This is a genomic window from Actinoplanes sp. NPDC000266 (assembly GCF_042899005.1).
Lineage (GTDB): Bacteria > Actinomycetota > Actinomycetes > Mycobacteriales > Micromonosporaceae > Actinoplanes.
In genome coordinates, this window is the sequence record NZ_JBIAZI010000015.1 from 25,507 (window position 1) to 81,729 (window position 56,223).

Sequence of the window (56,223 nt, forward strand, 5' to 3'; positions counted from 1 at the left end):
GGGCTGGGCGGCTGGGCGGCTGGGCGGCTGGGCGGCTGGGCGGCTGGGCGGCTGGGCGGCTGGGCGGCTGGGCGGCTGGGCGGCTGGGCGGCTGGGCGGCTGGGTGAGCGGGTGAGCGGGTGAGCGGAAGTGTGAGGTGGGTGGTGGGGCGTGCGCTCTGGGGGCGGCGGTCTTCGGGGCGTGAGAGGCTGGGGGCATGGCCAACCGTCTCGCCGACGCGACCTCGCCCTATCTGCTTCAGCACAAGGACAACCCGGTTGACTGGTGGCAATGGGGGGATGAGGCGTTCGCCGAGGCCAGGCGCCGCGATGTTCCTGTGCTGATCTCGGTGGGCTATGCGGCCTGTCACTGGTGTCATGTCATGGCGCACGAGTCCTTCGAGGACGAGCAGATTGCTCAGCTGCTCAACGACGGGTTCGTGTCGATCAAGGTGGATCGGGAGGAGCGGCCCGACGTCGACGCTGTCTACATGACGGCCACTCAGGCCATGACCGGGCAGGGTGGATGGCCCATGACGGTCTTCGCCACGCCTGAGGGTGAGCCCTTCTTCTGTGGCACGTACTACCCCAAGAGCAACTTCGGTCGCCTCATCGGCTCTGTCACCAAGGCCTGGCAGGAGCAGCGGGATCAGGTGATCGAGCAGGGCGCCTCCGTGGTCAAGGCCATCGGCGGGGCCCAGCTCGTCGGCGGGCCGGTCGCCCCGATCTCGGCTGAGCTGCTCGAAGCGGGAGCTCTGGGGCTGCTCAAGGAGCAGGACGAGATCAACGGCGGGTTCGGTGGGGCGCCCAAGTTCCCGCCGCACATGGGCATGCTCTTCCTCCTGCGGCACCACCAGCGGACCGGGTCGGCCGAAGCCCTCGAAGTGGTGCGGCACGCGGCCGAGCGGATGGGGCGCGGTGGCATCTACGACCAGCTCGGGGGCGGGTTCGCCCGGTACGCCGTGGACGCCACCTGGACGGTGCCGCATTTCGAGAAGATGTTGTACGACAACGCGCTCCTGCTGCGGGCGTACACCCAGCTCTGGCGGCTCACCGGTGACGTCTACGCGCGGCGGATCGCCGACGAGACGGCCACCTTCCTGCTGCGCGACCTCGGCACGCCCCAGGGTGGGCTCGCCTCGGCGCTGGACGCCGACACCGACGGGGTCGAAGGGCTGACGTACGCCTGGACGCCGGCCCAGCTCACCGAGGTGCTCGGTGAGGAGGACGGCGCGTGGGCGGCCGACCTGTTCAACGTGACCGAGGAGGGCACGTTCGAGCACGGCAGCAGCGTGCTGGTGCTGGCCCGCGACATCGACGCGGCCGAGCCCGCGCTTGTCGAGCGCTGGGGTGACGTACGCGGAAAGCTCTTTGAAGCTCGCAAGGGCCGGCCTCAGCCGGCGCGAGACGACAAGGTTGTGGCCTCCTGGAACGGGCTGGCGGTGACCGCGCTGGCCGAGCACGCGGTGCTGACCGGCGATCGCGGCTCGCGCCACGCGGCCGTGGAGATCGCGACCGTGCTGGCCGAGCGGCATGTGGTCGACGGGCGGCTGCGGCGTGTGTCGCGGGACGGCGTCGTCGGTGAGCCCGCCGGTGTGCTCGAGGACTACGGCTGTGTGGCCGAGGCGTTCCTGGCGGTGCACCAGCTCACGGCCGAGGGGAAGTGGCTCGACGCGGCCCGCGAGCTGCTCGATGTGGCGCTGGCCCGGTTCGCGACCGGGCAGGGCGGCTTCTACGACACCGCCGACGACGCGGAGCGGCTGGTCACCCGTCCGGCCGATCCGACCGACAACGCGACGCCCTCGGGGGTGTCGTCGATCGTGGCGGCGCTCGTGACGTACGCGGCGCTCAGCGGGGAACCCGAATATCGGGAGGCGGCGGACGCGGCGCTCGGCACGGTCGGGCCGCTGATCGGCGGGCATCCGCGGTTCGCCGGATACTCGGCCGCCGTGGCCGAGGCGGCGCTGTCCGGGCCGTACGAGATCGCCATCGCCACCACCGACCCGGACGGGGATCCGCTGGTCGCGGAGGCGCACCGCAGCGCGCCGGCCGGGGCCGTGGTCGTGGCCGGTGAGCCCGACCGGCCGGGCGTGCCCCTGCTGGCGGACCGCCCGCTCCTGGACGGCGTCCCCACGGCGTACGTCTGCAAGGGTTTCGTCTGTGAGAGGCCCGTCACCAGCCCGGCCGATCTCATCGCCCGCCTGCAGGCCTGAGCTGGGGCGTCGCTACGCTTGGCGTGCGATGGATACCCGAACCGGTCTGCCCGTAGTCGGCATGGTGGGCGGTGGCCAACTGGCCCGGATGACCCACCAGGCCGCGATCTCCCTCGGCCAGTCACTGCGCGTGCTCAGCGAGTCGCCCGACGACAGTGCGGCACTGGTCGCCGCCGACGTACGGATCGGCACGCACACTGATCTGGCCGCGCTCCGTGAGTTCGCCAAGGGGTGCGAGGCGCTCACTTTCGACCATGAGCATGTGCCGACCGAGCACATCGCGGCGCTGGAAGCCGAGGGGGTCAAGGTCTTCCCCGGTTCGGCGGCGCTCGTGTTCGCCCAGGACAAGGGCTTGATGCGTTCGCGGCTGACCGCGGCGCCCGCGCCGCGCTGGGCCCCCGTCTCCGACATTTCTGATATTTCCGAATTCGCCACGACGGTCGGCTGGCCTGTCATCGCCAAAGCGACCCGCGGGGGCTACGACGGCAAGGGCGTCTGGGTGCTCGACGGCCCCGATGCCGCGGAGGAATTGCTGGCCACCGGCACGCCGCTGATCGTCGAGGAGAAGGTTCGGCTCAAGCGCGAGCTCGCCGCCCTGGTCGCGCGGTCGCCGTTCGGCCAGGTGGCGGCGTACCCCGTGGTCGAGACCGTGCAGAAGGACGGCATCTGCGTCGAGGTGCTGGCCCCCGCCCCGGGCCTGCCCGAAGATCTGGCCGTGCGGGCTCAGCAGCTCGCCATCGACCTGGCCAACGAGCTCGGCGTGGTCGGCCTGCTCGCCGTCGAGCTGTTCGAGACCGACGAGGGCATCGTCGTCAACGAGCTGGCCATGCGCCCGCACAACTCCGGCCACTGGACCATCGAGGGTGCCCGCACGTCGCAGTTCGAGCAGCACCTGCGGGCCGTGCTCGACTACCCGATGGGCGAGACGTCGCTGACCGCGCCCGCCGTCGTGATGGCGAACGTCCTCGGCGGCGAGCCGGGCGGCATCTCCATCGACGAGCGCCTGCATCATCTGTTCGCCGAAGACCCCGGAGCCCGGGTCCATCTGTACGGCAAACAGGTCCGCCCCGGCCGCAAGATCGGCCACGTCACGGTCCTCGGCGACGACATGACCAAGGTGCGGGCCCGCGCGGCCCGCGCCGCCCGCTGGCTCCAGGAAGGCAAGTAATGGCACCGCAGGTCGGCATCATCATGGGCAGCGACTCCGACTGGCCCACGATGGAGGCGGCGGCCCTGGCCCTGGCCGAGTTCGAGGTCCCGTTCGAGGTCGGCGTCGTCTCGGCCCACCGCACGGTCCGCAAGATGGTCGACTACGCGGAGTCGGCCGCCGACCGTGGCCTGCGCGCCATCATCGCCGGCGCCGGCGGCGCGGCCCACCTGCCCGGCATGGTCGCCGCCCTGACGCCGCTCCCGGTGATCGGCGTGCCGGTCCCGCTCAAGCACCTCGACGGCATGGACTCCCTGCTCTCGATCGTCCAGATGCCGGCCGGCGTCCCGGTGGCCACGGTCTCCATCGGCGGCGCCCGCAACGCGGGCCTGCTGGCGGTCCGCATCCTGGGCGCGGCCGACCCGGCGCTGCGCACCAAGATGGCCAACTTCCAGGCGAGCCTGGAAAAGCTGGTCGCCGAGAAGGACGCCGCCCTGCGAGACCAGCTCCTCGGCTGAGCTCCCCGCCCGGATCCTGGGGTAGCGTCGCGGCATGGCACGGCGTTGGCTTCCTTCGATCATCATCGCCGGGGCAGGCCTGTTCCTGGTCACCGTCTGGATCCGCGACGGCCGGATCATCGCCGCCGTGGTCATGGGCGTGCTGCTGGCCGCCGGCGCGATCATGGCATCACCGCGCGGCTTCCCCACCTCGGTCACCGACGCCGAGGCCCGAGAGGCCAGCGCCCAGGACGGCCGCCCGATCGTCTATTGGCGCCCGGGTTGCCCCTATTGCGCCCGCCTGCGGGTCTCCCTGGGCCGCCGAGCATCCCGCTTGCACTGGGTGGACATCTGGCAGGACCCCGCCGGCGCCGCCTCGGTCCGCGACATAACCGGCGGCGACGAAACGGTCCCGACCGTCCTCACCGCCAGTGACTCCTTCGTCAATCCGGCGCCCGGGCTGGTCAGGCGACTGACGCTTTGAAGAAGAGGTACGTATTCAGCGGAAAGCCCCCGAAGAGGGCATCAGGTCCGTCGTGGTGACGCTCCGCGTGCCGCCGCCGGGCTGTCCCGTCTGCTTGCGCTTCAACCCACCGGCGCCTGCCCGCGAAGTCCGTCAGCACCCACGAGGGCGCGAGTAGGGTCGGATCATGAGTTCTGCTATCGACCTGCACGGCGACCCGCACGTTGAGCGCTACCTGGAGACGAACGGCGAGGACGGCTTCCACTGGCGGAACGGGACCGAGATCCTGATCCTGTTCACCCGGGGCCGCAAGTCCGGCCACGAGCGCACCCACGCTCTGATCTTCCGCGAACACGGCGGCGCCTACTTGGTAGTGGCCTCAAAGGGCGGCGCCGAGGCCCCACCGGCGTGGTTCGTCAACTTGCAGTCCGACCCCCACGTCGAGGTGCAGATCAAGGGCGACCGCTTCCCAGCCCGAGCCCGAGTAGCCACCCCCACCGAAAAGCCCGAGATGTGGGCAAAGATGGCCGAGGTCTGGCCCGACTACAACGAGTACCAAAAGAAAACCAACCGCGAAATCCCCGTAGTAATCCTCGAACGAGCCTGACCAGCGCCCGCCGGGGCTTCCTCCGCCCCGGCCCGCCCTCATCGCTCCACCCCGCCTGTTCGCACCCCGCCGCTCGCGCTTCCCGCCGCCCACGCCGCGCAACACACGTGCCATGCCGCGCCCTCCTGGCGCACCGCGCCCTCCTGCCTTTCGCGCCGCGAATCCTGCCTACCGCATGTCTCGCGCCGCGCCTTCCGCGCAGCGCCCTTCCGCCTGCCACGACGCGCCTCCCGCGCGCGACGCATGCCTGCTACACCTATTGCGCCGCCCTTCCCGCGCGGCCTTTCATGCCGCCCTCCTGTGCCGTCCGTCCCTCCCATGCCCCGCCGCGCGGCCTCACCCGCGCTGCCCCTTGCGCACTGGGCCGCCCCTCCCGCGTTGCGCCACGCTGCCCCTTGCGCGCCAGGCCGCCCCTCCCGCGTTGCGCCGCGCTGTCCCTTGCGCGCCAGGCCGCCCCTCCCGCGCTGCACCGCGCTGTCCCTTGCGCGCCAGGCCGCTCCTCCCGCGCTGCCCCTTGCCCGCCGGGCCGCCCCTCCGCACCGCCCGCCTCTTCCACGCCACGCCGCGTCGCGCCCTTGCGCGCCGGGCCGCGCCCTCCCGCGCTGCACCGCGCCGCCCTTCGCGCCGGGCCGCCTTTCCGGGCCGCCCCCTCCCGCGCCGCGCCTTCCACGTCACGCCGCGTCGCGCCCTTGCGCGCCGGGCCGCGTCCTCCCGCGCTGCACCGCGCCGCCCTTCGCGCCGGGCCGCCCTTTCCGGGCCGCCCCCTCCCGCGCCGCGCCCCGCCGCGCCTTCCACGTCACGCCGCGTCGCGCCCTTGCGCGCCGGGCCGCGTCCTCCCGCGCTGCACCGCGCCGCCCTTCGCGCCGCGCCGCCCTTCGCGCCGCGCCGCCCTTCGCGCCGGGCCGCCCTTTCCGGGCCGCCCCCCTCCCGCGCTGCGCCCCGCCGCGCCTTCCACGCCACGCCGCGTCGCGCCTTCCCGGGCGGGGCCGCCCCCTTCCGCCGGGCCGCCCTTTCCGTGCCGGGCCGCCCCTTCCACGCCAAGCCGCCCTCCCGCCCCACGCCGCCCCTTCCGCGCCGCGCCCGCCGCCCCTTCCGCGCCGCGCCCGCCGCCCCTTTCGCGCCGCGCCCGCCGCCCCTTTCGCGCCACGGCGCGCCGCGTCCTCCCTCGCTTGGCTGGGCTGCTTCGGGGCGGGGGATCGGCCACAATGGCCGCCATGACTGTGCTGATCACGCCGCTTGTCGATGCGACGTCTCCCCGGCGGCTCCTCTGGCTTGCCTCGGGAACTGACGGGTGGCCGCTCGGCACGGCGTCTTTGCGGCTGCCGCCTGATGAAGGGCATGCCGATCTGGAGCTCCAAGTGCATCCGGCCGAGCGCCGCTCCGGTGTCGGGACCCGGCTTCTGCAAGCCGTCGTCGCGGCCGCCGCCAGCCAGCGGGGGCTTCGCAGTGTGCTCACCCAACCGGTCGATGAAGGGTCGCCCGGCGATCGCTTCTGTGCTGCGCTTCGGCTGCGGGCGGTTCTGCGACTGACGTACACACGGCTTGATCTGACCTTGCCTTTGGCCGCCGTTCCGGCTGACGTCCCTGGCTATCGGCTTGTCCATTGGGAAGGGAGGGTTCCCGATGAGCTGGCCGGGACCTTCGCCCGTTCGCGTAGCGCCATGGACGACATGCCGATGGATGACGCCGACTACACGCCGGATCCCTGGGACGTCGAGCGGCTCCATGCCGTAGCCGATGCCGTGTCACTCCGTGGTGAAGTCCTCTGTGTCACCGCCGCGCGGGGTGAGGATGGTGAGATTGCCGGCTTCACCGAGCTGGTTGTGCCCGGTGACGGCGCCGGTGATGCCCAGCACTACGGCACCGGTGTTCTTCCCCCGCATCGCGGCCTCGGTCTCGCCCGCTGGATGAAGGCCGCCCAGATCGCCCGGGTGCGGGACCGCTTTCCGGAACTGGCCGGGCTGCTCGCCGACACCGCCGACAGCAATGCCGCTATGCGGCGGGTCAACGACTCGCTCGGGTACGGCTTCACCCACCGGAGCCTGATCTACCAGTACGACCCGGATCAGGGGAGCACTACGCAGCGACGGCAGCGGGCCTCGTAGGTGTACGTCCCGTCGTCGGGAAGCGCGGTTGACGGGGCCAGCTCGCGGATCATCGGCTTGCCGTTTTCCAGGACCTGCGTGTGGGTGGCGCCCAGGGAACGGCAGACGTCGCATACGGCCCGGCGGTAGATGACCTTCTCCGGGGCCAGCTCGAACAGCGCTCGCACCGGGGCGAACAGCTGGCCCCGGTGGTCGAGGTCGATGCCGGCGACCACGACCTTGACGCCGCGGCGGACCGCGACGCCCAGCTCCGCGATGTCGTCGGTCGTGAACATGTGGATCTCGTCCACGCCGATCACCTCGAAGCCGCCGGCGGCCGCGCCGGCCAGCGAGCTCACCTTCTCCGTCTGCAGGCTTCCGCCGGAGCGGGACGTCACGGCCGTGTCCCGTCCGTGCCGGGCCGACTGGTAGACGCGGTGCGGGATGCCGGCATGCTGCAACGGCGACAGCAGGCTGATCATCTCGAGCGACTTGCCGCCCTTCATCGGGCCGAGGATCACGGTCAAATCCATGCCGCAGACCGTGCCATCGACGGGTCGGCGGGCGCTACCCGGCCGCCTGGGCCGAGACAACTGCCACACCGCTTGATCTGAGCTCTAGCGACGGGACAGCCCGAAGCCGGCACGCGGAGAGTGACCACGACGGACCCGATGCCTTCGGCGGGTGCATGATTGAAAATTCCGTATATCCAGGGTTTTCAACGCATACGGACCAGCGCGCCCCGCAGACCTTCGCGCGTGCGGCGGCGGTTTTCGTTGGTGGCGCCGACCCAGAGCAGGATGATGCCCAGCGGCACCAGGACCAGCCATGGGCCGACCAGCGTGACCGCGAAGTGGATGGCGGCGAAGACGGTGGCCAGGGCGCCGACGACCACGGGGGCCTGCTGGCGGTTTCGGGAGCCGACGATCAGGGTGGCCACCGCGCCGAGCAGGAGGAGCACCTCGCGCAGCTCGCCGCCGTTGCCGGCCAGGACGATGCCCATCGTGGGGACGAAGGCCGCCAGCAACGCCACGCCGTAGGCGGCCCAGCTGCTCAGGTCGGGGCGATGGCGCGACTCGATGACACCGACGATCAGAGCCAGAGCGGCGAACGGGAGGGTGTACGCCTCGGGGAGCGCCACATCGGCGAGGGCGATGAACAGCCACCAGCCGACGATCTCGAAGCCGACGGCCAGCCAGAAGAGCAGGCGGCGCTGGTTGGCCGGACGCCCGGCCCGGGAAGCGGCCAGGCCCAGCACGGCGCCCCACGCGGCCAGCAGAGCGGCCAGGTGGGCGGGGGAGTCGAAGGCCAGGACGCCGGCCAGGATGGCCGAGGCGTAGCCGCTCCACTCGACCGTCTGTGCCTCCAGACGGTACTGGGGCAGGCCCATGCGCGGGACCGTCGCCTCGAGGATGAGCAGGGCCGCGCCGACCGCCAGGACGCCGAAGGCGGCCCACGGGCGTTCGACGCCGGCGGCGATGGCGGCGGTGAGGACGAAGAACTGGCCCATCACGGCGGTGAACAGCCAGCCCAGGACGCGGGCGTGGCGGCTGCGGCCACCCAGGGCGGCGACCAGGCCGACGCCGATGGCCGAACCCAGCGTGAACAGGGTCAGGCGCTGCTGGGCCAGGCTGCCGGCCAGGCCCGCGTTGCCGGCCAGCAGGCCGATCACGAAGACGATCGTGCGGGTGGTGCGCAGCAGCGACGCGTGTGTCGCGACCGGCGGCGGGGTCAGGGCCAGGCCCAGCATCGCGATCGTGAAGACCACCAGGGCGGCCGAGGTCGCGGCCGGGAACGGCATGTGCAGGGCGATCGGCGCGATCAGCAGGGTGATGGCCAGGCCGGGCAGGATCACCGGCACCGACTCCGAGGCTTTGCCGCCGAAGCCGATGGCGGCCAGGGCGGCGGCGCCGGTGAGCAGCACGATGGCCAGGACGCTGGTGCCGTCGACGTAGCCCGCGGGCGGGTTGGACAGGGCCGGGATCGGGCCGTCCCAGATGTGCCTCGCCTGGGCCAGCGGGTCGATCAGAGCCGCCTTCAGCGCGGGGGCGATCGAGAACAAAGCCAAGACCGTGGGGACCAGCGCCAGTACGACGGCGCTGGTGGCCGGGTCGACCAGCCAGCGGCCGCTGAGGCCGAGCGGGCGGCGCGGGCCCCGGAAGCGGGTGTTCGACCAGTAGTGATCGCGGGCCAGCGTGATGCCGGGGGCCGGGATGGAGCCGCGCAGCAGCTCGGCCATCACGCCGAGCAGGGCGGCGGCGGCGGCGTAGAGCGCGGTCGAGTACGGCGTCGGGATCGACACGAACGCGGTGACGGTCGCGCCCAGCACCAGGCCGACCGTGGCCCACGGCAGGTACTGCGGGATCCGGCGGCCGGCCAGCGCCAGCAGGGCCAGGCTCAGGCTGGACGCGGCCAGGGCGGCGGTCAGCGCCACCTGCGCGTCGTGGCCCTGGTCGGCGGCGAGCGAGGCCAGCACGCCGGGCAGGGCCAGCAGCACCGCGCCGGTGGCGGCGCCACCGATCTGGGCGCGGTGGCGGGGCATGCCGGTGTCGTCGCGGGCCAGGTCGCTCTCGGTCACCACGAACGGCGTCCAGAAGCGGCCGGGACCCTCGGGCATGGTGTCGTCCTCGACCGGGTCGGGGATCTCGGCCACCGTGGTCCGGGCCATGACGGCGGCCAGCAGGCCCACCATCACCACCGCGAGCAGGGCCAGCGCGGTCGACCAGGGCCGGGCCAGGCCGGCGCCGACCGCGTAGAGCAGCACGACACCGGCGGCGCCGGCGCGGCACAGGGCGGCCCGCGGATCGACCGTGGCGACGGCGGCCATCACATATCCGATGGCGACCGCGCCGCTGATCAGCAGCGGGGACCACCAGGGCAGGCCCAGGGCGAACGGGGCGCCGATCGTGGCCAGCGCCCCGCAGACGGCCGAGATCAGGTACGAGAACGGGCGGGGAGCGGCGATGGCGGCCGCGAAGGCGACCATGAGCAGGGCGAAGGGCGCCTGCCAGGCGCCCGGGCCGGGAGCCGGGTAGCGGGTCAGGTCGGCGTCCCACACCTCGCCCAGCACCGAGATGACGCGGCTCGCGCCGACCAGGGCCTGCCAGCCGGCGATGGCGCCGACCACGATGCCGGCGACGGCCAGGCCGCGGTTGGGGCCGCGGCTCCAGTCGGACGGCAGCAGGGCCACGCCGAAGGCGACGATCAGCACGACGACGCCGGCCACGGCCAGCGGCGCGCTCGGGAAGGCCAGCGCGAAGACCCGGGCCAGGGCGCCGCAGATGGCGACGGTGGCGGCCGCGGCGGCGATGTCGGGGCCGTCCAGCACCCGGTCGCTGCGCCGGCCGTTGTCGATCGACTTGGCGAAGAACAGCAGGCCCGCGGCGACCAGCAGCAGCGCGCCGACCCAGACGTCGGGCGGGGTGGCGCCCGGCGCGAGCAGCGCGGCCAGGGCCAGCGAGATCGCGCCCAGGCCGGCGCCGGCGGTGAGCGGGGTGCTGATCTCGCGGCGGGCCACCTGGAAGACGGCGGCGTAGCTGAGCGTGGCGGCCACCGCGAGGAAGCCGACGGCCAGGGCGGGAACGGTGACGGCCTCGGTGGCCGGCGGGCCCTCGCCCCGGTCGGCCACGGCCAGCGCGGCGGTGACCACGGCCCCGGGCAGGGCCAGCGCGGCGGCGCCGGAGGCCCAGTCGCCGACCAGCCAGGCGTAGAGCCGGATCGGGATCTGCCGGGCGGCCACGGCGATCATCACGCCGGCCCCGGCCAGCGCGGTCAGCACAGCCGCGGTCAGCCAGGGAGCGCTGAGGGCGGACCCGGCGCCGAAGAAGCCGACCACGGCGGCCGCGGCGACGTGGACGATGGCGATCCGCCGGGTGGTGGCGGCCAGACCGGCCGCGCCGATGCCGACGGCGGCGATGACCAGCGGCCAGGGCGCCTCCGACCAGCGCATGCTCAGCGAGGCGGGCACGGCCAGGGCGGTCAGCGCGATGCCGGTGACCGCGCCCTCGTGGCGCACGCTGCGGGGCAGCGAGAGGGCGGCGCCGATGGTGACGATCAGGGCGCTGAAGGCGAGCAGCCAGCCCTGGCCCTGGGTGGCCTCGGCCAGCTTGGCCGCGTAGCCCTCGGTGTCGGCCCGCCAGATCGGGCGGGCCGCCTGCAACGGGGCCAGCGCGGCGCGCAGGCAGTCGATGGTGAGGACGACGCCGACGATGCCGAGCGCGACGGCCGAGGCGATCTCGGGGCCGCGCCGGACCTCGGCCGGCAACAGCGAGACGACGGCGCCGACGACCGCGACGACGGCGGCCGCGATCACGATGGTCCAGCGCGGCGACACCACGTCGGCGATCCGGGCCGCCGAGCCGGCCAGGGCCAGGGCCAGCACGCCGCCGGCGATGTTGCGGGCGGTCAGGTTGTCGAGCAGCCAGGCCGCGGCCACGGCGGTCAGCGCGGCCAGCACCACGATCAGGCCGGAACGCATCGCGTCGGGCACGAGCTGGGCCTGGAGCAGCGCCACCGACGAGTAGAGCAGGGCGCCCGCGCTGGCCACGCAGAGCAGGGCGAAGGTGAGCTCGCGGAGCCAGTCGGCCGAGGGCGGGCGGGCCGGCGGGGCCAGCGGGACGGAGCCCGCGGCCGGGGCGCCGGCCGGGCGGGGACCGGGGAAGATGCGGGTGCGCAGCCAGCGCCGCTTGGGCCCGGTCAGCCCGTGGATGATCAGGTCGGGTTCCTCGGGCGCCGACTCGGGCCGGACCGCCGGATCGAACCGGCCGTCGAAATCGTCGTGACCGGCGCGCCGGGCGTCGTCGGCCTGGGCCAGATTTTCGCGGTCGCCGGCCACGGGACGGCCGATGGGCCAGCGCGGCAGCAGCCGCCCGCGGCGGATGACGGTGGTGAGCAGCAGCAGGTCGAGCACGGCGACGATGGTCAGGGCCATGCCCCAGCCGGCCGGGCTCTGGATCATCGGCTCGGCCAGGAGAAGAGGCACAGGTTGTACGGCCACAACGGTCGCGTAGCGCGGAGCGGCCAGACGGGTGACGCCGGCGTAGAGGAAGGCGGCGACGGCGGTGATCGCGAAGGTGATGCCGAGATAGAGCGGCACGGGTACGTCGGCGCCGCCGGCCACCTCGCTGCCGTGCAGCGCGAACATCGTCATCGGCAGCAGCACCAGGCCGACACCGGCGACCGTCTCGGCGGTCGAGCTCAGGCCGCGCTTGGCGATGCCGGGGGCGGCGACCAGGGCGATCGCGGTGGCCATGGCCAGGATGGTGGCCCGGGCCAGCGGGTTGCTGACGGCGACGCCGGCGAAGACGACAGCGGCCACGCCGATCAGCAGGGCGCCGAGGGCGAGGGTGATGTTCTGCACCGACTGCGAGGAGGCCTCGGGAGGGTGGACCTCGCCGCCGGTGAAGCTGGCGACCCGGCGCGGCGGGGGAGCGACACGCTCGGTCGGCGGCGGGTCGTCGACCAGGGCGGTCACGCCGTCGGTGGCGACGCCGGGCGGGCCGCTGTGCGCGGTGCCCGGCGCGGCCCAGTCGGGCGGCGGGCCCGCGGGGCGGGCCGTGCGCCGGCGCGGTGGCGGCTCCTCATCGATCACCGTGCGGCCGGGCGGCGGCGGAGGCGGGGCGCTGCGGGCCGAGGCGCCGGGCGGGGGCGGAGCGTCCCGGGGCGGCGTGTCCCCAGGCGGTGGCGGAGGGGCGCCGCCGGATGGGGGTGGCGGGGTGCCGCCGGATGGGGGTGGCGGGGCGCCGGTGGGGGCGTCCGGCCTCCGTACACGCCGGGTCTTTGCCGCCTTTTTCGCCTTTTTCTGCTGGTTGGCGTGCGAAAGGATGTCGCGCTGGAACTGCGCCGCCTGGATCTTGGCGGCGATCTGGGTGCGCTCCTTCGCCGCGGCCATGTCGCGGATCTTCAGATCCGCGATCGAGGCTTCGATGCGGGCCAGCTCTTCGTCGTAGCTGTCGGGCTGTTCAGCCTGCGCCACGGAACCTCCTCGACCTGCCGGCCACCCGTCCATCTAGAGCATGCCCATACGACACCTCATTAGAACAGGCTCACGGCGGCGGAGATCTATAGAAAACGCCGCAGACCTCGTGGCCGGGGCTCAGGCGGGCGGACGGCCCATCCCCCGATAGGACCACCCGGCCCGTGACCACTGGCGCGGATCCAGGCAATTCCGCCCGTCGATGACCTTGCGGTCGGCGACGAGCTCGCCCAGCAGGGTCGGGTCGGCGTTGCGAAACTCCGGCCATTCGGTCGCGACGAGAACGAGGGAGACGTCCGTCACGGCCGCCACCATCGACTCCGCGTAGTCCAGCGCGGGCTGGGCCCGGCGGGCGTTGGCCATGCCCTGCGGGTCGTAGACGCGCACGTGCGCTCCGGCCGCGGCCAGGGCGCCCGCGACGGCGAGACTGGGCGCGTCGCGTACGTCGTCGGAATTGGGCTTGAACGTCGCGCCCAGCACCGCCACCGACGTGCCCGAGAGGTCCGGCCCGGCCGGGCCGACCGGGCGTTCGAGCAGCTCCGCGGCGAGCGTGAGCACCCGGAAGCGGCGGCGCGTGTTGATCAGATCGACCTCGTGCAGGAAGCGCAGCGCCTCGCCCGCGCCCAGCTCCTGCGCGCGGGCCTGGAAGGCGCGGATGTCCTTGGGCAGGCAGCCGCCGCCGAAGCCGAGCCCGGCCTGCAGGAAGCGGTTGCCGATCCGCGGGTCGTACCCGATCGCCCGCGCCAGCTGGGTGACGTCGGCCCCGGCGACCTCGCAGACCTCGGCCATCGCGTTGATGAAGCTGATCTTGGTGGCGAGGAAGGCGTTGGCGGCCACCTTGACCAGCTCGGCCGTGGCGAAATCGGTGACCACCACGGGAACGTCGCGATCCTCGGTGGCGGCCAGGTCGAAGACGCCCTTGTGGGCCGCACGCAGGCGTCCCTCCGCCCATTCCGAGCGAACGCCGGCGATGATCCGGTTCGGCCGCAGCACGTCCTCGACCGCATAGCCTTCCTGGAGGAACTCCGGGGACCAGGCGACCTCGACCCCGAGCGCCGGGTCCGTGTGCTTGGCGACCAGTTCCTCGACCCAGGCCGCGGTGCCGACGGGCACGGTCGACTTGCCGACGATCAGCGCCCTCTTCCGGAGCCGGGGCGCCAGGTTGACCACGGCGCTCTCCACGTAGCTGAGGTCGGCGCCCATGCCGTCCGCCCGCTGCGGTGTGCCGACACAGATGAAATGAACATCGGCAAAATCGGCGATTTCCCCGTACGTCGCCACGAAGCGCAATCGCCCGGAAGCGAGGTTCCGGCGCAGCAGATCGTCCAGCCCGGGCTCGTGGAACGGCACCTCTCCGCTCGCCAGCTTGGATATCTTCGCCTCGTCGATGTCGAACCCGAGGACCTCGTAGCCGAGTTCGGCGAAACAGATGGCGTACGTGGCGCCAAGATAGCCGGTGCCCAGGAAGGCCAGGCGGGGAAGCGTGATCACGACAGGCATAACGATCCGGCCCCTGGTGGGCGTACGCTACCTGCCAGTAACATCGCTGGAAAACGAGAAGGGCAAGGGCCGCCATGACTGAGTTCGACGCCTACCGGCTTCCGGAGGACCACGAGACCATCCGGGCCGCCGTGCGCGAGGTCTGCGACGCCCGCGTGGCGCCGAACGCGGCCGAGGCCGACGAGACCAGCGAGTTCCCCAAGGCCTCGTACGACGCCCTGCGCGCGTCGGACTTCCACGCCCCGCACATCCCGGCCGAATACGGCGGCGCCGGCGCGGACGCCCTGGCCACCGCGATCGTGATCGAGGAGGTGGCCCGCGCCTGCGCGTCGTCGTCCCTGATCCCGGCGGTGAACAAGCTCGGCACCATGCCGCTGATCCTGTCGGCGTCGGAGGAGCTCAAGCAGAAGTACCTGCCCAAGGTCGCGTCGGGCGAGGCGATGTTCTCGTACTGCCTGTCGGAGCCCGAGGCCGGCTCGGACGCGGCGTCGATGACCACGCGCGCGGTCCGCGACGGCGACTTCTGGGTGCTGAACGGCGTGAAGCGCTGGATCACGAACGCCGGCGTCTCGGAGTACTACACGGTCTTCGCGGTGACCGACCCGTCGTTGAGGTCGCGCGGCATCTCGGCGTTCGTCGTGGAGAAGTCGGACGAGGGCGTCTCCTTCGGCGCGCCGGAGAAGAAGCTGGGCATCAAGGGCTCACCCACCCGCGAGGTCTACTTCGACAACGTCCGCATCCCGGCCGACCGCATGATCGGCGCCGAGGGCACGGGCTTCGCCACGGCCATGGCCACCCTCGACCACACCCGCGTGACGATCGCCGCCCAGGCGCTGGGCATCGCGCAGGGCGCGCTCGACTTCGCGAAGGGCTACGTGAAGGAGCGCAAGCAGTTCGGCAAGCCGGTGAGCGACTTCCAGGGCGTCCAGTTCATGCTGGCCGACATGGGCATGAAGCTCGAGGCGGCCCGCCAGCTGACCTACGCCGCGGCCGGCAAGAGCGAGCGCGGAGACGCCGACCTGACCTACTTCGGCGCCGCCGCGAAGTGCTTCGCCTCGGACGCCGCCATGGAGATCACCACGGACGCGGTCCAGCTCCTGGGCGGCTACGGCTACACCCGCGACTACCCGGTGGAACGCATGATGCGCGACGCGAAAATCACCCAGATCTACGAGGGCACGAACCAGGTCCAGCGCATCGTGATGGCACGCCAGCTCCTCAAGGACTAGGGTCCTGAGCCGCTGCTTCGCCGCCAGGCTTGGAGGAGTTCGGCCGGACCGTAGGTGGCGCTCAGGCCGGTGGCCGACACGCCACCGCGGCTGATGGCTACCAGGGGAATGGGGTCGTCGGTGATGGCCGTGCGGTGTCTCTGGAGTGCGACCAGATCGTGGTCGTCGAAGGCCGACGTTTCCAGCCACTTGATCGAGCCGACGAAGAGCAGGCGCTTCGCCACCGGTTCGCGGTCGGCGCCGACGATGTCGATCTCGATGCTGTTCGATCGTGTCCAGTAGGAACCGATCACCGGTGCGGCCGGCAGGCCGCCGTCCGGCAGCACTCGCGCCAGGGATTCCCTGAGCAGCGGTTCCACCGCCCGGCCACGCCATGTGGTCCAACTCGTCTTGACGCGGGCCAGGGTGAGATCGCCGCGCAGGCGTTCGATCTCGGGCAGATGCGGAGCCACGAAGGTGAGCCAGAAACGCAGGTACGGGTCGGTGACTCGATAGCGTCTCTCCTTCGAGGCCGTCGTGGAGATCGGCAGTTCCGCCGCGACGATGCGCTTGTCGATGAGCACCTGGGCGGCTCTCGTCAATGTCGAGTGCGAGATGCCTCCGGCGGCCCGCGCGATGTTCGTGAACGTTCGCTCGCCGCTTCCGATCGCGGACAGGACCGTCCGGCCCATCGCGGCGTCGGGGAACTCGGCGGCCAGCGACCGCTCGGCCGAGACCAGCAGCGGTGAGACCGGATTGGCGAGTTCGGCGGAGAGGAACTGCCAGAGATCGGCACCCGGTCGCCAGCCGGCGCAGATCAGCGGGAGACCGCCGGTCACCAGGGCCGCGTCGAAGGCCTCGGCCGGGTCCAGCCGGAGCATCTCGCCGACCTCCGCCGGGTTCAGCGGGCCGAGGACCATCTCCTTGCCGCGTTGGTGGAACGGTCTGCCGTAGGAGCCGAGGGCTTCCATCATCGACAGGTCGGAGCCGATCAGCACGAGCAGGACCGGTTTGCGGCTCAGCTCCCGGTCCCAGGAACGCTGGAGGATGCCCTCGAAGGCGTCCACTCGATCGACCAGGTAAGGCACTTCGTCGATCACCACGACACTCGGCCGGTCGTCGGGCAGGATGCCGGCGAGCTGACGTAGTGCGGCGCTCCAGTTGCCGGGGGCCGAGTCGTCGAACACCTCTCGTTCCGGCAGCGTGGATGACCGGACGGCCTCGGTCAACGCCTCCAGTTCGATGTCGGCGGACGCTCCGGACGCGGTGAAGAAGACCGCGGGCACGCCCGCCCGGTCGACGAATGCCTCCACCAGACTGGACTTGCCGATACGGCGCCGCCCCCGGATGAGCAGACACTGCCCCGGCGAAGGATCGTGGCCGGTGGGCCCGACATCGGCCAGCAGGGCGTTGAGCGTGGCGAGTTGCTGCTCTCTGCCGACGAACGCGACCACTACGCCTCCCCGAGCGAGCGCACAATACTATCGCTAGCGATACTATTACACCAGAAAGTATCGGCCAAGAAACCATAGACGCGGTCCAGCTCCTGGGCGGCTACGGCTACACCCGCGACTATCCGGTGGAACGCATGATGCGCGACGCGGCACGAACCAGGTCCAGCGCATCGTGATGGCACGCCAGCTCCTGAAGGACTGAGCAGGCGGAGTTTCTGGCAAGTCGGATGGGGGTTGACTGGTGGTCAACGCCGGGGGTCTGGTTGGTCCCGTCGGGGGTAGATTTGATGTCCGGGTCCTGACCGTTGCTGGGCAGCGCGCGCTATGACCTCGACAACCCACGTCGACTTGCCAGCATGTACGAGACGGTTCTGCGTGAGGCGACAACCAGCGAGGAACTTCACCTGTGGCTGGATGGACCAACGCTTCTGCGTCTGTGGGCGGGTCTGGTCCTTCCTTCGCAGGTGCGGCTCGCCTGGGAGGCCAAGCACCCGGTGCTTGCCGAAGCTCGTCGAGCAGCCGCGTAGTGCCCCACGAGGCAGAGCCGCTGCACCGGCTGCTCGCCGAGATCGGTCTGCGCGCGGGCGGTCCGTTTGGTTTCGCTCTGGCGGGCGGGCATGCCATCGCGGCACACGGCATCATCGACAGGCCGAGTGAAGACGTCGACCTTTTCGCCGACTGGCAGCGACGCGCGGACTTTCCCACCGCCGTGGACGTGGTAGATCTCCGCTTGGAGACCTTCGCCCCGAATCAGCAGCACCGGGTGGAACTCGTCGCCAACTGGCGAGCCCAGCCGCCGGTGGAGATGCAGATCGGTCCGGTTCTGCACCCGGACGATGTGATGGCCGGCAAGATGGATGCCCTCTACAACCGCGCTGCGGCACGAGACTTCATCGACATCGACGCTGCCATAACCCGTGGTCGGTACACCGGGGAGCAGCTCTGCGCTTTGGCTTCGGAGGCTGACGCCGGCTTCGACAGGCGGTTCTTCGCGCAGATGCTCGGCATGATCTGGCCGGGGCGCGATGCTGTAGGACTGTGGGCGTGATCGAGTACATGGTGCGGGACGGGGCCGGATGGGTGACCATCGACAATCCGGCGCGGCGTAATGCCCTGTCGGTGGCGATGATGGGCGCTCTCGAAGCCGCGGTTCGTGAGCTCGACGACGATCCCGAGGCCCGCAGCATCGTGCTGGCGGGTGCGGGTGAGACCTTCTGCGCCGGGGCCGACATCTCCGAGTTCGCCGGGCACCACGACTCCGAGGGCGGGCGGCAGGCGTTCAACGACGCTCTCTCGGGGCTTTTCGGGACCTTGAGCGGGCTTCGGACGCCGCTCATCGCGGTCATCCGCGGACACTGCTTCGGGGCCGGCATGGCCCTTGCCCTCAGTGCCGATCTTCGGATCGCGGCCGACGGTTCCTCCTTCGCCATTCCGGCCGCGCGGCTCGGGGTCGGCTATCCGGTTGCCCTGGCCGAGACGCTCGTGCGTGTTGTCGGGCCCGCTCACGCGGCCGATCTTCTGCTCACCGCCCGGACCTTCAGTGGGGCCGAGGCGCTGGCGGCCGGCTTCGTCAATCGGCTGCTGAAGGGCGAAGACCTCGATTCGGATGTACGCCGGACGGTTGCCGCCATCGCCTCCAATGCCCCTCTGTCGGTGCGGGCGGCCAAGGCCTCCATCAAAGCCACCGCCCACCCCGAGCTGGCCGCGCGGGCCCGTGAGCTGGTCGACGCCTGTGCCGGCAGCGCCGACGAGCGGGAGGGGCAGCTCGCTTTCATGGAGCGGCGAACCCCGACCTTCCAGGGCCGATAGCCTTTTTGTCCTATTGTCCACATCGATCGAACCGATTGCTTCTCCGGTGATGGCTTTGCCACTGTCGGAAGCCGCCGCGCGGGGGCGGCGACCGAGCATGGGGGACGCTCTTGGACAGCGAGGAGCTGGCCGGCCTTCTCGAGGAGGGTGAGGCGCTGGCGCGGACGGCACAGTCCGCGGCGGCCACGCCCTCGAGGCCCGGCTCGGACGGGACCGGCTCGGTGCGCGTGGCGGTGGACGCGCAAGGGCAGGTGGCCGAGGTGTCGGTGGCAGCCGGCTGGAAACGCGAGCTCGGACCGGACGGTCTTCCGGCCGCGGTCATCGACGCGGCCCGAGACGCCCTGACCCGGCGGCTGGCCGCCTGGGGCGAGGCGTACGGGGAAGGCCACGCCGATGCCGGATCCCTCGAAGACTTCCGCTGGCAGCTGGGGGAGCTGGCCACCAGGCCGATGTCGGCCGAGGACCGCCGGGCCGCTCTGAGCGAGCTGCTGGCCCTGCTGGAGGCGGTCGAGCGGGGCCTCGACGAGGTGTCGGGACAGCTCCGGTCCACGTTGGGCGCCACCCACACGGGGCATAGCCCCGACCGGCATGTCGCTGTCACTGTTACCGGCGGCGGCGAGGTCGTCGATGTGCGGTTCGGCCGGGAGTGGCTGCGCGGCGCTCATGAGATCAACATCGGGCGCCAGACGACGGCGGCGTTCCGGTCGGCGTACGAGAAAGCGGCCGCGCACAGCGTCCAGCAGGTGATCGCCGACAGCCCGCTCGGCGCCGCCCAGCGTGAGACGCAGGACCCGTTCGGCCTGGCCCGGAAGCTAAGGCTGATCTGAGCGAGAAGGGGGAGCGCTGGTGAGTGTCACGGCCGCGATCGAGGCGCTGCGGCGCGACGCCGAGATGTGGGACCGGGTCGCTCAGGTGACCGGGCATGCCGGTCAGGAGGCCGGGGCCCTCCGGCTGGACAATACCCAGCTCTCCTGGGCCAGTGTGCCGACCGGGCTGATGCGCACGTACGCCGAGATCCAGGACAAGGTGGCCATGCTGCTCGGCGAGGCCACGACCGTGTACGCCGATCTCGGCGTCGCGCTCGACAAGGTGGCCGCCGCCTACGAGGCGAGCGACGAGAAGGCCGCCCGGCAGTTCAAGGGGGTGTGGGATGTCCGTGAGTAGCACCGAGGCCGGCCTGCTGGACAAGATCAATTCGGTGCTGGAGCAGATCCAGGCCAAGACCACCGAGCTCCAGAACGCCATCAACGCCAAGATCGGCTGGCTGCCGGGTTTCCTCCAGGACAAGGTCGTCGCCGGCTGGAACAAGTTCACCGGCTTCATGCAGCGGGTCTGGACCAACCTCAACGAGGTGCTGTCCAACATGGGCTCGCCGTCGGCGCTGGGCGACACCGCCGAGGCGTGGAGCGACCTGGTCGGCGGCCCGGTCAGCGCCCAGGTGCAGACGGCCGAGGCCGGCCTGCTCAGCGCGGACGACAAATGGGACGGTGACGCCGCCGACGCGTACCGGCAGACTCTGCCCCTGCAGAAGGCCGCGCTGGACAAGGTCAAATCCAGCCTGACCGACGGCATCGCCTCGGCATTGAGCACCGTCTCGACCGGCATCCTGGCGTTCTGGATCGGCCTCGTGGCGGCGCTGGTCGCGCTGGCGGTCGGCATCGTCGGCGCGCTCGGCTCGACCGCGACCATCGTCGGCCTGCCGGCCGCCCCGATCATCGCGGCCGGAGCCGCCCTGGCCGCCTCGGCCTCGCTGATCGGCGGCGCCGAGACGCTGAAGGCGCTCTGCGCCTCGGCCAACGCGACGCTGCGGCAGAAGCTCGCCGACAACGCGGGCTTCCACGAGGGCCACTGGCCGCCGGCGGCGAAGGCGTGACGACCTCACCGATCCGCCGCAGCCGCAGCGGCTTCTCGGCCGCGCTGACCGCGGTGGTGATCGCGGCCGACCTGGCGCTGGCCGCCATCAGCTATCTGGCCTGGACGCTGAACGACGACGCCAAGGGCGTGACGTTCGTCCTGGCCGGCGTCTCGGCCGTGATCGGCGCGGCGCTGCTGGTGCCGGTCGCGGTCGCCTTCGCCGGGGGATCGGCCCGCCTGGCCCGTCGCGCCGACGGCCTGATGTGGCTGCGGCTGATCGGTGTGCTGATCACGCTGGCGGTGTTCGCCGTCCGGCCGGGCTTCGCGGCCATGGCCGGTGTCCTGGCGGCCGTCGGCGCCCTGGCCGCGGTGGCCGACGCCGTCGCCGGCGTCGTGCTGGCGCGGGTGGCGCTGCGGCGCACGTCCGGTGGGTGAGCCGTTCGGCGCCGTGATCGGCCTGTTCTGTCTCGTGTTCGGGCTGCTGTTCGCCGTGCTTTTGGTGGCCGCGATTTGGCGGCGGAACCGCGCGCGGGACCACCGGCGCGCCTGGGCCGACGGCAACGGGTGGAGCTACACCGAGCACCCCGGCGTCGACTGGGGCCGCCATCTGCCCGGGGCCAACAAGCGGGGCATCGAGTACGTCTTCTCGGCCGCACCCCGCGGCCGTCAGCTGAGCGTGGCCCAATATTCGGTGACCGACGCCGACGGCGGCTCCCATCACCACGTGGTCGTCGTGGCCGCGCTGAACCGCCGTCTCCCGCCGGCCGAGGTCACCCGGCGCGGCCGCATCGCCAAGCTGATGAGCGGCGGCGAGACCGGAACCGGCCATCCCGCCTTCGACAGCGAGTTCCGCGCCCGCCCGCCCGGCCGGCTGACGAGCGCACTGATCGAGGCCCATCTGAGCGGCCGGATCCCGGTGCCGTGGCTCGTCGAGGGCGCCGAGCTGATCCACCACCATCCCGGGCGGCTGGAACTGGGTGACGTCGCGCGCCACGCGGCGGCGATCGCGTATCTGGCCGACCTCGTGGACGGAACCGTCCGGTAGCGGAACGTTGCCTCCGAAATAGCCCAGCGTCACGTCAGCAAGTCGTGTACGGGCCAGCCACCTGCGGGAACGTAGCCCGCCATGACCATCTCACAGCAGGAACTCCGGGCCGCGGTGGCCCGGGAGATGCCGCGCGTCCGCGCCGATCTGGAACGGCTGGTGCGCATTCCCAGCATCGCCTTCGACGGCTTCGACCATGCTCAGGTGGACCGGTCGGCCGGCGTCGTGGCCGAGCTCCTCCGCGGCTGCGGCCTGGACACGAAGATCGTCCGCAGCGGCGGCCGGCCCGCGGTGATCGGGCGGCGGGTCGCGCCGCCCGGTGCGCCGACCGTCATGCTCTACGCCCACCACGACGTGCAGCCGGCCGGCGACCCCGCACTGTGGACCTCTGATCCGTTCGAGCCGCAGGAGAGGGACGGCCGGTTGTACGGCCGAGGGACCGCCGACGACAAATCAGGCATCATGGCGCACGTCGCCGCGTTGCGGGCCTGCGGCGACGACCTGCCGGTCGGCGTGGTCGTGTTCGTCGAGGGCGAGGAGGAGTACGGCTCCCAGTCGCTCCGCGGCATGCTCCGTGACCACCTCGACGATCTGCGGGCCGACGTCATCGTGATCGCCGACTCGACCAACTGGGACATCGGCGTGCCCGCGCTGACCACGTCGCTGCGCGGCGAGGTCAACTGCTTCGTCGAGGTACGGACCCTGGAGTCCGCCGTGCACAGCGGCATCTACGGAGGCCCGGCCCCGGACGCCCTCACGGTGCTGTCGCGGCTCATCGCCACTCTGCACGACGCCGAGGGCAACCCGGCCGTGGACGGCCTCGTCGGCTCCGATCACACGACCCTGGACTATCCGGAGGAGCGTTTCCGCCGGCAGGCCGGCGTGCTCGACGGCGTACGCCTGATCGGCTCCGGAAGTGTCGCCGCGCGCAACTGGACCAAACCGTCGATCTCGGTCCTCGGCATCGACGCCCCGCCGACCGGCGCCGCCCCCAACGCCCTCGTGCCGGTGGCCAAGGCGAAGATCGGCGTCCGGGTGGCGCCGGGCGACGACGCCGGCGCCGCCTGGCTGGCGATCAAAGCCCACCTGGAGAAGCACGTGCCGTGGGGCGCCCAGGTGAGGGTCACCCTGGAGCTCACCGGCGAGCCCACCGCCCTCGACGCCACGGGCCCGTTCTTCGACGCCGCCCGCGCCGCCCTGCGCGACGCCTGGGACGGCACGGAGCCGGTCGACATGGGCCTCGGCGGCTCGATCCCGTTCATCGCCGACTTCCGCGACCTGCTCCCGGGCGCCGCGATCATGGTGACCGGGGCCGAGGACCCGTACTCGCGCACCCACTCCCCGGACGAGAGCCTCGACCTCTCCGAATTCGCCCGCATCTGCCTAGGGGAGGCGTTTCTGCTGCACCACCTGGCGGTCGCGGATCAGCGGCGCCACCCAGACGCCGGCGATCACCAGGGCGAGCAGGAGACTTCGGGGTTCGCCTCCGGCGTACATGGCGAGCGCGACCAGCCATGGGGCTAGAACGAGGGTTCGCAATAAGAGGTCCGGCTTCACGTCAGTGGACTTCCCCGCCGGGCGGCCCACCCGGGCCGGGCGATGGCCCGCCGGGGCCACCGCGGCAGGACGACCTCCATGGCCAGGCCGATGGGTGAGGCCGTCCGGGCCCGGACCGACCCGTCCAGCGAGCTCACCAGCTGGCGGACCACCCACAGGCCGAGGCCGTGGTCGTCCGGCGGCGCGGTGCGGCGACGGAGGGCGGTGCGCAGGGCCGGCGTCACGCCGCCGCCGTCGACGACGGTCAGGCGCAGGCGGCGGGCCCGCACCGAGGCGGTGAGCCGAACCGGTCCGGGCGCGTGGCGGAGCGCGTTGCCCGCCAGATTGATCAAGATCTGCCGGGTGTGCGCCGCGTGCACGGGCCATCGCAACGCCGCCTCGGTCGCGAAAACCGACAATCCCGGCGCGGCGGCGCGGATGGTGGGAAGGACCTCAGCAAGCGGCTCGGCCGCCGGGGAACCCCCGGTCCGTCCCGACGCGGTCTCGGCGGCCTCGCTGAGAACCGCGCCGGCGTATTCCACGTGCTCGGCGGCCAGGCGGGCCAGTTCGCTGCGGCGCGGCTCCGGCGGCGCGTCCTCCAGCGCCCGCAACAGCGCGGCGAGCGTCGCCATCGGCGGCCGCAGTTCATGACAGAGGCTCCGGGCCAGCACCAGCCCGGGATCGGCGGCGACCGGGGAGCCGGCGGCGCGGGGGCGGCGGATCAGGCGCATGACTCGGCCCGGAGGGGGCAACCGGCGGCCATGCGCAACATCCGAGTGGCGGTCGTCGATGACCATAATCTCTTTGCCCGCGGCCTGGAGCTGCTCCTGCCCGAGGTCAGTGGCGGGCGGGCCACCGTGGTGGCGACCACCGGCGACGCGGCGTACGCGGCGAGTGTGGTCCGGCACGCCGTGCCTGACGTGGTGCTCGTGGACCTGCGCATGCCACCGCCGGGAGGGATGCGGGCGATCAGCGCGGTGCGCCGGGCCGCGCCCCGGGCCCGGGTGCTCGCCATGTCGGGCGACGACGATCCGGAGCTGGCGCTGGAGGCGCTGCGGACCGGCGCGAGCGGGTTCCTGCCCAAGAGCAGTGACCCGGCCGACATCCTCCAGCCGCTGCTCGCCGTCATCGACGGCTGGGCGGTGCTGCCGGAGAGCCTGCTCGCCGTGATGGTCGAAAGGAACGGCCGCCCGGCCACGCCCGACAATCTGTCCGATGAGGACCGTGAACTGCTGAGGTTGATCGCGGCCGGTTCGTCGACGGTCGAGATCGCGACCAAGCTGCACGTCTCCGAACGCACCGTGAAGCGCCTGACCGCGACGCTGCTGCGCAAGCTGCACGTCGCCAGCCGGGCCGAGGCGGCGGCCCTGGCCGGGCGGACCGGTCTGCTGTAAGTCGCCATGCCGGCCCGCATGCCCCTTTCGGCGGCGGTCAACCCAGCGTTCTCGCGATCAGCAGCACGTTCAGCCCGATGATCAGCAGGGCCGCGGCCGAGGCGGCCATCGTCGTGACCCGGTGATTGACCTGGTCACCCATCACGTCCCGGCGCCGGGTCAGCCAGATCAGGGGTACCAGGGCGAACGGCACGCCGAAGGAGAGCACCACCTGCGACCAGATCAGCGCGCTCGTCGGGTCGGCGCCGAGCATCAGCACCGCCATCGCGGGCGCCATGGTGATCAGCCGCCGGGCCGCCAGTGGGATCGTACGGCCGATGAAACCCTGCATGACCACCTGCCCGGCGTAAGTGCCGACGCTGGAGGACGCGAGGCCGGAGGCGAGCAGGGCGATGGCGAAAGCCGTCGCCGCGTGCCCGTCCAGCACCGAGGCGAACGCCGTGTGGATGCCCTCCAGCGACGCGACGTCCGAGCCGAAGAACAGCTGCGCCGCGATCACCAGCATGGCCAGGTTGACCAGCCCGGCCGCGCCCAGCGCGACCAGCGTGTCGGCCCGTTGATAGCGCAGCGCCTCGCGCAGGCGCGACCGGGCGGCCACCGCCCGCGACTTGGTCAGCGCCGAATGCAGGTAGATCACGTGCGGCATCACTGTCGCGCCGAGGATGCCGGTGGCCAGCACAAGGCTGTCCGGCCCGTCGAACGACGGCATCATGCCGGCGCCCAGGGCGGGGACGTCGACGCCTGAGCGCAGCGAGTTGTAGAGGAAGCCGAGAAGGATCACGCCGAGCAGGGCGCCGATCACCGTCTCGAACCGGCGCACACCGTGCCGGTGCAGTTCCAGCAGGGCGAACGCGGCCGCGCAGGTGATCAGCCCGCCGATCGGGAGCGGAACGCCGAACAGGAGATAGAGGGCCAGGGCGCCACCGATGATCTCGGCCAGGTCGGTGGCCATCGCGACCAGTTCGGCCTGCACCCACAGGCCGCGGGCGACCGGCCGGGGCAGCTTCTCGCGGCACCACTCGGGCAGGTCGCGTCCCGTGACCAGGCCCAACTTGGCCGAGAGCGACTGGATCAGCATGGCCATCACGTTCGCCGCCACGATCACCCAGACCAGCAGATAGCCGAAGCTCGCGCCGCCGGTGAAGTTCGTCGCGAAGTTGCCGGGATCGGCGTAGGCGATCGCGGCCACGAAGGCCGGTCCGAACCAGGGCGCGACGCGGGCCACGCGGGCCCGCAGGGGAGCAGCAACGACCATGGGCCCGTCTTCCCCGGCCGGCGCGGCCCTCAGAGGCCGCAGCCGACCCGGCGGGGCCAGGTGAGCGGGTAGCCCGACTGTCGTACCGCACGACACCGCAAGGGAGGCACGTGATGTTCAAACACGTCGATTACCTGCAGTTCCAGGCCAAGCCGGAGAAGCCGGACGCGTTCTTCGCGGCCAAGCTCCAGGAGCTGATCGGTGGCCAGTTCGGTGAGATGACCGTGATGATGCAGTACCTGTGGCAGGGCTGGTCGTGCCGAGTGCCCGGCAAGTACAAGGACATGATCATGGACATCGCGACCGAGGAGATCGGTCACGTCGAGATGCTCACGACCATGCTGGCCCGCCTGCTCGAGGGCGCGCCGTCGGAGGCCACCGAGAAGGCGGCCGCCGCCAATCCGCTGCTCGCCGCCGTGCTCGGCGGGCAGAACCCGCAGCACGCCATCGTGACCGGCGGCGGCCCCATGCCGACGAACAGCCAGGGCGTGCCGTGGAACGCCGGATACATCGTGGCCAGCGGCAACCTGCTCGCGGACTTCCGGTCCAACGTGGCCGCCGAGGCGCAGAGCCGCCTACAGACCAGCCGCATCTACAACATGACCGACGACCGCGGGGTCAAGGACATGCTCCAGTTCAACCTGGCCCGCGACACCTATCACCAGCAGCAGTGGCTGCTCGGCATCGAGCAGCTCATCGAGGACGGCTTCACCGAGAACGGCATCGAGGACTCCAACGCCGAGCACGAGCACCCGGAGGCCAACCACACCTTCTACAGCTTCGACCCGGAGAGCACCGCGGCCGAGGGCCGGTGGGCGCGCGGGCCGGCGCTCAACGGCAAGGAAGAGATCATCTATGTGCCGGACGCGCAGCCGCTGACCGACGACAAGCCGCTGGGCCCGGCGCCGGACCCGAAGCTGTTCGTCACCTACGACGGCTCGATGGGCAAGGGCAAGCCGGGCACCGGCGCGGGCGCCCATGGTCAGGGTGTGGCCAATGTGGTCAACAAGATCAAGGGCGCGCTCGACTAGTTTATCGATGCCCTACCGAGGTACGCGGCCCATGAGCCGAACGAAAGGGACGCACCATGGGCCGTACGGGAAGAGCACTGCTCGTCATCACGCCGATCGCTGCCGGCGCCGCCTTGGCGGCCTTGCGAAAGCGTTCACCGTCACCACGTCGCACACACGTGGTGACGGTGAACCGGCCGTTCTCCGAGCTGCCACCCCGCCTGCGCGAGCTCGCCGGCGATGTCGAGATCAATCTGTCGGCCGCGCCAGGAGATCGAGGGACGGAGATTTCCGTACGGATCCCCGAGGGCTCCCCGGTGAGCGAGGGGGAGGTCCGCCGGGCCCTGCGCGAGACCCGCTCCCTGGTGGAGGTCGGTGATGTGTTGCTGCCGTCCCGGCCGACCACTCAGAAGACACTGCTCAGCCGGCCGCTGCGCGAAGTGACCGAGCACGGCCGTGAGGGAGGACTGCTGTGAAGGCGTTGCAGTGGCAGGGCGTCAACAAGCTCGCCGTAGGGACCGTGCCCGACCCGGAACTGCGCAACCCGGGCGACATCATCGTCAAGGTGGCCCGGACCGTCACCTGCGGCTCCGACCTGCACCTGATCGGGGGCTACATCCCGTTCATGGAGAAGGGCGACGTGCTCGGGCACGAGTTCCTGGGCGAGGTCGTCGAAGTTGGCCCGGACGTGCAGCGGCACCACGTCGGCGACCGGGTCGTGGTCTCGTCGTTCATCGCCTGCGGCAGTTGCTGGTACTGCGACCAGCAGCTCTTCTCGCTGTGCGACAACGGCAACACCAACCCGGCCATCACCGAGACGATGTGGGGACACGCGCCCGGCGGCTGCTTCGGCTACTCGCACGCGATGGGCGGCAACGCCGGGAGCCACGCCGAGTACGTCCGGGTGCCGTTCGCCGACGTCGGCGCGTTCACCGTGCCGGACGAGGTGAGCGACGAGCGCGCGCTGTTCGCCTCCGACTCGGCCGCCACCGGCTGGATGGGCGCCGATCTGGGTGGGGTGAGGCCGGGTGACGTGGTCGCGGTCTGGGGTGCGGGCGCGGTGGGCCAGATGGCGGCGCGCGCGGCGGCGCTGCTCGGCGCCGACCGGGTCATCGTCATCGACCGCCTGGACAACCGCCTCGACCAGGCCGGGAAGTACGCCGGCGCCGAAACGCTCAACTACGAGCGCACCGACGTGGCCGGTGAGCTGCGCGAGCGCAGCGGTGGCCGCGGGCCTGACGTCTGCATCGAGGCGGTCGGCATGGAGGCGCACTCGCCCGGCGCGCACTTCGGATACGACCAGATCAAACAGCAGCTGCGCCTGCAGACGGACCGTCCGATCGCTGTCCGCGAGGCGATACACGCCTGCCGCAAGGGCGGGTCGGTCTTCGTGCTCGGTGTCTACGCCGGCTTCGTCGACAAGTTCCCGCTCGGCGCGCTGATGAACAAGGGCCTCACGGTGCGCGGGGCGCAGATGCACGGCCAGCGCTACATCCCGATGCTGTTGGAGCGCATGGCCAAGGACGAACTCACCACCGAGCACCTCGCCACCCACGTCATGCCGCTCGACCGAGGCCCCGAGGGCTACCGCATCTTCAAGGAGAAAGAGGACAACTGCGTACGGGCGGTCTTCATCCCGTAGGTGGTTCAGCAGTGACTCGAGGATCACCTTCCGTTTCCGTGGGAACGGCCCGAGGGAATCCTCGAGTCATGCGAACGATCATTGCGGTAGGAGCGGCCGGGCTCGTCCTCGCGGCCGGCGGATGCGGCTCGTCGACCAGCGCCGCCCCGGCGCCGGCACCCACACCCACGACGGCGACGACCAGCCCTCCGGAGACGACCAGCCCTCCGGAGACGACCACGGCCGCGCCTGCGCCGACCCGGACGACGACGTCAGGATCCACCGCCGTCAAGTCCTGTCTCAGCAAGAACCTCAAGGTCACCGTGGTGGCCGACGAGGGAGGCGGGTCGGCCGGTCACACCACCGAGCGGATCGTGTTCGCCAACACGTCCGGATCGTCCTGCACGCTGTACGGATATCCGGGTGTCTCGTTCGTCGCCGGTGACCAGGGCACGCAGGTCGGCAGCGCCTTCACCCGGACGCCGGGCGAGAAGCGCACGGTCAGGCTCGAGCCGGGCGACAAGGTGCACGCGACGGTACAGATCGCGAATTACCAGAACGTCAGCGCCTCCTCCTGCAAGCCGGTGCAGGTGCGCGGCTTCCGCGTCTACCCGCCCAACGAGACCGCCGCCGTCTTCGTGGCCCAGCCGCAGACCGCCTGCTCGGCGCCGAACCAGGCGGTCGGCCAGGTGCAGCCGGTCACGGCGGAGTGATCCTCGCCCCACCGCCGAACGCGCGCCCGATCGTCGCGTTGCAGTGAAAGTGCAGACCAACGACGCTTTCGCGTACGCCTTCCGGGACGGCATCGAGGCGCTGACCTCACTGGTGCCGGGTTCCTTCCACACCACCGGCCCGACGGGCACGCTGCTGGCCCTGACCCGCTCGGTGATTCCCGCCCTCAACCCGATCGTCGTTCCGCAGTCCGCGCCGGACGTGGACGAGGTCGCCACCCTGGCCGAGCTGGCCGACCGCGAGGCCGGCCCGGCGCCGTGGTCCCTCCGGCTGCGCGGCGAGCCAAGCGATCGACTGCGCGAGGTCGCCGCCCGGCACGGCCGGACCACCACCACCCCTCAGCCGTTCATGACGTTGTCGCAGCCGCGGCTGGCGGCGGCGGGCCGGGTGCGGCGGATCAAGGGCGACGAGCACAAGACCTTCGCCACCGTCGTGGCCGGTGTCTTCGGCGCGCCGCCGGAGCTGGTCTCGGCCGTCTACACCCCCGAGGTGCTCGACAGCCCGCAGGTCACGGCCTACGTCGCCGAGACGGGCGAGGGCGAGCCGGTCGCGGCCGGCGTCGCCATCACGACCGGCGACTACGCCGGCCTCGCCAACATCGGCACCCTTCCCACGTTCCAGGGGCAGGGGTACGCCCGTACGGTCACCCAGGCGCTGCTGTCCACCGGGGCCACCCACTTCTACCTGCACGCCGACGAGCAGACGACGGCCTTCTTCGAGCGCTTCGGCTTCGCCACCGAGGAGAACTGGACGATGCTCACGCAGTAAGTTCCCCGACTGTCCTCCGCCCCCGGGAGGGCCAGACTGGGGCCCATGCCCCTTCTCGAGCGCGAGCACGCCCTCGCCTCCCTGGTGGAATACGCCGCCGACGGCGACGTGCGCCTCGTGCTGATCGCGGGCGAGGCCGGCATCGGCAAGACGAGCCTGGTCGAGGCGCTGCGCGAGCGGACCGGCGACGGGACCCGGTGGGCGTGGGGGATGTGCGACGGGCTCTTCACGCCCCGGCCGCTCGGTCCGCTGTTCGACCTGGCGGCCGAGCTCGGCGGCGAGATCGACCAGCTGTGCCGCCGCCGGGCGCCCCGCGAGGAGCTCTTCGACGCGCTGCTCCAGCAGGTGCGGGGCCGGCCGCACCTTCTGGTCATCGAGGATCTGCACTGGGCCGACGAGGCGACCGTCGACCTGGTGCGCTTCCTGGCCCGGCGGCTGCGCGACACCCTGCTGATCGCGACCTACCGCGACGACGAGCTCGATCCGCACGGCCCGCTGCGGATCGCGCTCGGCCGGCTGGCCGCGCTGCGCGCCACCCGCCGGATCAACCTGGCGCCGCTGTCTCCCCAGGCCGTGGGCGTCCTGGCCGCCGACAGCGGTCTGCCGGCGGCCGAGCTGCACCGGCTGACCGGGGGCAACCCGTTCTTCGTGACCGAGGTGATCCGTGCCGGGAGCACGGCCGTGCCGGCCTCGGCCCGCGACGCCGTGCTGGCCCGGGTGGCCGAGCTCAGCGCCGAGGGGCGCGCGCTGCTGGAGACCGCGGCCCTGGCCGGGTCGCGGGTCGATCCGCGCCTGGTCGAGGCGGCTCCCCTCGACGAAGTGATCAAAAGTGGCCTGCTGGTCGAGGATCCGCCCTGGCTGCGGTTCCGGCACGAGCTGGCCCGGCTCGCGGTCGAGCAGGCCGTGCCGGCCCATCGGGCCACCCGCGCGCACGCCGCCATCCTGACCGCGCTGCACGAGCTGGACAGTGACGACGACGCCCAGATGGCCTTCCACGCCGAGATGGCCGGCGATTCCGGGGCGACACTGCGTCATGCCGTACGGGCGGCCGACCGCGCCGCCGAACTGGGCGCCCATCGCGAGGCGGCCGCGCAGTACGAGCGCGCGTTGCGGATCACCGAGAGCGCCGAGCTCTACGACCGCCTGTCGGCTCATCTGTCCCTTCTGGACCGTGGCGCCGATCAGCTCGTGGCCGCGCGAAAGGCCCGCGATCTGTGGCGGGCCGAGGGCGACGAGCGCAAGGAGGGCGTGGCGCTGCTGCGGCTCTCGATCGCGCTGGTCGCGCTCTGCCGCCGGCGCGAGGCGATGGTCGCGGCCGAGCAGGCCCTGGCCATCCTCGAGAAGCACGACAAAACCCCGGAGCTGGCCCGGGCGTACGCCCACCTCGCCACCCAATGCATGCTGACCGACCGCCACCCCGAGGCGATCGGCCTGGCCGTCCGCGCTCAGGAGGCCGCGGCCGAGCTCGGCCTGCCGGCGATCGTCAGCGACGCGCTCAACACGCAGGCCTGCGCCCTGTCGATGAGCGACCAGGAGTGGTGGGCCGAGATGACCGCCGCCCTGCGGGTCGCCCAGGAGAACGACCTGGACGAACAGGCAGGCCGCGCCTATACCAACTTCTACGGCATCCTCACCTGCGAGCGCCGCTACGCCGAGGCCGAGCCGCACTACGAGGCCGGTATCGCCTTCTGCGACGAGCACGACGTCTCCGCCTTCGGCACCTGCATGCGCGGCGAGCGCACGGTGAGCCTGGCCCGCACCGACCGCTGGGACGAGGCGGCCCGGCTCGGCCGTCGCTTGATCACCGAGGTCGAGGCGTCGCCGATCAACCGGATCAGCCCGCTGCTCGGGCTCACCACGGTGCTGGTGCGCCGCGGCGACGACGAGGTCGCGCCGCTGCTGGACGAGGCGGCGGCCACCGCCGACGGGTCGGCCGAACCACAGTGGATCGTCTACGCCCGGCTGACCCGGGCCGAGTGGCGGTGGCTGGCCGGGCGGTGGGAGGAGGCCCGGTGCGAGGCCGAGCTGGCGGACGACGTGGCGGGCCGGGGGAACCGGTGGCTGCGGGGTGCGGTTGCGGTCTGGCTCCGGCGTACGGAATCGGAAAGGTCTTTCAAATCGCCCGTGGCCGAGCCGTTCCAGCTCTTCCTGGACGGCGACTTCGCCGCGTCGGCCGAGCGGTGGGACGCGATCGGCAGTGGCTATGAGGCGGCCCTGTCGTTGATGGCCTCGCCCGAGGAGGAACACCTGCGCGAGGCCGTGCGGAGGTTCGACGAGCTGGGCGCCGTGCCCGCCGCCCGCCGGGCCCGGCAGCTGTTGCGGAGCCGGGGTGTGCGCTCGGTGCCGGTGGGCCCGCGCGCCGCCACCCGCGCCCATCCGGCCGGGCTGACCCGTCGCGAGCACGAGGTGCTCGACCTGATCGGCGCCGGGCGCACCAACGCCGAGATCGCCGCCCACCTCGTGCTCTCGGTGAAGACCGTCGACCATCACGTGTCGGCCGTGCTGGCCAAGCTCGGCGCGCCCACGCGGTCGGCGGCCGCGGCCAAGGCCCGGAACCTCGGACTACTTGGGTAGCCGGCGAAGAAATCTGGGTAGCCGCTCCCGATCTCCCGTCACGCGTCCGCGACGAGAGTCAAAGGCATGAATACCTACATGGATGTCCACACCGTGGCCGGCGGCGTCAACCTCGACGACGTCGTCAAGGCACACCAGGCCGACCTCGCCACGCAGGGCGAGTTCGGCGTCAGCTATCTGCGCTACTGGGTCGACGAGGCCCACGGCAAGATCTTCTGCCTCGTCGCGGCACCGTCGGCCGACGCCGCCGCGGCCGTGCACCGCAAAGCGCACGGCCTGGTGGCCGACGAAATCTATCAGGTGGCCGAGGGCGCCTGAACCCCACTAGTCAGTCTATCTGCTATGCAGTTAGTCTGACTACATGACGCCTCGGCCGTGGCTGCACGGCTTCCTCGACCTGTGCCTGCTCGCGATGCTGCGCGAGCAGCCCGATTACGGGTACGGCCTGGCCCAGCGGCTCGCCGCCGCCGGCGTGGCCGACGTGCCCGGCGGCACGCTCTATCCGGCCCTGCTGCGCCTGGAGCAGCAGGGCCTCGCCGTGCCCGGCTGGCAGCCGTCCGAGTCCGGCCCGCGCCGCAAGTACTACGCGATCACCGACGCCGGCCGGGAGTTCCTCGACGGCCAGGCGGCCGAGTGGCGGCAGTTCCGCGACGGCGTGGACGCCCTCATCGAAGCGAAGGCACCCCGATGAGCGAGTGGCCCCAGCTCTTCGAGACCGAGCTCCTGCGCCTCGGACTCCAGCCGGCCCGGGCCCGGCAGCTGACCGACGAGACGGCCCAGCAGGCGGCCGAGCACGCGGCGCCGCCGGCCGACGTCTTCGGCCCGGCCCACCTGTACGCCCGGCACCTGGTGGCCGAGCTCAACACGCCGGCCTCGGCCCAGCGGCTGGCGCCCGGCCCCGTGCTGCTCGATCTGGCCGGTGTCGCCAAGCGCTACCGCCGCCGCACCGTCTTCGCCGGCGTCAACCTGCGGGTGCGCGGCGGCGAGGTGGCCGCCATCGTCGGCGCCAACGGCTGCGGCAAGTCCACATTGCTCCGCATCTGCGCCGGCCTGACCCGGCCCAGCGCGGGCGAGGTCCACCGCACCCGGCGTGTCGGCTTCGTCCCGCAGGACGGCGGCACGGCGGGCTGGCTCACCGCGGAGGAGCACTTCACGCTCTTCGGCGCGGCGGCCGGCATGGTTCCCGGCCGGGCCCGCTCCACCGGCGCCCACCTGGCGACCCGGCTGGCCTGGCGGCCGAGCCGCAAGCAGCCCGCGCAGCAGTTGTCCGGTGGCACGAGGCAGAAGCTCAACCTGGTGCTGGGCGAGCTGCACGCGCCCGACCTGTTGCTGCTCGACGAGCCGTACCAGGGCTTCGACCAGGGCACCTATCTGGACTTCTGGCAACAGGTCTTCGCCTGGCGCGACGCCGGCCGGGCCGTCGTGGTCGTCACCCACCTGCTGCACGATCTCCAGAACGTCGACCACGTGCTCGATCTGGGCGCTCTGAGCCTGGAGGGGGCACGATGACCGCGTTCGTGGTGGCGAGCCTGTCGGCTCGCGAGGTCTCCCGCCGGTGGGTGGCGCTGGTCCTGGTGATCGCGCTTCCGCTCTGGTTCTATCTCGTACGCCGTGACCTCGCCGGCCAGTCCACACGCATGCTGGCGCTCGGAATCGGCTGGTCGGTGTCCACTTTGACGTTGTTCGTGGTGAACGCCTCCCGCAGTGTCGATCCGCGCCTGCGGCTCACCGGCGCGTCGACCGCGAGCATCATCGGCGGCCGCCTGGCCGCGATGTCCGGCGTCGGCCTCGCCGTGGCGTTCGGATATTGGCTGCTGGTCGGCGTCGACCAGGACCTGCTCCACTGGTGGGTGGCCGGCCTGATGATGGCGACCACGGCGCTGGTGGCGGCCCCGCTCGGCAGCCTGATCGGCGCGCTGCTGCCGCGCGAGCTGGAGGGTGCGCTGGCCCTGCTCAGCGTGTGCGCGGTGCAGATGCTGGCCGACCCGGCGGGCACGACCGCCAAGCTGATGCCGTTCTGGTCCACACGCGAGATCGGCACGTACGCGGTCGACGGCGGCGGCTTCGACATGGTGTGGCACGGCCTCGGCCACGCCGCCCTGGTGTGGCTGATCTGCGCGGGCGGCACGCTGGCGATCTTCCGGTGGCGCCTGCGCTTGGCGAACTACCCAGAACCCATTTAAAACCTGACAAACGGTCAACCAAGATCAGCCGAAAGTACGTATCAGCCTCCGCAAGACTCTTATGTCCGATATGCCACGATCTGTGGCGTAAGCGGAAAACACAGCTGGAGGTTGGATATGAACAAGGCAGTTCGGATGCTGACCATGATCGGCATGGGTGTGATGACCAGCGTCGCGATCGGCGCCCCGGCGCTGGCCGCGGACAGCGGCTCGTCGGCGACGGCCAAGAGCGAGTCCACGGCCAAGGTGCAGCGGCACGACCGCGACCAGGTCGTCGGCTTCTACCGGACGCTGCGCGACTGCGAGCGGGCCGGCCGGGTCGGCGAGTGGTTCGACCGCTGGGAGGACTACGACTGCGACCGGGTGCGCTTCGGCTTCCGCCGCGGCTACTGGGCCCTCGAGGTCGAGCGGGACTGGCGCGGTGGCCACCACTTCCGCGACCGCGACCACCGCGACCGTGACCGTGACCGTGACCACCGCGACCGTGACCACCGCGACCGTGACCACCGCGACCGTGACCACCGCGACCGCGACCACGACGACCGCGACGACCGCCGCAACCCGAGCCGTCGCTGACCCACCACGTCAGACACGCCACCGGCCATGACGCCCCGAACCGTCAAGGCCGGCGGCGTGCCCTGACACCCACCCGCCCCGGCGCCGAGAAAAGTGGGCCCACCGCCCACCCGGCGCCGAGGGGGTGGCCCTATTTGCTCATCCGGAGTTCCGGCCGGCACCGAGGGCAAGCGGCGCCCATTGCTCATCCCGGAGTTCCGGTCGGCACCGAGGGCGAGCGGCGTCCATTGCCCATCCCGACATTCCGGCCGGCGTCCACTGCCCATTTCGGATTCCGGCCAGGGTTGGGGGCGACCATTACCCACCCGCCGTTCTGGCCGGCGTCGAGGGGAGTGGCGACCACCGCCCATCCGGCGTTCCGGCCGGCGTCGAGGGGGAGTAGCGACCGGCCGGCGTTGGGAAAGGCGCGGTGCCCACTGCTCACCTGGCGGGAAAGGTGCGGAGCCCATTGTGTGGCCCCGGCGGGAAGCGCTGAGACCACTGTTCACCGGGCGTCGAGAAGGGCCGGCGCCCTCTGCCTACCTCGCGCTGGAAGGCGGGGCGTCCGTCCGGCGCTCGGGTGGCGCCAGGCGCGGCGTTCAATGCGCCGCCCGGCGCTCGTTGAGGCGCGGCCGGGTGTGTCGCGTCCACAGTCCACCCCGGTGCTCGGGCCGTGTCCTTCGGGGCGCGGCCCGAGCATTTTCTATATGCGCCGGAGGACGCTGACCACCTTGCCCAGGATGGTGGCGCCGTCGCCGGGGATCACGTCGTAGGCCTCGTTGCGGGGCACCAGCTCTACGTGGCCGTTGGTGCGGCGCAGCACCTTCACCGTGGCCTCGCCGTCGAGCATCGCGGCTACTATCTCGCCGTCCTCGGCCACCTGCTGCTGGCGGACCACCACCGTGTCGCCGTCGCAGATCGCGGCGTCGACCATCGAGTCGCCCTTGACCCTCAGGGCGAACAGCGTTCCCTTGCCGACCAGGCTGACCGGCAGGGTGAGCTGCTCCTCGACATGTTCGTCGGCCAGGATCGGGGCGCCGGCGGCGATCGCGCCCAGCATCGGGACCGAGACGTTGCCGTCGCTCGGGGTGCGGATGTCGATCGCCCGGGAGCCGCGCGCGCCCCGGCGGATCAGGCCGCGCTCCTCGAGGACGCCGAGCTGATGGGCCACCGACGACGGCGAGTCGAGCCCGACCGCGGCGCCGATCTCACGAATGGTCGGCGGATAGCCATGACGGTCGATCCAGTCACGGATCATCGCGTAGATCTGCCGCTGTCTCTTGCTGAGGGGCACGTCGTCATTCAAAGGCACGTCATCCGGGGACGTCATGCATGGATGATACTACAATCTTCGATCATCTGTACGAAACTCTTTCGAGTGACGCTCAGCCTCTGAGCCTGCTGAGCAGCCCGTCCTCGGCCTGGTCGACCGACGGCTCAGCCCAGTAGTTCAGCGGCCCCGCGGATCCAGCAGGTGCCTCCGCCTGGGCGCGGCCGCGCCGGCGGTCTGCACCCGCCGGGCGAGCTAGTCGTCGGAGGGCCGGCGCTGGGCCGGAATTTCCTCCGGTGGGCGCTCCATGCTCATCACGGTCATCTCACGCTTCTCGGGCTCACCGTCGCGAGGCGCCGGCGGCACGATCCGGCCGGTCGGATCGTCCGAGATGTCGGGCTGTTCGGCATCCGCGATGGACGAGGCGGCCAGCGGTTCCGAGCGGATGATCTCCGTCCGCTCCGAAGCGGGCCGGATGACCTGAGTGCGTTCCGGATCCCGGATCACCTGCGTCTGATCGCCACCGGCTCCGGGCACGTCCGCCACGCGCGGCTGATGATCACCGCTGGCGGGGCCGGCCGGCGGGAGCCTGATGGGCTCGGTCTTCTCCGGCTCGGCGGCCTGACCGAGGGAAGCGATCGTGGCGGCCTCGTCCGACGAGACCACCACCCCGGTCGCTCGTGATGTGGGAGCGATCAGCCGGGAGAGGGTCGACTCGACCTCGCGTTCCTCCGAGACGTAGGTCGTGGCCGCCGCCTCCACGCGAAGCGGCTTGGCCGCGGGGGCCTTCACGACCTGGCCGGTCTCCGTCGCCGGCTCGCCGCCCACGGTCGGTTCGTCGGTCGCGCCCACCACCGCGGTCTCGCCCGAAGCGTTCACCGCCGTGGTTTGGCCCGGAGCGTTCACCGCGGTGGTTTGGCTCGGAGCGTTCACCGCCGTGGTTTCGTCTGCGGCGGTCACCGCGGTGGTTTCGTCCGGGGCGGTCACCGCCGTTGTTTCGTCTGGAGCGGTCACCATCGTGGGCTCTTCGAAGGCGATGGCCCTGGTGGGTTCGTCGGTCGCGGGGACCGCGGCCGGCTCGTCGAGCCGGATGGCCGTGGTGGGCGCCTCGGCCTGCGGCTGGGCGGTGTCCACCGTCGGGTCGTTGCTCGATGCGCTGCTGACGACGACTGTCGGGTCGCTGTCGATGCTCGGCGGCTGCGGGCCCAGACGTATCACCGTTGTCGGATCCGGGTCGGTCCTCGACGGCAGGACCGTCGTCTCCAGGACCGCGGCCGGCACTGTCGGCGCCGGCGCGGTGGCCCGGAAACGGCCGATCTGGCCGATCAGCGGCAGGACCGGCGGCTCGTAACGTTCCCAGCGGCGCGCGCTCAAAGCCGTACAGATCAACGGGATCGCCAGCATCGCGGCCAGGCCGTAGCCGGGGCGGCTCAGGTCGAAGCCGTCCTTCGCGACGTTCGCCGGCCACAGGCCCGCGTAGCCGGGCGGCTCGGCCAGCGCCCAGATCGAGACCCCCAGGAACGCCAGACCGGCCAGCAGCGGGCCGGCCGGGGAGATCGGGGCCAGGAGCAGGATGGCGTACGCCGCGCCGGCCAGCAGCAGCAGGGACAGGCCGCCCAGGGACTCGACCGCGAAGTCGTCGCGCCCCCGGGTGGTCAGGTCCTGGGTGAAGCCGACGGCGGCGAGGATCCACACCGCCGGTGCCAGCACGACGGCGTACAAGATCGACCTGAAGTGGCGCAAGGGTGTCTCCCGGGTTTTCCAGCTGCTCAGGCAACGTACCGCCGCCGGGCAAGCCCCGTAATCTACGGCGCATGAGTGAGCAGCCCACCGGCCGTCCGACGTCGTATTCGCGGGTCACGCTGAGCCGGATCATGACCGCGGTGGACGTCAATCTGTACGGCACCGTGCACGGCGGTGTGCTGATGAAGTTCGTCGACGACGTGGCGGGTGCGGCCGCGGCCCGGCACAGCGGCGGCACCGCCGTGACCGCCGCCATCGACGAGATCCTGTTCCTCGAGCCGGTGCGGGTCGGCGATCTCGTGCACGCCTACGCGCAGGTGAACTGGACCGGCACCAGCTCGATGGAGGTCGGCGTCAAGCTTGTCGCCGAGCGCTGGGACGTGGTCAGCCCGGAGCCGCTCACCGTGGCCACCGCATACCTCGTATTCGTAGCGGTGGACGTGGCGGGCCACCCACGGAACGTCCCTCCGGTGTTGCCTGAGCACATAGACGACGAGCGCCGTTTCCGCGAGGCTCTGATCAGGCGGGAGCACCGCCTGTCGCGCCGGACGGCCATTCAGCGGGCCCGGCAGGAACAGGTGAATGAACGTTAAGGTGAGCGCATGACGGGCACAGTGTTGTGGGAGCCGCCGGCCGACGTCCGGGAGAAGTCGCGCATCGGGCGCTACATGTCCTGGCTGGGCCGGGCCGACGACGACTACGCGGCGCTGTGGCAGTGGTCCGTCGACGACCTGCCCGGCTTCTGGCAGTCGATCTGGGACTATTTCGAGGTAAAAGCGGACCAGCAGCCGACGGCGGTGATCGGCGATCCGGCCATGCCGGGAGCGAAGTGGTTCCCTGGCGCCACTCTGAACTACGCGGAGCACGTGCTTCGGGCCCCGGGCCTGGGTGAGGACGAGGTGGTCGTCGAGGCGTACAGCCAAAGCCGTGACCGCGAGCAACTGACCGTGCGTGAGTTGCGCGAGGAGGTCCGCCAAGTCCGAGCCGGGCTGAAAGCGCGCGGCGTCGGCCAGGGTGACCGAGTCGCCGCCTACGCGCCGAACATCCCGGAGACGTACGTCCTGATGCTCGCGACCGCGAGCCTCGGCGCGATCTTCTCGTCGTGTGCGCCGGAATTCGGTGTACGCAGCGTCATCGACCGCTGGCAGCAGATCGAGCCCAAGGTGCTCGTTGCCGTCGACGGCTACATGTACGGCGACAAGGCCATCGACCGCCGCGAGGAGGTCGCCGCGATCGTCGAGGCGCTCCCGTCGATCGAGCACCTGGTGACGATTGGTTACCTGCACGGCGGCGGCGATTACGACGCGCTGAAAACCGACGAGCCGATGGCGTTCGCGCACGTGCCTTTCGATCATCCGCTGTACGTGCTCTACAGCTCGGGCACGACCGGCCTGCCCAAGCCGATCGTCCACGGGCACGGCGGCATCCTGCTGGAACACCTGAAGATGCTGGCCCTGCACCACGATCTCGGACCCGGCGACCGCTTCTTCTGGTTCACCACGACCGGCTGGATGATGTGGAACTTCCTGGTCAGCGCCCCGGCGGTGGGCGCGGCCATCGTCATGTTCGACGGCAACCCGGCCTATCCGGGCATGTCGGCCCTGTGGGATCTGGCCGACGAGGCCGGCATCACCTATTTCGGCACCTCGGCGCCGTACATCATGGCCTGCCGCAAGGCCGGTCTGACCCCGCGCAAGCGGCTCAAGGGCATCGGTTCGACCGGCGCGCCGCTGCCGCCCGAGGGCTTCGACTGGGTCTACGAGGCGGTCGGCTCCGAGCTGCAACTGCAGTCGCTGTCCGGCGGCACCGACGTCTGCACCGGTTTTGTGGGCGCGGTTCCGCTGCTCCCGGTGGTCGAGGGCAAGATCGCCTGTCGGGCCTTAGGGTCCAGGGTCGAGGCGTACGACCCCGCAGGGAACCCGGTCATCGGTGAGCTGGGCGAGCTGGTGATCACCGCGCCCATGCCGAGCATGCCGGTCGGTTTCTGGAACGACCCGGACGGCAAGCGCTACCGCGAGGCGTACTTCGACTACTTCCCGGGCGTCTGGCGGCACGGCGACTGGATCACGATCGGCGCCGACGGCAGTTGTGTGATCACCGGGCGCTCCGACGCCACCCTGAACCGCGGCGGCGTGCGGCTGGGCACCGCCGAGTTCTACTCGGTCGTCGAGAGCCTGCCCGAGATCGCCGACTCGGTCGTCGTGCACCTCGAACAGGACGGCAACCCCAACGGCGAACTGCTCCTGTTCGTCGTGCCCGCCGAGGGTTTCACCCTCGACGACACCCTGCGCAAGCGCATCGGTTCCGAGCTGCGTGCGGCGCTTTCGCCGCGGCACGTCCCGGACGAGATCCATGCCGTACGGGCGGTGCCGCGCACCCTCTCGTCGAAAAAGCTCGAGGTGCCGGTGAAGCGCATCCTCACCGGCACGCCGGTCGAGTCGGCGGCCGCCGCGGGCGCGCTGGCCAACCCGTCGTCGCTGCTGGAGTTCGAGAAGCTGTTCAGAGAACGAGCGTGACCTTTTCGGACTCGGCGCGGGCGGCGGTCTTCGCCGGGTCCAGGTTGGCGCACAGCACGACCGAGGCGCCCGCGACCAGCGGGGCGAGCAGCCACGTGACCGGGTCGGGGTGCCGGCCCGCGTCGATCAGCACGCGGGCGCCGGCCGGGATGCCCTTGGCCGCGGCCTCGGCCAGGACCTCTCGGTGGGTACGGCCGTCGAGCGCCCTGTCGTCGGGGGCGACCGGCTGACCGGGGAAGTAGTCGCCGTGCTGGCGCACCTCCAGCACGAAGTCGGCGAAGCCGGCCGGCAGCTCGCGCAGCGGCATCGCGAACGGGAGCAGGCCCGTGGCGTACCTGTCTGGCGCTTTTGTCGCACTGGTCTGTCCTGGCGTGGTCACCACGACATCCGCCGACTCTGTGTCCCCGGTCTCGGCGGCCAGGCCGGCCGACCACACGCCGAGCAGGACGGCCGCGGTCTGCCAATGCGGCGGCAGCTGCACGGCCGCGGTGTCGCCGTTACCCAGCCCCAGGCCGTCGACCAGCAGGTTCGCGGTCTTCGAGACCCAATTGTCCAGAGTCGCCCCGGACAATTCGGTGCGGTCGCCACTGGCGTCGTCGTAGAAGGTCAGCAGCGGCGAAGCCGGGTCATTCCGGACGGCTGCGGCGAGAACCTGCGGGATCGTCGGTTGCACTTCGACCACGATAGTGTCGTCACCGTCCGTAATCGATCCTGGACGCGCGATGAGTTCGCCGAAACGCCGGGAACAAGGCGGTGTCGCCGTCACATGCGCGATGCATTGCGGGCGTAGTCTTGCCAGTGGTCTGAATTACAACCTCTTTGGGAGTTGCCTCGTGACCGCCGGTCGCCCCCCGCGAGTGCTCGTCGACGCCACCAGCGTCCCCGCTGACCGGGGAGGTGTCGGCAGATACGTCGACGGCCTCCTCGGCGCCCTCGGGCGGATGGACCCCGACCGGGTCGATCTGGCCGTCGTGGCCCAGCGTTCGGATGCGGAGCGTTACAGCCGCATGCTCGACGACAAGGCCGAGGTGATCGCCGGCCCGGCCGCGGTCGCCCACCGGCCGGCCCGGCTCGCCTGGGAGCAGACGGGTCTGCCGCTGCTCGCCCAGCAGGTCGGCGCCCAGGTGCTGCACTCACCGTTCTACACGTGCCCGCTGCGCGCCAGCTGCCCCGTCACGGTGACCGTGCACGACGCCACGTTCTTCACCGAGCCGGAGCACTACGACAACACCAAGCGGACGTTCTTCCGCAGCGCGATCAAGACGTCGCTGCGCCGCGCGGCCCGGGTGATCGTGCCCAGCAAGGCGACCCGCGACGAGCTGATCCGCCTGCTCGACGCCGATCCGACCCGCATCGACGTCGCCTACCACGGCGTCGACCAGGCCGCGTTCCACGCGCCGACCGAGGAGGAGAAGGCGCGCGTGCGCGCCCGTCTCGGCCTCAACGACTCCGGTTACGTCGCGTTCCTCGGCGCCAAGGAGCCCCGCAAGAACGTGCCCAACCTGATCCGCGGCTGGGCCCGCGCGGTGGCCGACTGGCCGCACCCGCCGGCGCTGGTGCTGGCCGGCGGACAGGGTCACGACGACGAGATCGACCGCGCGGTGGCCGAGGTCCCCTCCCACCTGCGGCTGCTGCGCCCGGGCTACCTGCGCTACGCCGACCTGCCCGGCTTCCTCGGCGGCGCCCTGGTCGCCTGCTACCCGTCGTTCGGCGAGGGCTTCGGCCTGCCGATCCTCGAGGCGATGGCCTGCGCCACGCCGGTGCTCACCACCCCGCGCCTCTCCCTGCCCGAGGTGGGCGGCGACGCGGTGGCCTACACGACCGAGGACCCCGACCGCATCGCATCGGACCTGGCCGATCTGCTCCACGACGAGCCCCGCCGCCTGACCCTCGCCAAGGCCGGCTTCGACCGCGCCAAGGAGTTCACCTGGCAGTCGAGCGCCGAGGTACATGTCACAACCTGGAAACGAGTCGCGGCGCTCTGACCTTTACACTCTGTGCACATGAGCGATCAATTCGGTGGACTCTACGGCGTCGTGCTGGCCGGTGGCACGGGCACTCGCCTCTGGCCTCTGTCCAGGGCGGGTCACCCGAAATTCCTGCACCCGCTGACCGGCACCGACGCCTCGCTGCTCCAGGCGACGGTCCAGCGCCTCGACCTGCTCGCGCCCCTCGACCGCATCTTCGTGGTCACCGGCGTGGCCCACGCGGCGGCGGTGTCCCGCCAGCTCGACACCATCCCTGATACGAACGTGCTGGTCGAGCCGTCCCCCCGCGACTCGTGCGCGGCGATCGCGCTGGCCGCGGCGGTGATCGCCCGCCGCGACCCGCAGGCGATCATGGGCTCGTTCGCCTCGGACCACCTGATCTCCGACAAGGAGCGGTTCACCGAGGTCATCAAAAAAGCGATGGTCGGCGCCCAGCAGGGCCTGCTGATGACGCTGGGCATCACGCCGACACGCCCGGAGACCGGATACGGATATCTCCAATGCGGCGGCGAGATCGGCGACGGCCCCGTCCTCGCGGTCGAGGAGTTCAAGGAGAAGCCGACGTACGACGTAGCCGAGAGTTACGTGAAGTCGGGCAACTATCTCTGGAACGCCGGCATGTTCGTCTGGCGCGTCGACGCGTTCCTGTCCGAGCTCTCCCGCCAGCAGCCGCAACTGGCGGCCGGCGTCTCCCGCATCGCCGCGGCCTGGGACTCGCCCGAGCGCGAGGAGGTGCTGGGCGAGGTGTGGCCCACCCTGCCGCGCATCTCGGTCGACTACGCGGTGATGGAGGGCGCGGCCACGGTCGGCCGCGTCGGCACGGTCCCCGGCGACTTCGGCTGGAACGACGTCGGCGACTTCCACACCCTGGGCGAGGTGCTGGCGGCCGACCCGTCCGGCAACGTGGTGGTCGGCCAGGCCGTCGAGACCCACGCCAAGTCGGGCGTCCTGCTGCGCGACGCCGAGGGCCTGGTCGTCGTGCCCACGCCGGGCCGTCTGGTGGCCGCCATGGGCGTCCGCGACCTCATCATCGTGGACACTCCCGACGCCGTGCTGGTCTGCCCACGCGAGCGCGCCCAGGAGGTCAAGCACCTGGTCGACGAGCTGAAGGAGCTGGGCGAGCACGACTACGTGTGACGTTCCTCTTTGCGGACATTTCGGATAAATCCGACTGCGATAGAGTGCCCGGATGTCTGACGACGACTTCCGGGCCGGTGTGATCAGCGCGGCCGAAGAGCTGGTCCGCGAGCGACTCGGCGCCGACGCCACCGGGCACGACTGGTTCCACGCCGACCGGGTCCGCCGCATGGCCCTGCGGATCGCCCGCGAGGAGGGCGCCGACCTCTTCGTCGTGGAGCTGACCGCCCTGCTGCACGACATCGCCGACTACAAGTTCTCCGGCAGCGAGGAGGCCGGCCCGCAGCTCGCCCAGGCCTGGCTGATCGGCAAGAACGTCGAGGCGGAGACGGCCGAGGCGGTCGCACACATCATCCGGCACCTGTCCTACAAGGGCGCCGGCGTGGCCGACGTACCGCTGACCCTCGAAGGACAGTGCGTCCAGGACGCTGACCGCCTGGACGCGATCGGCGCGATCGGCGTCGGCCGCGCTTTCGCCTACGGAGGCTGGGACAAGCGCCTCATGCACGACCCCGACGTCCCGCCCACCATGCACGCCGACGTGGCCGCCTACCGCGCCGCGAAGGGCACGACGGTCAACCACTTCTACGAGAAGCTGCTCCTCCTGAAGGACCGCATCAACACCAAGGCCGGCGCCCGCATCGCCGAGCACCGCCACCAGGTCCTGTCCGACTTCCTCGACGAGTTCCTCGCCGAGTGGGACGCCAAGGACTAAGCGCCCGACAGCTCGAGGCGGATGCCGTCCTCGTGCGGCAGGGACAGGGTGACGATGCCCTCGGCGGCCAGGGCGGCACGCAGGCGGTGGGCGTCGGCTCCCAAGCGCATGTAACCGGCGGGGCCGGCGTCCCGGGTGCTCAAGTGGAGGGCGGCCGTCGCTCCGCTGCCGGGGATCGCCTCGGCCGGGGCCAGGACCGTGGCGTGGGACAGCGTGACCGTGGACAGGGCTCTCTCAACGGCGGCCGGGTCGGCCGGGTGGCCGGGCAGTGCGGCTCGTGGGCCGTCCGGCAGCTGGGCCGCGTCGCGGAGGCCGGCCGCGCGGGCCTCGGCCGTGCCCAGGCTGAACATGTCGCCGGCGGCGTCGCGCAGCAGGACCGCGGCGCCGTCCGCGTCGCGGATGCCCGCGCGGGGATAGCCGCGGACCACCGCGACCGGCACCGCGTCGACCTTGCCCTTCACCAGCTCGCCGGCCGCGGCCAGCTCGTCGATCACCGCCATCTGGGTGATCTCGAGTTCGTTGCCGTACGGGTCGGTCTCGCCCCGGTGGTCGCGGATCGGCTCGATGCCGGCCGCGCCCAGTGCCACGTCGGTGAGCCCGTTGCGCCAGGCCCGGCCCATCGTGTCGGAGACGATCACGCCCACGTCCAGGCCGCGGGCGCGCAGGTCGGCCCGGAGGCGGCGGGCCGAGGCGTCCGGGTCGGCCGGCAGCAGGACCAGGTGGGTCTTGTCCACGTTGGAGGCGTCGATGCCGGCCGCGGCCATCACGAAGCCGTGATGGGTCTGCACGATCGTCGTCGGCCCGCGGCGGGCCACCACCCGGGCCGTCTCCGACTCCAGGACGGCGGCGCGGGCCGCGTCGCGTTCCGGGCCGTCGGCCGGCACCTCGACCAGGCGGCCCTCCGCCTTCGACACGATCTTGCTGGTCACGACCAGGACGTCGCCGTCGGCCAGCCACGGCGCGGCCTCGGTGATCAGGCCGGCCAGGTCGTCGCCGGCCACCACGTCGCCGATGCCGCGCACCGGGAGGATCTCGAGCCCGTCAGTCACAAACGTCATCCTTTCTGGAAGCCCGCGAGGGACAGGGCGTCCGCGACCATCTGTGCGGTCGCCTCCTCGGAGCTCATCCACAACGGGACGGCCCGGGTCTCGACGCCCGGCACCTCGGCCCCGGCGTCGCTGGAGTCGACCAGCCAGCCGTCGAGCACGCCGCCCTCGGAGCGGGGTCCGTAGAGGCGGCCGACCGCCGCCGCGCTGACCTCGACGTCGATGGTGGCCAGGCACTTGTCGGCCATGCCGCGCAGGGGCGAGTCGCCGATGATGGGGGAGACGCCGACCACCGGGGCCCGGCCACCGGCCAGCGCCTCACGCAGGCCGCCGACCGCGAGGATCGGCGCGATGCTGACGACCGGGTTGCTCGGCGCGATCAGCACCACGTCGGCCGCGGCCAGCGCGTCGAGCACTCCGGGGGCGGGCTTGGCCGCCTCGGCGCCCACGAAGACGAAGCGGTGGGTCGGCACGCCGCCGCGGTAGCGCACCCACCACTCCTGGAAGTGGATCGCCTTGCGCTCGCCCTCGACGTCGGCCACCACGTGGGTCTCGAGCCGGTCGTCGGTGGCCGGCAGGATCGTCACGCCCGGCTCCCAGCGGGTGCACAGCGCGGCCGTGACCTGGGAGAGGGGATATCCCGCGGTGAGCATCTGGGTCCGTACGAGATGGGTCGCCGTGTCCTTGTCACCCAGGCCGAACCACGACGGCTCGGCGCCGTAGGCGGCGAGCTCCTCCTTCACCACCCAGGTCTCTCCGACGCGCCCCCACCCGCGCTCGCGGTCGTGCGCGCCACCCAGCGTGTACATCACGCTGTCGAGGTCGGGGCAGATCTGAAGACCGTGCATCCGTACGTCGTCACCGACGTTCACGACCGCGGTGACCTCCGCGCCGATCGTCTTGGCGTGCGCGCGCACGCCGACAAGGAATTTGGCGCCGCCGATGCCGCCGGAAAGGACCACGATCCGCATGCACCCATCCTCGCGCACGGCGTATCGGTGCACCGTGCGGGCCCGGACTACGCTGAGCGGACCCGACCATCCCCACGTTCAGGGAGTTTTCGTGACCAGCCCACCGCAGCCGCCGCCGGGCGAAGGCAAGTCGGCTCTCCAGTTTCTGCGCCCGCTGCGTGACCTCGCGGTCTACGCGCTCGTGGGCGCGCCCGCGCTGTTGTTGTTCGTGGCGGTCGTCCGGCTCATCCCGGACAGCGGTCTCGGGTTCGGACCGCGCACGCGGGGCAGCTTCGACGACTTCGTCAACCTCGCGACGATCTTCTTCCCGCTCGCGGCCGTGCTCCTGGCGCTGCTCACCGGCCCGCGTCACCCCAAGGCCCAGCTGGTCGTCGTGGCCGCCCTGGTGGAATACGCGGTGGTGGCCTTCTTCGGGGTGCTGTTCGGCTTCCTGATCGGCCTGATCAACCTGGCCAGCGACAGCGGCGCCCGCGCGGCGTTCGAGGAGCTGCTCGTGCGCGGCGCCTGGCTCGGCGTCTTCGGCGTCGCGGCGTACGCGGTGTTCCGCGTCTGGCAGGGCATGTTCCACGTGCCGAAGCCCAAACCCCAGCCCGGGGTGTACGGCAACCCGCAGTACAACCAGCCGGGCGCGTTCCCCGGCCAGCCGGGTTACGGCCCGCCCCCGGGCCAGCCGGGCTACCCGCCGCACCCGGGCGGGCAATACCCGGGCGCGCCCCAGCCGGGCGGCTATCCGCCTCCGCCGGGCGCCGCTCCCTACGGCCCTCCGCAGACGTACGGCCAGCCGCAGCCGCCCTCGTGGAACCAGCCGGCCGTCCCGATCCCGGCCTCGGGCGCGCCCGCCTATCCGGCATCGGCCCCGCCCGCGCCCGGCTATCCCACGTCGGCCCCGCCCGCGTCCGGCTTCCCGCCGCCCAGTCCCGCGTCGGCCCCGCCGGCTCCTCCTGCCGCGTCGTCGCCCTTCTCCGAGCCGACCCAGGTCGTGCCGCCCACACCCGCGCCGCCCGCGCCCGCCGCGCCCGCCGCTCCGGCCCCGGGTGAGGACCGCACGGAGAAGATCCCCGACGACCGGCCCGGCTTCGGCCCGGCCGATCAGGACCCGCCGCGCCACTGACCGAGCGTGTTCAAGCCCGGGCGCCGTGTCCTATCCCACTGCGCGCGCCCGGGCACCGCTGGGGCAGCGAAAAGAATTCCGGCCTAGGCTGCTCTGGTGGTCGAGGTCAACGCGGCAGTAGCCAACATCAGCATCACGCCCACCGAGCCGGCGCCGACCGAGGCGCAGGTCAAACGGGCCCTGCGCCGGGCCGCCGACGGCAAGGCCGTCGATGCCGAGGAGGCGGCCGCCCTGCTGGCCGCCACCGGCGAGCAGTTCGACGAGCTGCTGGCCATCGCCGGCGGCATCCGCGACGCGGGCCTGCGCGAGGCCGGGCGGCCGGGCGTGGTGACGTACTCCCGCAAGGTCTTCATCCCGTTGACCCGGCTCTGCCGCGACCGGTGCCACTACTGCACCTTCGCCACGGTGCCGCACAGGTTGCCGGCCGCCTTCCTGGAGCGCGACGAGGTGCTCGCGATCGCCCGCGAGGGCGCCGCCCAGGGGTGCAAGGAAGCCCTGTTCACGCTCGGCGACCGTCCCGAGGAGCGCTGGCCCGCGGCCCGGCAGTGGCTCGACGAGCGCGGCTACGACTCGACGCTCGACTACGTGCGGTCGGTCGCGATCGCCGTGCTCGAGGAGACCGGCCTGCTGCCCCACCTGAACCCCGGGGTGATGAGCTGGGCCGAGCTTCAGCGGCTCAAGCCGGTGGCGCCCAGCATGGGCATGATGCTCGAGACCACGGCCACCCGCCTGTGGTCGGAGAAGGGCGGCCCGCATTACGGCTCGCCCGACAAGGAGCCGGCCGTGCGCCTGCGGGTGCTCGACGACGCGGGCCGGGTCGGCGTGCCGTTCACCACCGGCATCCTGATCGGCATCGGCGAGACCCGGGCCGAGCGGGTCGACGCGATCTTCGCGATGCGCCGGGCGGCCCGCGAGTACGGGCACATCCAAGAGGTCATCATCCAGAACTTCCGCGCCAAGCCCGACACGGCGATGCGCGGCATGCCCGACGCCGAGCTGCGCGAGCTGGCGGCGACGGTGGCGGTGGGCCGGATCATCATGGGCCCGCGGGCCCGGGTGCAGGCCCCGCCGAACCTGATCGACGCCGAGTTCTCGCTGCTCCTGCGGGCCGGCATCGACGACTGGGGCGGCGTCTCCCCGGTCACCCCCGACCACGTGAACCCCGAGCGTCCATGGCCCCAGATCGACCTTCTTCGCGAGAAATCAGCCGATGCCGGATTTGTCCTCCGTGAGCGGCTGACGATCTACCCGGAGTACGTCCGTCGCGGAGCCGAAGGCTGGCTCGATCCCCGGCTGGCCGCCCACGTGGCCGCGCTGGCGGACGACGACGGGCTCGCGCGGGACGGCGCGACTGTGGAAGGCCGCCCCTGGCAGGAGCCCGACGACGCGTACGGCTCAGGTCGCACTGATCTTTTCGCCACGATCGACACCGACGGCCGTACGAGCGATCGCCGCTCCGACTTCGACGACGTCTACGGCGACTGGAAAGAGGTCGCCGCCCACGTCACCACCGATACCCACACGACGCTGGACAGCGACGTGGTCAAGGGCCTCAAGCTGGCTTCGGAGGATCCGGCCAAGCTGCTCCTCCCGGAGCACGAGGACGAGGCGATGGCGCTGTTCAACGCCGACGGCCCCGCCCTCGACGAGCTGGCCCGCATCGCCGACGACCTGCGCAAGCACGTGAACGGCGACGACATCACGTACGTCGTGAACCGGAACATCAACTTCACCAACATCTGCTACGTCGGCTGCCGGTTCTGCGCCTTCGCCCAGCGCGAGAAGGACGCCGACGCCTATCGCCTCTCGGTCGACCAGGTCGCCGACCGGGCCGAGCAGGCCTGGGCGGACGGCGCCTCCGAGGTCTGCATGCAGGGCGGCATCGACCCCAAGATGCCCGTGACCGCGTACGCCGACCTCGTCCGCGCGGTCAAGCAGCGCGTTCCCGGGATGCACGTCCACGCGTACTCCCCGATGGAGATCGTCACCGCCGCCGCCAAGGCCGGTGTCTCCGTGCGGGAGTGGCTCACCGACCTGCGCGACGCCGGCCTCGGCACCATCCCGGGCACGGCGGCCGAGATCCTCGACGACGACGTGCGCTGGGTGCTGACCAAGGGCAAGCTGCCCGCGAGCGCCTGGGTCGATGTGGTCACCACCGCCCATCAGGTGGGCGTCAGATCAAGTTCGACCATGATGTACGGCCATGTCGACCACCCACGACAGTGGCTGGGCCATTTCCGCGTGCTGGCCGGCATCCAGGATGTGACCGGCGGTTTCACCGAGTTCGTGGCGCTGCCGTTCATCCACACCAACGCGCCGATCTATCTGGCCGGTATCGCAAAAGCGGGTCCCACCTGGCGGGAGAACCGGGTCGTGCACGCGATGGCCCGTATTCTGCTGCACGGCCGGATCGACAACATCCAATGCTCGTGGGTGAAACTCGGCGACGACGGAACGCGAGAAATGCTCAACGGCGGCTGCAACGATCTCGGCGGCACCCTGATGGAGGAAACGATCTCCCGAATGGCGGGTTCGGAGCACGGTTCGGCGCGTACGGTCGCCGAATTGAAGGAACTCGCGGCAACGGCCGGACGGCCTGCGGTGGAGCGGACGACGACCTACGGTCGACGATAGGTCACAAATCGGGTTAAATTGGACTCGTGTGGCCGAGGACGCGTTACCAACCGGGGCTTCGGAGAGATAGGGCAGGAACGGGACCACGACGCGCCGAAGGCGCGCCGGGGAAACGGGCCTATTTATCAGGTTCGGCTTGACGACGCACGTCTTACACGCGTGTAATTTCGGTGGGGTTGTGGGCTGCGGCGCCGCGAAATGGGTAGGCGGCCCACAAAAAACACGCTGCGTGCGTGGGGGGTCAGCATCGGCATCGCTGCCGGTGCGGAAATTGGGAGGCACGCCGATGGAAGCGCAGGTTGAAGGGGTCGACCTGCTCGGGGACGCGCCCGAGTGGCAGGAGCGGGCGCTGTGTTCGCAGACCGACCCGGAGGCTTTCTTCCCGGAGAAGGGTGGGTCCACCCGGGAGGCAAAGAGGATCTGCGGCCGCTGCGAGGTCAAGGCCGAGTGCCTTGAATACGCGCTGGGTCACGACGAACGCTTCGGCATCTGGGGTGGACTGTCCGAGCGCGAGCGCCGCAAGCTCAAACGACGGGTCGCGTAAGCCCAGCGCCTAAGACAGCTCGTCAGGGTCCACACCGAGCAGGTTGGCTACCTGCTCGATGATCACATCGTGAACGAGGTCGGCGAGGTCCTCACGGTCCATCGCCCGGAATTCCAGCGGCCGCCGGTAGAGCACGATCCGTGGGGGAAGCTCCTGCCGGCCGGGGCGGCCGGGAAGCAGGCGGGCCAGTGGCACCTCGCCGTCCTCGAGCACGTCCGAGTCGTAGACGTTCAGGTCGGGCGGCACGTCCTCGACGGCGAACTCGACGCCGGCGAGCTCTTTCGCATAGCGCCGCTCGAGCCCTTCGACGGTGTCGAGCACGAGGTCGTCGAAGATCTCGGCTTTGGTGCGGGCCAGGGGAACGGTCGCCGGCACCAGCCGCCCCCGGAGCCCTCGCCCGTGCCTGTCGCGGCGGGCGGGATGACCGGGTCCGGCTCGGCGGGGCGACCGCGCCGGCTGCTCGCTGCGGCTGCGTTCGGGGCTGGTGGTCACCGGACAACTCTAGTCCTCCGACGGTGTGACAGGCTCTCAGGCCGCGTAACAAGCGTGTCGTGCCCGAATTCGCCCCATCGGGGGCGGCGTGTCTGCCCGGCATCGCCAATTCGTGATGCATCGTGAGTCGGCGTGTCGCGGCCCTTCCGCGCCCTTGCGGCCTCCCGGGGCGATAAGTTGCCGCCGTGAGGTCACCACGGCGCTGCTCCCGGAACGGCTGTCCCCGACAGGCGGTCGCCACGCTGACCTACGTCTACAGCGATTCGACCGCCGTAGTGGGCCCGCTGGCGGCTTTCGCCGAGCCCCACACGTACGACCTGTGCGAACCGCACGCCCGCAGCCTCACCGCCCCCCGAGGCTGGGACCTGGTGCGCCACGACGGCGACTTCGCCCCGCCACCCCCCACCACGGACGACCTGGTCGCCCTGGCCGACGCCGTCCGCGAGGCCGCCCGCCCGGTGGCCCCGCCGCCGCGCACCGACGACCAGGACGCCCCCGGCCACCAGACCGGCCGCCGAGGACACCTCCGGGTCATCCCGCCGAGCCACTGACGGCGGCGCACCACCCCTACGGCAGGGCGATCAGCTGGAACCGCTTGCGCAGGAATGGCAGGAGCGTCCGGTAAGCCGCGATCGTGTCCGGCTGGGCATAGTCGTGCGACAAGATGATCGCTCCGGGCCGGGTGTGCTTCTCGATCGTCGCGATGACCCGGGCCCGGTGAGCCGACGGCGACTCGCCCTTCTTGTGGTCCCAGTCGCGCGGGTCGAGCTTCCAGTAGATCGACGACATGTGCAGCTTGTTGGCCACCGACACCAGCCGGGGCGTGAAGTTTCCGCCCGGCGCCCGGAAGTACTTGACCTTCGCGTTCGGCACCGCCCGCAGGATCGCGTTGTTCGTGCGCATCAGGTCGCTGCGGATCTTCGCCTCGGGGTCCTTGCCGATCTTCAGGCTGTGGTTCCAGGTGTGGTTGCACAGGGTGTGGCCGTCGGCGGCGATCTGGCGTACCAGGTTCGGGAACTTGGCGGCGTTCTTGCCGACCAGGCAGAACGTGGCCTTGACGTGCTGCTGCCTCAGCATCTTGAGCAGCTGGGGCGTGGTCGCCGGGTCGGGGCCGTCGTCGAAGGTCAGCGCGACACCCTTGGACCCGGTCATCGTGCGGCTGCCGGCCGGTCCTCCGGCGTACGAGATGCTCTTGCCGGTGGGCTTCTGGCCCTTCGCGGGTTTGCCCTTGGGCGGCGCGGCCGGGGCCTTCGTGGGGGTCCTGGAGGGCGGCGCCGGCTTGACCGCGGCGGTGGAGGCCGACGGGCTGGGGGCGGGCGCCGCGACCGGCTCCTCCGGCGTGGACTGAGCCGCGGCTCTTCCGGTCAGGCTCACGGCGAGTAACACCACACCGAGCAGTACGGCCTTCCTGGCCCGCGACATCCGCATCACAACCTCCCCGAACCTTGCGTCTCCCGACGTTGCCGGGTTCGAGGGGCGTTCCGCTACATCTACGGCGCTTTCGGCACGATCTGGTGAGGCGTCAGTAGGTCGATCAGCTCCAAACAAGACCGAAATAAACCATTTGTCGGCGCGAGCAAGGAAGCGGCCGATGACAGCGAGGACCCGGCCGGCTACCGCGAGTACGGGAGCTAGACGGCTGAAGGTTTTTCGCATGTCTCGCAGGCTGGCATACGCCCGGTAACGGAAGTTCGGCACGCTCGTCCTCTGTGATCCGGCCCAAACGACACAGTGAAGTACGTGCCGGCAAGCGCGGAGGATCAAAGGTCGAGACCGGGCCGCACGGCCGGCCCGGCCTCGAGCAGAGGGGGATCACGATGCGAGTTCGGCCAACTCCTCAGAGGTGAGCAGGCGGGAACGGATCAGGAACCGTACGCCCTCGGGCGCCTCCAGCGAGAAGCCGGAACCGCGGCCGGGGACCACGTCCACCGTCAGGTGCGTGTGCTTCCAGAGCTCGAACTGCGAGGACGACATCCAGAACGTGATCGGCTCGTCGACGCCCTCGATCTTCAGCGATTCCAGCAGCACGTCGGACTGCCCGGTGCGGAACTCGCCGTCGAGGTAGCACATGGGTGAGCTGCCGTCGCAGCACCCGCCGGACTGGTGGAACATCAGCGGACCGTGTTGCCCCCGCAGCCGCCGCATCATGTCGGCGGCCGCGGGAGTGACATCTACTCGGGTGGCCATGGTCGTCGGCTCAGAAGAAGCCCATGGCCTTCGGGCTGTACGACACCAGGAGGTTCTTCGTCTGCTGGTAGTGGTCCAGCATCATCTTGTGGTTCTCGCGGCCGATGCCGGACTGCTTGTATCCACCGAACGCGGCGTGCGCCGGGTAGAGGTGATACGCGTTCGTCCACACGCGACCGGCCTTGATCGCGCGCCCGGCCCGATAGGCCAGGTTGATGTCGCGGGTCCACACGCCGGCGCCGAGGCCGTACAAAGTGTCATTGGCGATCTTGATGGCGTCGGCGTAGTCGGCGAACGAGGTCACCGAGACGACCGGCCCGAAGATCTCCTCCTGGAAGATCCGCATGGCGTTGTTGCCCTCGAAGATCGTCGGCTGCACGTAGTAGCCGCCGGACAGGTTGCCGCCCAGATCGGCCCGCGCGCCGCCGGTCAGCGCCTTGGCGCCCTCCTGACGGCCGATGTCCAGATACGACAGGATCTTCTCGAGCTGGTCGTTCGAGGCCTGCGCGCCGACCTGCGTGTCGGTGTCGAGCGGGTTGCCCTGCTTGAGGTTCTCGACGCGCTTCACGCTCGCGGCGAGGAAGTCGGGGTAGATGCTCTGCTGGATGAGCGCCCGGGACGGGCAGGTGCAGACCTCGCCCTGGTTGAGCGCGAACATCGCGAAGCCCTCGAGCGACTTGTCGTAGAAGTCGTCGTCGAGGCGGCTGACGTCCTCGAAGAAGATGTTCGGGCTCTTGCCGCCCAGCTCCAGGGTGACCGGGATGAGGTTCTCCGAGGCGTACTGCATGATCAGCCGGCCGGTGGTGGTCTCGCCGGTGAAGGCGACCTTGGCCACCCGGCTGGACGAGGCGAGCGGCTTGCCGGCCTCGACGCCGAACCCGTTGACGATGTTGACCACGCCCGGCGGGAGCAGGTCGGCGACCAGCGACATCCAGTAGTGGATGGAGGCGGGGGTCTGCTCGGCCGGCTTGAGGACGACGGCGTTGCCGGCGGCCAGGGCCGGGGCGAGCTTCCAGACCGCCATGAGGATCGGGAAGTTCCACGGGATGATCTGGGCGACCACGCCGAGCGGCTCGTGGAAGTGATAGGCCACGGTGTCGTCGTCGAGCTCGCCCGCGGTGCCCTCCTGGGCCCGGATGGCGCCGGCGAAGTAGCGGAAGTGGTCGATCGCCAGCGGGATGTCGGCGGCCAGGGTCTCGCGGACCGGCTTGCCGTTCTCCCACGCCTCGGCGACGGCGAGCTTCTCGAGGTTCGCCTCCATCCGGTCGGCAATCTTGTTGAGGATGTTGGCCCGCTCGGCGGCCGAGGTGCGGCCCCACGCGTCGGCCGCGCCGTGCGCGGCGTCGAGGGCCTTCTCGACGTCGTCGGCGGTGCCCCGGGCGATCTCGCAGAAGTCCTGGCCGGTGACCGGTGACGGGTTGGTGAAGTATTGGCCCTTGGCCGGCGGCACGTATTCGCCACCGATGAAGTGGTCGTACCGGGATTCGTAATTGACGATGGCGCCCTCGGTGCCGGGCGCGGCGTACACGGTCATGGACTGCCTCCGTACCTGCTTGGGGTACGGGCGACGCTAGTTACGGGAACGTTGCAAAGACGTTGCAAGCCCGTATTCGGCGCTGAGCTCGCTGATGCGGGCTCGGGCCAGAGGGTTCAAGGGCGAGACCTTGGCGTACGCCTCCCAGACCGCCAGATCGTCGGAACCCCAGGCCGAGTTCAGCCAGCCTCGCAGCACCTCGGTGTCGCGACTGCTCAGCACCGCCGAGCGCAGCTGGCCGTCGACCAGGCGGCGCAGGCGGACCACGCCGGGAGCCTCCGAGCCGGGGAGCAGCGGACCGGCGTACCGGCTCAGCGCCTCCCGGACGTCGTTGGCCTGTATCAGGTCGAGAACGTTGCTGAAATCGGCCTCCAGCTCGGGGCGCAGCCGGTAGGGGCGCGACTCCATCAGCTCGGGGCCGAGCGTGCGGCGCAGCCGGGAGAGCTCGGCGCGAATCGTCACCGGGCTCACGTCGTCGCCGTACAACTCGAAACCCAGCTCCTCGCCGGTGCTGCCCTCGGGGTGAGCGAGCAGCAGAACGAGCAACTCGGAATGCCGCCGGCCGAGCCGCCACCGGCGTCCACCGAAGCTGAGAAGCGCCTCGTTGCGGCCCAGGGCGGCCACTGTGCCAGCCGTCCGTGGGACTGAATGACCCCGCAGATAGGCCTCGGCGGCCAGCGCGGTCGCCCGGACCAGGGCCAGGCTGTGCGGGTTGGCCAGGTGATCGCCGCCGGTCACGTCGATCGCGCCCAGCAGCCCGCCGGTGGCCGGGTCGTGGATCGGGGCCGCGGCGCAGGTCCAGCGCTGCACCTGACGGCTGAAATGCTCGGTCGCGAAGATCTGCAACGGGTGGTCGACGGCGAGGGCCGTGCCG

At 71.3% G+C, this 56,223-nt stretch carries 52 protein-coding genes and 1 pseudogene (1 of these 53 only partly in view); 37 read left to right on the forward strand and 16 right to left on the reverse strand.

What is annotated here, in order from left to right; genetic code table 11:
* Positions 1-196 precede the first annotated feature (196 nt).
* From ACFY36_RS43985 to ACFY36_RS44010, 6 genes are all read left to right on the forward strand, one after another.
* The gene (locus ACFY36_RS43985; RefSeq protein ID WP_499751890.1) at positions 197-2,191 is read left to right on the forward strand and encodes a thioredoxin domain-containing protein; all 1,995 of its coding nucleotides are present in this window, start codon (positions 197-199) and stop codon (positions 2,189-2,191) included.
* 28 nt (positions 2,192-2,219) lie between these two features.
* On the forward strand, positions 2,220-3,359 hold the full coding sequence (locus tag ACFY36_RS43990; RefSeq protein ID WP_499751891.1) for a 5-(carboxyamino)imidazole ribonucleotide synthase: 1,140 nt from the start codon (positions 2,220-2,222) through the stop codon (positions 3,357-3,359).
* On the forward strand, positions 3,359-3,856 hold the full coding sequence (purE, locus tag ACFY36_RS43995; protein WP_498657225.1) for a 5-(carboxyamino)imidazole ribonucleotide mutase: 498 nt from the start codon (positions 3,359-3,361) through the stop codon (positions 3,854-3,856). The genes ACFY36_RS43990 and purE overlap by 1 nt, the downstream gene beginning before the upstream one ends.
* A gap of 34 nt (positions 3,857-3,890) precedes the next feature.
* Entirely contained in the window at positions 3,891-4,319 is a 429-nt protein-coding gene (locus tag ACFY36_RS44000; protein ID WP_499751892.1) for a glutaredoxin domain-containing protein, read from the forward strand.
* A gap of 166 nt (positions 4,320-4,485) precedes the next feature.
* On the forward strand, positions 4,486-4,905 hold the full coding sequence (locus tag ACFY36_RS44005) for a nitroreductase family deazaflavin-dependent oxidoreductase (RefSeq protein WP_499751893.1): 420 nt from the start codon (positions 4,486-4,488) through the stop codon (positions 4,903-4,905).
* Between the two features lie 1,214 nt (positions 4,906-6,119).
* A complete protein-coding gene (locus ACFY36_RS44010) occupies positions 6,120-7,010 on the forward strand; it encodes a GNAT family N-acetyltransferase (protein WP_499751894.1) in 891 nt (296 codons plus the stop codon).
* On the opposite strand, the gene ACFY36_RS44015 is transcribed toward ACFY36_RS44010, so the two are convergent.
* The 3 genes from ACFY36_RS44015 to ACFY36_RS44025 all read right to left on the reverse strand — a co-directional run bounded on the left by ACFY36_RS44015 (position 6,971) and on the right by ACFY36_RS44025 (position 14,454).
* Positions 6,971-7,522 carry a thymidine kinase gene (locus ACFY36_RS44015; RefSeq protein WP_499751895.1) on the reverse strand — a complete coding sequence of 184 codons (552 nt, stop codon included), beginning with the start codon at positions 7,520-7,522 and terminating at the stop codon, positions 6,971-6,973. The genes ACFY36_RS44010 and ACFY36_RS44015 overlap by 40 nt on opposite strands.
* A 185-nt stretch (positions 7,523-7,707) precedes the next feature.
* Positions 7,708-12,963, reverse strand: a complete 5,256-nt coding sequence (locus ACFY36_RS44020; RefSeq protein WP_499751896.1) for an SCO7613 C-terminal domain-containing membrane protein — start codon at positions 12,961-12,963, stop codon at positions 7,708-7,710.
* A gap of 120 nt (positions 12,964-13,083) precedes the next feature.
* Positions 13,084-14,454, reverse strand: coding sequence for a UDP-glucose dehydrogenase family protein (locus tag ACFY36_RS44025; protein ID WP_499751897.1), 1,371 nt, complete (start codon positions 14,452-14,454; stop codon positions 13,084-13,086).
* Between the two features lie 83 nt (positions 14,455-14,537).
* Here ACFY36_RS44025 and ACFY36_RS44030 point away from each other — a divergent pair, with 83 nt between their 5' ends.
* Positions 14,538-15,692, forward strand: a complete 1,155-nt coding sequence (locus tag ACFY36_RS44030) for an acyl-CoA dehydrogenase family protein (RefSeq protein WP_499751898.1) — start codon at positions 14,538-14,540, stop codon at positions 15,690-15,692.
* Here the strand turns inward: ACFY36_RS44030 and ACFY36_RS44035 are convergent.
* Positions 15,689-17,125, reverse strand: a complete 1,437-nt coding sequence (locus ACFY36_RS44035; protein WP_499751899.1) for an ATP-binding protein — start codon at positions 17,123-17,125, stop codon at positions 15,689-15,691. The two genes, ACFY36_RS44030 and ACFY36_RS44035, sit on opposite strands and share 4 nt — an antisense overlap.
* Before the next feature lie 71 nt (positions 17,126-17,196).
* On the opposite strand from ACFY36_RS44035, the pseudogene ACFY36_RS44040 reads away from it, so the two are divergent.
* The 9 genes and pseudogenes from ACFY36_RS44040 to ACFY36_RS44080 form a co-directional block, all read left to right on the forward strand.
* Positions 17,197-17,327, forward strand: a pseudogene (locus tag ACFY36_RS44040) (acyl-CoA dehydrogenase family protein); the annotation flags it as partial.
* A 324-nt stretch (positions 17,328-17,651) separates the two neighbouring features.
* Positions 17,652-18,173, forward strand: coding sequence for a nucleotidyl transferase AbiEii/AbiGii toxin family protein (locus ACFY36_RS44045; RefSeq protein ID WP_499751900.1), 522 nt, complete (start codon positions 17,652-17,654; stop codon positions 18,171-18,173).
* Positions 18,170-18,934: an enoyl-CoA hydratase-related protein gene (locus tag ACFY36_RS44050; RefSeq protein WP_499751901.1), complete on the forward strand. Its 765-nt coding sequence runs from the start codon at positions 18,170-18,172 to the stop codon at positions 18,932-18,934. Before ACFY36_RS44045 ends, ACFY36_RS44050 begins: the two co-directional genes overlap by 4 nt.
* A gap of 110 nt (positions 18,935-19,044) precedes the next feature.
* A complete protein-coding gene (locus ACFY36_RS44055) occupies positions 19,045-19,761 on the forward strand; it encodes a YbaB/EbfC family nucleoid-associated protein (protein ID WP_499751902.1) in 717 nt (238 codons plus the stop codon).
* A 19-nt stretch (positions 19,762-19,780) separates the two neighbouring features.
* A complete protein-coding gene (locus ACFY36_RS44060) occupies positions 19,781-20,098 on the forward strand; it encodes a hypothetical protein (protein ID WP_499751903.1) in 318 nt (105 codons plus the stop codon).
* Positions 20,091-20,807 (forward strand): hypothetical protein, encoded by a 717-nt coding sequence (locus tag ACFY36_RS44065; protein WP_499751904.1) that lies wholly within the window; start codon positions 20,091-20,093, stop codon positions 20,805-20,807. The genes ACFY36_RS44060 and ACFY36_RS44065 overlap by 8 nt, the downstream gene beginning before the upstream one ends.
* Complete coding sequence (locus tag ACFY36_RS44070; RefSeq protein WP_499751905.1) at positions 20,804-21,223, forward strand: hypothetical protein; 420 nt, start codon at positions 20,804-20,806, stop codon at positions 21,221-21,223. The genes ACFY36_RS44065 and ACFY36_RS44070 overlap by 4 nt, the downstream gene beginning before the upstream one ends.
* Positions 21,216-21,833: a hypothetical protein gene (locus ACFY36_RS44075; RefSeq protein WP_499751906.1), complete on the forward strand. Its 618-nt coding sequence runs from the start codon at positions 21,216-21,218 to the stop codon at positions 21,831-21,833. Before ACFY36_RS44070 ends, ACFY36_RS44075 begins: the two co-directional genes overlap by 8 nt.
* An 81-nt stretch (positions 21,834-21,914) precedes the next feature.
* A complete protein-coding gene (locus ACFY36_RS44080; protein ID WP_499751907.1) occupies positions 21,915-23,357 on the forward strand; it encodes a dipeptidase in 1,443 nt (480 codons plus the stop codon).
* Positions 23,358-23,386: 29 nt separating this feature from the next.
* On the opposite strand, the gene ACFY36_RS44085 is transcribed toward ACFY36_RS44080, so the two are convergent.
* A complete protein-coding gene (locus ACFY36_RS44085; RefSeq protein WP_499751908.1) occupies positions 23,387-24,100 on the reverse strand; it encodes a sensor histidine kinase in 714 nt (237 codons plus the stop codon).
* Between the two features lie 30 nt (positions 24,101-24,130).
* Here ACFY36_RS44085 and ACFY36_RS44090 point away from each other — a divergent pair, with 30 nt between their 5' ends.
* The gene (locus ACFY36_RS44090; RefSeq protein WP_499751909.1) at positions 24,131-24,763 is read left to right on the forward strand and encodes a response regulator; all 633 of its coding nucleotides are present in this window, start codon (positions 24,131-24,133) and stop codon (positions 24,761-24,763) included.
* A gap of 37 nt (positions 24,764-24,800) precedes the next feature.
* Here ACFY36_RS44090 and ACFY36_RS44095 read toward each other — a convergent pair whose 3' ends face one another.
* Positions 24,801-26,018, reverse strand: coding sequence for an Nramp family divalent metal transporter (locus ACFY36_RS44095; protein WP_499751910.1), 1,218 nt, complete (start codon positions 26,016-26,018; stop codon positions 24,801-24,803).
* 113 nt (positions 26,019-26,131) lie between these two features.
* On the opposite strand from ACFY36_RS44095, the gene ACFY36_RS44100 reads away from it, so the two are divergent.
* From ACFY36_RS44100 to ACFY36_RS44150, 11 genes are all read left to right on the forward strand, one after another.
* Positions 26,132-27,049 carry a manganese catalase gene (locus ACFY36_RS44100; RefSeq protein ID WP_499751911.1) on the forward strand — a complete coding sequence of 306 codons (918 nt, stop codon included), beginning with the start codon at positions 26,132-26,134 and terminating at the stop codon, positions 27,047-27,049.
* Positions 27,050-27,216: 167 nt separating this feature from the next.
* Positions 27,217-27,504 (forward strand): hypothetical protein, encoded by a 288-nt coding sequence (locus ACFY36_RS44105; protein WP_499751912.1) that lies wholly within the window; start codon positions 27,217-27,219, stop codon positions 27,502-27,504.
* Positions 27,501-28,670: a zinc-dependent alcohol dehydrogenase gene (locus tag ACFY36_RS44110; RefSeq protein WP_499751913.1), complete on the forward strand. Its 1,170-nt coding sequence runs from the start codon at positions 27,501-27,503 to the stop codon at positions 28,668-28,670. The genes ACFY36_RS44105 and ACFY36_RS44110 overlap by 4 nt, the downstream gene beginning before the upstream one ends.
* A 68-nt stretch (positions 28,671-28,738) precedes the next feature.
* On the forward strand, positions 28,739-29,362 hold the full coding sequence (locus tag ACFY36_RS44115) for a DUF4232 domain-containing protein (RefSeq protein WP_499751914.1): 624 nt from the start codon (positions 28,739-28,741) through the stop codon (positions 29,360-29,362).
* 49 nt (positions 29,363-29,411) lie between these two features.
* Entirely contained in the window at positions 29,412-30,149 is a 738-nt protein-coding gene (locus ACFY36_RS44120) for a GNAT family N-acetyltransferase (protein WP_499751915.1), read from the forward strand.
* A 45-nt stretch (positions 30,150-30,194) separates the two neighbouring features.
* The gene (locus tag ACFY36_RS44125; RefSeq protein ID WP_499751916.1) at positions 30,195-32,723 is read left to right on the forward strand and encodes an ATP-binding protein; all 2,529 of its coding nucleotides are present in this window, start codon (positions 30,195-30,197) and stop codon (positions 32,721-32,723) included.
* Between the two features lie 66 nt (positions 32,724-32,789).
* On the forward strand, positions 32,790-33,041 hold the full coding sequence (locus ACFY36_RS44130) for a DUF4242 domain-containing protein (RefSeq protein WP_499751917.1): 252 nt from the start codon (positions 32,790-32,792) through the stop codon (positions 33,039-33,041).
* Positions 33,042-33,084: 43 nt separating this feature from the next.
* Positions 33,085-33,414 (forward strand): PadR family transcriptional regulator, encoded by a 330-nt coding sequence (locus ACFY36_RS44135; protein WP_499751918.1) that lies wholly within the window; start codon positions 33,085-33,087, stop codon positions 33,412-33,414.
* Complete coding sequence (locus tag ACFY36_RS44140; protein ID WP_499751919.1) at positions 33,411-34,232, forward strand: ATP-binding cassette domain-containing protein; 822 nt, start codon at positions 33,411-33,413, stop codon at positions 34,230-34,232. The genes ACFY36_RS44135 and ACFY36_RS44140 overlap by 4 nt, the downstream gene beginning before the upstream one ends.
* The gene (locus ACFY36_RS44145) at positions 34,229-34,906 is read left to right on the forward strand and encodes a hypothetical protein (protein ID WP_499751920.1); all 678 of its coding nucleotides are present in this window, start codon (positions 34,229-34,231) and stop codon (positions 34,904-34,906) included. The genes ACFY36_RS44140 and ACFY36_RS44145 overlap by 4 nt, the downstream gene beginning before the upstream one ends.
* Positions 34,907-35,023: 117 nt before the next feature.
* On the forward strand, positions 35,024-35,482 hold the full coding sequence (locus ACFY36_RS44150; protein ID WP_499751921.1) for a hypothetical protein: 459 nt from the start codon (positions 35,024-35,026) through the stop codon (positions 35,480-35,482).
* A gap of 682 nt (positions 35,483-36,164) precedes the next feature.
* Here ACFY36_RS44150 and lexA read toward each other — a convergent pair.
* Together lexA and ACFY36_RS44160 are read right to left on the reverse strand one after the other, a co-directional pair.
* Positions 36,165-36,791 carry a transcriptional repressor LexA gene (lexA, locus tag ACFY36_RS44155; RefSeq protein ID WP_499751922.1) on the reverse strand — a complete coding sequence of 209 codons (627 nt, stop codon included), beginning with the start codon at positions 36,789-36,791 and terminating at the stop codon, positions 36,165-36,167.
* Between the two features lie 195 nt (positions 36,792-36,986).
* Positions 36,987-38,474 carry a hypothetical protein gene (locus ACFY36_RS44160; protein ID WP_499751923.1) on the reverse strand — a complete coding sequence of 496 codons (1,488 nt, stop codon included), beginning with the start codon at positions 38,472-38,474 and terminating at the stop codon, positions 36,987-36,989.
* A gap of 71 nt (positions 38,475-38,545) precedes the next feature.
* Here ACFY36_RS44160 and ACFY36_RS44165 point away from each other — a divergent pair, with 71 nt between their 5' ends.
* Positions 38,546-39,067, forward strand: a complete 522-nt coding sequence (locus ACFY36_RS44165; RefSeq protein ID WP_499751924.1) for an acyl-CoA thioesterase — start codon at positions 38,546-38,548, stop codon at positions 39,065-39,067.
* A 9-nt stretch (positions 39,068-39,076) separates the two neighbouring features.
* A complete protein-coding gene (locus ACFY36_RS44170) occupies positions 39,077-40,990 on the forward strand; it encodes an acetoacetate--CoA ligase (RefSeq protein WP_499751925.1) in 1,914 nt (637 codons plus the stop codon).
* Here ACFY36_RS44170 and ACFY36_RS44175 read toward each other — a convergent pair.
* Positions 40,974-41,663: a TIGR03089 family protein gene (locus tag ACFY36_RS44175; protein ID WP_499751926.1), complete on the reverse strand. Its 690-nt coding sequence runs from the start codon at positions 41,661-41,663 to the stop codon at positions 40,974-40,976. The genes ACFY36_RS44170 and ACFY36_RS44175 overlap by 17 nt on opposite strands.
* 160 nt (positions 41,664-41,823) lie before the next feature.
* Here ACFY36_RS44175 and ACFY36_RS44180 point away from each other — a divergent pair, with 160 nt between their 5' ends.
* The 3 genes from ACFY36_RS44180 to ACFY36_RS44190 are packed head-to-tail and all read left to right on the forward strand — an operon-like array spanning position 41,824 to position 44,830.
* Complete coding sequence (locus tag ACFY36_RS44180) at positions 41,824-42,975, forward strand: glycosyltransferase family 4 protein (RefSeq protein ID WP_499751927.1); 1,152 nt, start codon at positions 41,824-41,826, stop codon at positions 42,973-42,975.
* An 18-nt stretch (positions 42,976-42,993) separates the two neighbouring features.
* On the forward strand, positions 42,994-44,115 hold the full coding sequence (locus tag ACFY36_RS44185) for a mannose-1-phosphate guanylyltransferase (RefSeq protein ID WP_499751928.1): 1,122 nt from the start codon (positions 42,994-42,996) through the stop codon (positions 44,113-44,115).
* A gap of 52 nt (positions 44,116-44,167) precedes the next feature.
* The gene (locus tag ACFY36_RS44190; RefSeq protein WP_499751929.1) at positions 44,168-44,830 is read left to right on the forward strand and encodes an HD domain-containing protein; all 663 of its coding nucleotides are present in this window, start codon (positions 44,168-44,170) and stop codon (positions 44,828-44,830) included.
* Here ACFY36_RS44190 and ACFY36_RS44195 read toward each other — a convergent pair.
* Both ACFY36_RS44195 and cofD read right to left on the reverse strand, forming a co-directional pair.
* Positions 44,827-45,879, reverse strand: a complete 1,053-nt coding sequence (locus ACFY36_RS44195) for a coenzyme F420-0:L-glutamate ligase (protein WP_499751930.1) — start codon at positions 45,877-45,879, stop codon at positions 44,827-44,829. The genes ACFY36_RS44190 and ACFY36_RS44195 overlap by 4 nt on opposite strands.
* Positions 45,880-45,884: 5 nt before the next feature.
* Complete coding sequence (cofD, locus tag ACFY36_RS44200) at positions 45,885-46,847, reverse strand: 2-phospho-L-lactate transferase (protein WP_499751931.1); 963 nt, start codon at positions 46,845-46,847, stop codon at positions 45,885-45,887.
* A gap of 91 nt (positions 46,848-46,938) precedes the next feature.
* Between cofD and ACFY36_RS44205 the strand changes: the two genes are divergently transcribed.
* The 3 genes from ACFY36_RS44205 to ACFY36_RS44215 all read left to right on the forward strand — a co-directional run bounded on the left by ACFY36_RS44205 (position 46,939) and on the right by ACFY36_RS44215 (position 51,136).
* Positions 46,939-47,958 (forward strand): hypothetical protein, encoded by a 1,020-nt coding sequence (locus ACFY36_RS44205; protein ID WP_499751932.1) that lies wholly within the window; start codon positions 46,939-46,941, stop codon positions 47,956-47,958.
* 96 nt (positions 47,959-48,054) lie between these two features.
* Positions 48,055-50,592, forward strand: a complete 2,538-nt coding sequence (locus tag ACFY36_RS44210; RefSeq protein WP_499751933.1) for a bifunctional FO biosynthesis protein CofGH — start codon at positions 48,055-48,057, stop codon at positions 50,590-50,592.
* Positions 50,593-50,878: 286 nt separating this feature from the next.
* Positions 50,879-51,136, forward strand: coding sequence for a WhiB family transcriptional regulator (locus ACFY36_RS44215; RefSeq protein ID WP_014688021.1), 258 nt, complete (start codon positions 50,879-50,881; stop codon positions 51,134-51,136).
* A 9-nt stretch (positions 51,137-51,145) separates the two neighbouring features.
* On the opposite strand, the gene ACFY36_RS44220 is transcribed toward ACFY36_RS44215, so the two are convergent.
* Positions 51,146-51,511 carry a metallopeptidase family protein gene (locus ACFY36_RS44220; protein WP_212986377.1) on the reverse strand — a complete coding sequence of 122 codons (366 nt, stop codon included), beginning with the start codon at positions 51,509-51,511 and terminating at the stop codon, positions 51,146-51,148.
* A gap of 302 nt (positions 51,512-51,813) precedes the next feature.
* On the opposite strand from ACFY36_RS44220, the gene ACFY36_RS44225 reads away from it, so the two are divergent.
* Positions 51,814-52,179 carry a DUF3499 domain-containing protein gene (locus ACFY36_RS44225; RefSeq protein ID WP_499751934.1) on the forward strand — a complete coding sequence of 122 codons (366 nt, stop codon included), beginning with the start codon at positions 51,814-51,816 and terminating at the stop codon, positions 52,177-52,179.
* A 16-nt stretch (positions 52,180-52,195) separates the two neighbouring features.
* Here the strand turns inward: ACFY36_RS44225 and ACFY36_RS44230 are convergent, their stop codons facing one another.
* The 4 genes from ACFY36_RS44230 to ACFY36_RS44245 all read right to left on the reverse strand — a co-directional run.
* Positions 52,196-53,056 carry a polysaccharide deacetylase family protein gene (locus ACFY36_RS44230; protein WP_499751935.1) on the reverse strand — a complete coding sequence of 287 codons (861 nt, stop codon included), beginning with the start codon at positions 53,054-53,056 and terminating at the stop codon, positions 52,196-52,198.
* A 384-nt stretch (positions 53,057-53,440) separates the two neighbouring features.
* Positions 53,441-53,815: a DUF779 domain-containing protein gene (locus ACFY36_RS44235; RefSeq protein ID WP_499751936.1), complete on the reverse strand. Its 375-nt coding sequence runs from the start codon at positions 53,813-53,815 to the stop codon at positions 53,441-53,443.
* 10 nt (positions 53,816-53,825) lie between these two features.
* The gene (gene adh / locus ACFY36_RS44240; protein ID WP_499751937.1) at positions 53,826-55,349 is read right to left on the reverse strand and encodes an aldehyde dehydrogenase; all 1,524 of its coding nucleotides are present in this window, start codon (positions 55,347-55,349) and stop codon (positions 53,826-53,828) included.
* 36 nt (positions 55,350-55,385) lie between these two features.
* Positions 55,386-56,223, reverse strand: partial view of a GAF domain-containing protein gene (locus ACFY36_RS44245; RefSeq protein ID WP_499751938.1) — the 3' portion only. It continues 428 nt past the right edge of the window; the window shows 838 of its 1,266 coding nt (coding positions 429-1,266); the start codon falls outside the window, past its right edge; the stop codon is at positions 55,386-55,388.

What these genes read in the sequence shown, in the direction of transcription:
- ACFY36_RS43990 (WP_499751891.1), top strand. Translation starts at nt 2,220, where the DNA reads ATGGATACCCGAACCGGTCTGCCCGTAGTCGGCATGGTGGGCGGTGGC.
- ACFY36_RS44190 (WP_499751929.1), top strand. Translation starts at nt 44,168, where the DNA reads ATGTCTGACGACGACTTCCGGGCCGGTGTGATCAGCGCGGCCGAAGAG.
- ACFY36_RS44090 (WP_499751909.1), top strand. Translation starts at nt 24,131, where the DNA reads ATGCGCAACATCCGAGTGGCGGTCGTCGATGACCATAATCTCTTTGCC.
- lexA (WP_499751922.1), bottom strand. Translation starts at nt 36,791, where the DNA reads ATGACGTCCCCGGATGACGTGCCTTTGAATGACGACGTGCCCCTCAGC.
- ACFY36_RS44165 (WP_499751924.1), top strand. Translation starts at nt 38,546, where the DNA reads ATGAGTGAGCAGCCCACCGGCCGTCCGACGTCGTATTCGCGGGTCACG.
- purE (WP_498657225.1), top strand. Translation starts at nt 3,359, where the DNA reads ATGGCACCGCAGGTCGGCATCATCATGGGCAGCGACTCCGACTGGCCC.
- ACFY36_RS44130 (WP_499751917.1), top strand. Translation starts at nt 32,790, where the DNA reads ATGAATACCTACATGGATGTCCACACCGTGGCCGGCGGCGTCAACCTC.
- ACFY36_RS44230 (WP_499751935.1), bottom strand. Translation starts at nt 53,056, where the DNA reads ATGCGGATGTCGCGGGCCAGGAAGGCCGTACTGCTCGGTGTGGTGTTA.
- ACFY36_RS44145 (WP_499751920.1), top strand. Translation starts at nt 34,229, where the DNA reads ATGACCGCGTTCGTGGTGGCGAGCCTGTCGGCTCGCGAGGTCTCCCGC.
- ACFY36_RS44030 (WP_499751898.1), top strand. Translation starts at nt 14,538, where the DNA reads ATGACTGAGTTCGACGCCTACCGGCTTCCGGAGGACCACGAGACCATC.
- ACFY36_RS44140 (WP_499751919.1), top strand. Translation starts at nt 33,411, where the DNA reads ATGAGCGAGTGGCCCCAGCTCTTCGAGACCGAGCTCCTGCGCCTCGGA.
- ACFY36_RS44015 (WP_499751895.1), bottom strand. Translation starts at nt 7,522, where the DNA reads ATGGATTTGACCGTGATCCTCGGCCCGATGAAGGGCGGCAAGTCGCTC.
- ACFY36_RS44085 (WP_499751908.1), bottom strand. Translation starts at nt 24,100, where the DNA reads ATGCGCCTGATCCGCCGCCCCCGCGCCGCCGGCTCCCCGGTCGCCGCC.
- ACFY36_RS44005 (WP_499751893.1), top strand. Translation starts at nt 4,486, where the DNA reads ATGAGTTCTGCTATCGACCTGCACGGCGACCCGCACGTTGAGCGCTAC.
- ACFY36_RS44185 (WP_499751928.1), top strand. Translation starts at nt 42,994, where the DNA reads ATGAGCGATCAATTCGGTGGACTCTACGGCGTCGTGCTGGCCGGTGGC.
- ACFY36_RS44215 (WP_014688021.1), top strand. Translation starts at nt 50,879, where the DNA reads ATGGAAGCGCAGGTTGAAGGGGTCGACCTGCTCGGGGACGCGCCCGAG.
- ACFY36_RS44000 (WP_499751892.1), top strand. Translation starts at nt 3,891, where the DNA reads ATGGCACGGCGTTGGCTTCCTTCGATCATCATCGCCGGGGCAGGCCTG.
- ACFY36_RS44100 (WP_499751911.1), top strand. Translation starts at nt 26,132, where the DNA reads ATGTTCAAACACGTCGATTACCTGCAGTTCCAGGCCAAGCCGGAGAAG.
- ACFY36_RS44235 (WP_499751936.1), bottom strand. Translation starts at nt 53,815, where the DNA reads ATGGCCACCCGAGTAGATGTCACTCCCGCGGCCGCCGACATGATGCGG.
- ACFY36_RS44080 (WP_499751907.1), top strand. Translation starts at nt 21,915, where the DNA reads ATGACCATCTCACAGCAGGAACTCCGGGCCGCGGTGGCCCGGGAGATG.
- ACFY36_RS44095 (WP_499751910.1), bottom strand. Translation starts at nt 26,018, where the DNA reads ATGGTCGTTGCTGCTCCCCTGCGGGCCCGCGTGGCCCGCGTCGCGCCC.
- ACFY36_RS44135 (WP_499751918.1), top strand. Translation starts at nt 33,085, where the DNA reads ATGACGCCTCGGCCGTGGCTGCACGGCTTCCTCGACCTGTGCCTGCTC.
- ACFY36_RS44115 (WP_499751914.1), top strand. Translation starts at nt 28,739, where the DNA reads ATGCGAACGATCATTGCGGTAGGAGCGGCCGGGCTCGTCCTCGCGGCC.
- ACFY36_RS44150 (WP_499751921.1), top strand. Translation starts at nt 35,024, where the DNA reads ATGAACAAGGCAGTTCGGATGCTGACCATGATCGGCATGGGTGTGATG.
- adh (WP_499751937.1), bottom strand. Translation starts at nt 55,349, where the DNA reads ATGACCGTGTACGCCGCGCCCGGCACCGAGGGCGCCATCGTCAATTAC.
- ACFY36_RS44010 (WP_499751894.1), top strand. Translation starts at nt 6,120, where the DNA reads ATGACTGTGCTGATCACGCCGCTTGTCGATGCGACGTCTCCCCGGCGG.
- ACFY36_RS44170 (WP_499751925.1), top strand. Translation starts at nt 39,077, where the DNA reads ATGACGGGCACAGTGTTGTGGGAGCCGCCGGCCGACGTCCGGGAGAAG.
- ACFY36_RS43985 (WP_499751890.1), top strand. Translation starts at nt 197, where the DNA reads ATGGCCAACCGTCTCGCCGACGCGACCTCGCCCTATCTGCTTCAGCAC.
- cofD (WP_499751931.1), bottom strand. Translation starts at nt 46,847, where the DNA reads ATGCGGATCGTGGTCCTTTCCGGCGGCATCGGCGGCGCCAAATTCCTT.
- ACFY36_RS44125 (WP_499751916.1), top strand. Translation starts at nt 30,195, where the DNA reads ATGCCCCTTCTCGAGCGCGAGCACGCCCTCGCCTCCCTGGTGGAATAC.